Origin of the sequence: Pseudomonas sp. (assembly GCF_032058845.1) — a bacterium.
Lineage (GTDB): Bacteria > Pseudomonadota > Gammaproteobacteria > Pseudomonadales > Pseudomonadaceae > Aquipseudomonas.
On sequence record NZ_DAMCCR010000006.1, the window covers coordinates 1 to 57,671 of the forward strand.

Sequence of the window (57,671 nt, forward strand, 5' to 3'; positions counted from 1 at the left end):
GCCGCTGGCGCAGGTCGGGGCGTGGCAGCGGTTGCCGTGCCGGCTGTGCCGGGTCCACGCGCACGTCGAGCCATTCGCCGTCGCGCACCACACGGGCGAACAGGCGCAGTTGGCTGCACGTACGGCCACGTTCGCCCTGGATGCGCGCCTTGGGCAAGCCGCTTTCAGCGACGGCGCGGTCGATCAGGGTATCGCCCAAGGCTTCGATCTGCGTGGCGATGGCCTCGAGCAGCGCGGCGCGTTGCGCCAGCGCTGTCTCGCGGAAGGTGTCGAACGCCGCGCTCGCCAGGGCGCAGGCCTGGGCTACGTGCTCGCCGCTGCCGCCAGGGTAGGCCGGTTGCAGCGTCTGGCCGGTAGCCGGATCGATGGCGTGGATGGGGTCGCGGGTGCCGGTGACCGGGGTCTGGCCGATCAGGAGATTGCCTGTGAGGGTCATGGGGCTTCCTTTGAAAGACGGGCAGGATCGGGGCTGCTGGGCAGCCCCTGTTTCATCAGGCCAGGTTCTGCTCGGCCGACCAGCTCGCATACCAGCTGCGGAACAGCGCATATTGCTGTTCGGCGTAATTGCGCTGGGCGTCGGTCAGGGCGTCGGTCTCGTTGAAGTGCAGGGCGTACTCGCGGTCGCCGTTGAGCACCATCAGGTGCTTGTAGTACAGCACCAGGTCGCAGCCCTCATCGAACGACGACAGCACCCCCAGCGCCGCTTCCAGCTCGCGCGCCAGACGGCGGGCGCGGGCGTCGCCCTTGGCCGCCTGCTTGCTCAGGCTGACCAGTTGCAGCACCTCGCGCGGCAAGGCGTTGCCGATCCCGGTGATGGCGCCAGTGGCGTTGCAGTTGACGAAGCCATGTACCACCTGGGTGTCGACGCCGACCATCAGCGTCACCGCATCATCCTGGGAGGTGATGTGCTCGGCGGCGTAGCGCAGGTCGGCGCCGCCGCCGAATTCCTTGAAGCCGATCAGGTTGGGGAATTCGCGGCGCAGCTCGAAGAACAGGTCGGCGCGGGTGGCGAAGCCGTAGTACGGGCTGTTGTAGATCACCGCCGGCAGGGTCGGGGCAGCGGCGAGAATCGCCGAGAAGTGATGCTTCTGCGCGATCAGCGAGGCGCCGCGGCTGAGCACCCGTGGAATCACCATCAGCCCGGCCGCACCGACCTTGGCGGCATGGGCGGCATGGGACACCGCCTCGCGGCTGTTCACAGCGCCCGTCCCGACCACGGTCGGGATGCCGGCCGCTACCAACCGGGCCACGCCTTCCTGGCGCTCGGCTTCGCTGAGCAGCGGCCAGTCGCCCATCGAACCGCAGTACACCACCGCGCTCATGCCGGCTTCGATCAGCTCGCGGCCCTTGCGCACCAGGGCGTCGAAGTCCGGCGTGCGCTCGGCGGTGCAAGGGGTCATGAGGGCTGGCATGGTGCCGCTGAAGAGGTTGTTGTTCATTGTGATTGCTCCTTGGCGATGTGCAGTGTTCAGAGTTGAAGATCAAACATTCAGTGAGAAACGGCGGGGTCAGATGCCCCAGGCGAACGGGTCCTGCTCGTCGATCAGCAAGGTGCTGTCGGCGGTCATGTAGGCGCGGCCGGTGATGAACGGGCGGATGTGCTCGCCGTCACGTTCGTAACGGCCCTGGAACTGGCTGCCGGTGATGCTCGCCTGCAACCAGATCTGGCCCTCGGCCAGCGTGCCGTCGGCGGCCAGGCACGCCAGCTTGGCGCTGGTGCCGGTGCCACAGGGCGAGCGGTCGTAGGCCTTGCCGGGGCACATGACGAAGTTGCGGCTGTCGGCGTTGGGGTCATCGGCGAACAGCTCGACATGGTCGATGGGCGCGCCGTCTTCCCCGGTGATGCCTTGCGCTTCGAGGGCCTTGAGCAGCGCCCAGGTGTAGTCGGTGAGTGCCTCGCGGTTGTCCAGTTCCAGGCGCTGGCCGTGCTCGCTGACCAGAAAGAACCAGTTGCCGCCCCAGGCGACATCGCCGTGCACCACACCGTGGCCGGGCAGGGTGACCGCGACCTGCTGGCGGTAGCGGTAGGACGGCACGTTGCCGACCGTCACCTCACCGTTGTCATGCAAGGTGGCGCTGACCTGGCCGACCGGCGTGTCGATCAGGTGCACGCCCGGTTCGATCAGGCCCAGGTGCTGCAGCGAGGCGACCAGGCCGATGGTGCCGTGGCCGCACATGTTCAGGTAACCGGCGTTGTTGAAGAAGATCACCCCGCAGGTGGCCCCGGGCGACACGGGCGAGCAGTGCAACGCGCCCACCAGCACGTCGTTGCCACGCGGCTCCAGCAGGCAGGCGCGGCGCCAGTGGTCGTGGCGCTCGCGCAGCTCGTCGCGTTGCTCGGCCATGGTCCGGCCCAGCAATTGCGGGAAGCCTTTGAGCACCAGGCGCGTGGGTTCACCGCCGGTGTGGGAATCGATGATGTGTACGTGGTGCATGTGCGTCTCCCTCAGCGGATCAATCAGGAAGCAACGGCATTGCCGTGCTGGCCAGGGGTGGGTTCGCCGACGGCTTCGCTTTCATCCTCGCCTTCGAGTTGCACCAGATGCGCCGGCACGCCGGTGGCCGCGCCCCAGTAGTAGATGCCCAGGGCGCAGACGGCCACGGCCACGGTATCGAGCGGGTGGCCGATCACACCCAGGCCGCCGAAGCTGCCCAGCCACGACAGCAGAATGGTCACGGCGTAGAAGCCGATCAGCCAGGCCGACGAGCGCACTTGCTGGCCCAGCGACAGGTGCTGGGTGGGCACGAAGCGGCCGCACAGCAGGTACAGCACGAACATCAGGATCTGCAGGGCAAGCAACCACGACACGGTGCTCCAGCCCGACCAGTAGACTATCAGCGCAGCGATGATGAACGACAGCGGCCCGAGCACGCCCATGCCCTTGACCCGGAACGGGCGCGGCATGTCGGGGGCGTTGCGACGCAGCGCAGCGACGGTGACCGGGGCCACCGCGTAGCTCAGCACCAGCGCAGCGGACACCACATTGATCAGCGCTTCCCACGACGGGAACGGCAGGGTCCAGAACACCGACAGAGCGAAGGTCAGCCACAGCGCCGGGCGCGGAATGCCGGACTGTTCATCGATGCGGGTGAAGTAGCGGAAGAAGGTGCCGGTCTGCGCCCAGCCATAGACCACGCGCGGGGTAGCGTTCATGTAGATGTTGCCGCAGCCGCTGGGCGAGATCACCGCATCGGCCACCACCAGGTAGGCCAACCAGCCCACACCCAGGGCCATGGCGATGTCGCGGTAAGGCAGGGCCAGTTCCTTGGACACAGCCGCCCAGCCGTTGGTCAGCATCTCGGTCGGCACGCTGCCGAGAAACGCCAGTTGCAACAGCGAGTAGATGGCGGTCGACAATAGCACCGACAGAATCAGCGCGATGGGGATGGTGCGCTGCGGATTCTTTACCTCGCTGGCTACCGAGATGATCGGCGTCAGGCCCAGGTAGGCAAAAATCACGCCACCGGCCGACACCGCCATTTCCACGCCCGACAGGCCGAACGGGGCAAAGCCCTGTACCTCGAAGTTCTCCGGCTTGAAGAAGGTGAACAGCACACCGATCACCAGCAGCGGCACGATGAACTTGAACACGCTGACCAGGTTGTTGGCCTTGGCGAAGGTCTTCACGCTGCGGTAGTTGAGCACGAAGAACAGCCCGAGCAGGGCGAACTGCACCAGCCAGCCGAGCACCGTGGGGTCACTGGAGCCGATCTTGGTCAACCCCGGAAACCAGGCCGCTGCGTATTGACGCGAGGCGACCACCTCGATGGCAATCAGGCTGGAAAAGGCGATCAGGGTGATGAAGCCCATGAGGTAGCCCAGCAGCGGGCCGTGGGAGTACACCGGATAGCGCACCACACCGCCGGCGCGGGGCAGGGCCGCGCCCAGCTCGCAATAGACGATGCCCAGCAGCAGCACCGCAAAGCCGCCGAGGAACCACGACAGAATCCCCGCAGGCCCGGCGATGGCCGAGACGTGGCTGGCCGCGAACAGCCAGCCCGAGCCGAAGATGGCGCCAAGGCCGATGAAGGTGAGGTCCAGCAATGACAACTGTTTCTTGAATTTGCCTGACATGGGTTCGCCTTTTTGTTGGTTATTGGATAGGCAGGTCTGATGTCACGAGTTACAGCGTATGGGCCGCGCTCTGCTCGAACGTGGGCGGCTTGCATGGGGCATAGCCTGAACCGATCGGGGCGGCGGTTCTTGATGGTTTTCGGCAGGTGCGGTGACGAAATCGGCACAGTCGCCAGAAAGCGGTGGCGGCGACAAAGGCTGCGGCGCTAGGCTCCAGACCTCATCGCACAAGGGCTCGAGAGATGACCCACACCCCGTTGGCCCTGCTGTATCCGTGTCTGGAGCAATACCGCCCGGCCAACCTCGAAGCGTTGCTTGCCGGGGTGTCGCTGCTGCTGCCGATTCTCGACGCCATTCCCAACGCGGCGATCTTCATCAAGGATTCAGCGGCGCGCTACGTGCTGGCCAACACCACGCTGGTGCAGCGTTGCGGGCTCAAACGCCTGCAACCCTTGCTGGGCAAGACCAGTGCCGAGGTGTTTCCGGCGCAGCTGGGCCCCGGCTACACCGAGCAGGACCGGCGTGTGCTCAAGGACGGGCGCGTGCTGGAAGATCAGTTGGAACTGCACCTGTATGGCAGCCGCGAACCCGGCTGGTGCCTGACCCACAAGCGCCCGCTGTACAACCAGACAGGCGAGATCATTGGCCTGGTGGGCATCTCGGTCGACCTGCAATCCGCCGCCCACACCCACCCGGCGTACCAGCGCCTGGCCGCCGTGGACGAACACATTCGCCAGCATTTCCATCAGCCGATCAGCCTGGGCGAGCTGACCCGCATCGCCGGCATGTCGGTGGCCCAGCTGGAGCGCTACTGCAAGCGGGTATTCCACCTCACGCCGCGGCAGATGATCCAAAAGGCGCGGCTCGAACAGGCGCACCGGCTGCTGCATTCGGACGTGCCGATCACCGAGGTGGCGCTGCGCTGCGGGTACACCGATCACAGTGCGTTCAGCCGCCAGTTCAAGCAGTTGACGGGGTTTACGCCGCGGGACTATCGCAGCGCCACGCTGCAGTGAGATCGGTGGCCTGTGCGCGCCTGGCGGCCGCCCGTCCACGACGGGTGTCACGGCCCTGGCCAGAGTGGCCTATGATCGGCGCCTGCCCCTCACTCGGAGATCAGCGTGTTCAGGTGTCTTGTGATCCTCTTTCCCGATTTCAATGCCGCTGCCACGTCGGCCTTCGTCGATCCGTTACGCGCGGCCGACTATCTCACCGGCGCGGCGCACTACGAGTGGAAGTTTGCGTCGATGCCCGGCGGCGGTATCCGCGCCTCCAATGGCATGGATGTGTTGACGCAGTCGGTGGCCAGCGTGCGCGCCGAGCACTGGGACCTGGTCGTGGTGTCCTGCAGCTGGACGCCTGAGAAATTCCACAGCCCGCAGCTGCACGGCCTGCTCAGGGGGTGGGCGAGCCAGGGCTGCATGCTCGGGGCAATCGACACCGGCACTTTCCTCCTCGCAGAAGCGGGGCTGCTGTCCGGGCGCAAGGCAACGGCGCATTACGAACACATCGACGCGCTGATCGAGCTGTACCCGGACATCACCATCGTCGAAGACCTGTACGTCTTCGACGACAACCGTTTCACCTGTTGCGGTGGGGGCGCCGCGACCGATACCGCGCTGCAACTGATCCGCAGCATGCACGGCGAGACCGTCTCCAACGAGGCCGCGCGCTATGTGTTCCATCAGCAGTTGCGCCCTGGCAACACCCAGCAGAACCCGCAGGATCATCAGCCCCTGGGGCAGACGATTCCGCCAGCGGTGGCGCAGGCCATCAAGCTCATGGAAACCCACCTGGAGGAAGTCATCAGCATTCCGGAGATCAGTGAGCGGGTGGGCATTTCGCAGCGCCAGCTCGACCGCCTGTTCCGCGACATCGCCCACAAGACGCCCGCGCTGTATTACCGCGACATCCGCCTGGATCGCGCTCGCGGGCTGGTCACGCAGACCAGCATGGCCTTGACCAAAGTGGGCGTTGCCTCGGGTTTTCCGAATCAGTCGCACTTCTGCAAGATCTACCGCGAACGCTTCGGGTTGACGCCGCGTCAGGACCGCCTGGAGGGCAGGGTGCCGTTCAATTACCGGGCCTGGCCTATGCACCAGCCGGGCAAGGAGCGTTGAACACTGTCGCGAATTTCACAGACTTACCTAAAAACGACCCCGACGAATTAAACAAAAAAGTCGTCGAAATATGAATATTTCCGAGGTTTCAACCCGACCACTATCAACCCCACAGAACGAGCAAAACCCCATGCTCGTGACAATAAAAGGGCCGTTGATATGTCTGAGTTGCTGCATCCTCGCCAATTCGAATCGATCAAGCAGGGTTACGATCCCGACCCGTTGCTCTCCCAATCGTTGCGCGCTGACGCCTATGTCCAGCCGGAGTGGTTCCGCCTCGATCAGCAGGAAATCATCGGCAAGAGCTGGCAGTGGGTGTGCCATGTCGAGAAGGTCCGCGAGCCTGGCAGTTACACCACCGTGGACATCGCCGGCCAGCCCATCGCCGTGGTCCGTGACCAGGAAGGTGTGCTGCGCGCCTTCTACAACGTGTGCAAGCACCGCGCCCACCCGGTGCTGCAAGGCGAAGGCAAGACCCGGCGCATCGCCTGCCCTTACCACTCCTGGTGCTACGGCCTCAACGGCGCGCTGGTTGCGGCGCCCCATGTCAGTGGCCTGAAAGACTTCGACAAGGAGCAGATTCACCTGAGCCCGGTGCAGGTCGAGGTGTTCTGCGGGTTCGTCTACGTCAACCTCGACCCGACTGCAGCGCCGCTCAGCGAGCAGTCCGGTGACCTGGCCAAAGAGGTCATGCACTGGGCGCCCGATGTCGAGAACCTGACCTTTGGCCATCGGCTGACCTACGAGATCAAGTCGAACTGGAAGAACGTGGTCGACAATTTCCTCGAGTGCTACCACTGCCCGACCGCGCACAAGGACTTCTGCACCCTGGTCGACATGGATACCTACAAGGTCGATACCCACGGCATCTATTCCAGCCACATGGCCGAGGCCGGACAAGGCCAGAACTCGGCCTACGACACCTCCAAAGCCAGTGTGCGCACCCACGCCGTGTGGTGGCTGTGGCCCACCACGTGCCTGATGCGCTACCCCGGCCGCAGCTCGATGATCGTGCTCAACATCGTGCCGGTGGGCCCGGACCGCACGCTGGAAACCTACGACTTCTTCCTGGAAACCCCTGAGCCGGACGAGATGGAGCGCGAGGCCATTCGCTATCTGGACGAGGTGCTGCAGGTCGAAGACATTTCCTTGGTCGAGAACGTGCAGCGCGGCATGCAGACGCCGGCGTTCGAGCAAGGCCGGATCGTCACCGACCCGGCCGGCTCTGGCAAATCCGAGCACGCGCTGCACCACTTCCATGGCCTGGTCCTGGACGCCTACGCACGTAGCGTGCAGTCATGAGCGGCGGCGGCCTTCAGGGCCGTGTCGCTTTGGTGACTGGCGGCACAGGCGGCATCGGCAGGGCCGTGTGCGAGCGCCTGCTCAAGGAAGCGGCGGTGGTGTATGCCGCCGACCTTTCGCAGCAACACCCGGTGCCTGGCGCAGTAGCGGTGGAGCTGAACGTCGGCGATGAAGCCGACGTGCAGGCCGCGCTGCAGCGGGTTGCGCAGGAGCAGGGGCGTCTCGATGTAGTGGTGAACGCAGCGGGCATCGAGGTGGAGCACACCATCGAGGACACCACCCTTGAAGTGTGGAACCGCGTGTTCACCGTCAACGTGACCGGCACCTTCCTGGTCAGCAAGCACGCGTTGCCGTTGCTGCGTGAAAGCTCTGGCGCCAGCGTCATCAACTTTGGCTCCTATGACGGCTTCATCGCCGACCCGGGCCTGGCCGCCTACTGCGCCAGCAAAGGCGCGGTGCACGCGCTGACCCGCGCCATGGCCTGTGACCATGGCCCTGAAGGCATTCGCGTCAATGCGGTGTGCCCCGGCTACATCGATACACCGATGCTGCGCAGTTTCTTCCAGAACAACGGCGACATCGCCAGCCTTGAAAAGGCCGTGCGCGACGTTCATCCGACCCGGCGCTACGGCACACCGGCGGATGTCGCCAACCTCGTGTACTGGCTGGCCAGTGACGAGGCCCGCTATGCCAGCGGCCAGCTGTGGATTCTCGACGGCGGTCTGACCGCCCAAGTCCAACAAATGAAATTGTGAGCCTCGCCATGCCCAAGTCCGTGATCATCACCTGCGCCACCACCGGTGGCGTGCACACCCCGACCATGTCGGAATACCTGCCCATCACCCCGCAGGAAATCGCAGAGTCTTCCATCGAAGCGGCCAACGCCGGCGCCTCGATCATCCACCTGCATGCTCGCAACCCGGAAACCGGCAAACCGGACCCACGCCCTGAGCTGTTCCAGGACTTCATGGGCCAGATCAACCGCCAGAGCGATGCCGTGCTGAACGTTTCTACCGGCGGCGGCCTGGGCATGACCCGTGAAGAGCGTCTGCGCGCAGCGCTGGCGGTGAGCCCGGAAATGGCCTCGCTGAACGTGGGCTCGATGAACTTCGGCATCTTCCCGATGAAGGCCAAATACTCGAACTGGAAGCACGACTGGGAGCCGGCGTTTCTCGACAGCACCCGCGATTTCATCTTCCGCAACACCTTCGCCGACATCGAATACATCGTCAAAGAACTGGGCGAGGGCCACGGCACCCGCTTCGAATTCGAGTGCTATGACCTGGGCCACTTGTACAACCTGGCGTGGATCATCGACCAGGGCTGGGTCAAACCGCCGTTTCTGATCCAGATCGTCTTCGGCGTGCTGGGCGGCGTCGGCGCCGACCTGGACAACCTCATGCACATGCACACCGTGGCGCAGAAGCTGTTCGGCAAAGACTACGAATGGTCGGTGCTGGCCGCTGGGAAAAACCAGATGAGCTTCGCCACCCAGGCGGCAATGCTCGGCGGCAACGTGCGAGTCGGGCTCGAAGACAGCCTGTTCATCGGCGCAGGTGAGAAGGCCAAGAGCAACGCCGAACAGGTGTTGAAGATTCGCGGCATCGTCGAAAACCTCGGGCTCACCGTTGCCACACCCGAGCAAGCCCGTGCGCGTCTGGGCCTCAAGGGCCGCGCCAACATCACGTTGTGATGGCTGATCAAGGAGATGCCATGCAAACCCACCTGTTGATCAACGGCGAGCTGGTTGAAGGCGCGGCTGCGCCACTGGCCGTCATCGACCCTGCCACGGGCGAGCAGATCGTCAGCATCGGTCAGGCTGATGATGATCAGTTGGACAGCGCGGTGCGCGGTGCGCATGACGCTTTCGACTCGTACTCACGCACCACGCCGGCGCAGCGCTCGGCGCTGCTGCTGGACATCGCCAGCGTGATCGAGGAAAACGCCGAAACCCTGGCCGCGCTGGAAAGCCAGAACGTCGGCAAGCCATGGCCGTCTGCACTCGACGACGAAATGCCACTGACCCTCGACACCTTCCGCTTTTTTGCCGGCGCGGCGCGGACGATGGCGGGTGTGGCGGCAGGCGAATATGTCCCCGGCCACACCAGCCTGATCCGACGGGACCCGATTGGCCCGGTCGCTGCCATCGCGCCCTGGAATTACCCGCTGATGATGGCGGCCTGGAAGCTCGCAGCGCCGTTGGCCGCTGGCTGCACGGTGGTGCTCAAACCGTCTGAAGTGACCCCGCTGTCGACCTTGTACCTGGGTCAGTTGCTGGCCGATGTCGTGCCCAAGGGCGTGATCAACATCGTTCACGGTGCGGGCACCACGACCGGCTCGCGCCTGATCAACGCTCAAGGCATCGAGGCTGTAAGCATCACCGGTTCAGCCGCTACCGGCAGCGCGGCGATGCGTGCGGCTGCGCAGCAGATGCGTCAGGTGCATGTCGAGCTGGGCGGCAAGGCCCCGGTGATCGTGTATGAAGACGCCGATATCGAAAAACTGGTCGCTACCCTGCGCGCCACGGCCTTCTTCAACGCCGGGCAAGATTGCGCGCAGCCGTGTCGGGTACTGGTCGCCAGCAAGATCTACGACCGCGTGGTCAGTGCCTTGGCCGAAGCGGCGGCCTCCATCAAGGTCGGTGCGCCCCGGGCGCCTGGCACTGAAATGGGGCCGCTGGTGACCGAGGTGCACCGTCAGCGTGTGGCCGGCTTCGTCGAGCGTGCTCGGGCCTGTGCCGACATAGTCACGGGTGGAAAGGTCGAACCTGGCGGCGGCTTCTTCTACAGCCCGACGGTGGTCGCCGATGTCGACCACCAGGCTGAAATCGCCACCCAGGAACTGTTCGGCCCGGTGATCACCGTGTCGCGCTTCACCGAAGACCAGGACCCTATAGAGATCGCCAACGCCACTCGCTACGGCCTGGCCTCGTCGATCTGGACCCGTGACAGTGGCCGCGCAATGGCTGCCAGCAGCCGGTTGCGCTACGGCTTCACGTGGGTCAATACCCATGGTGTAGCGACGCCGGAAATGCCGTGGGCGGCCATGAAGGGATCGGGTCACGGTTGCGACATGTCGGTGTTCGCGCTGGATGCCTACACCAGCGTTCGCCACGTCATGCTGGCGCACGGGTGAGCGCATGGACCACTCAACGGTAATCGTGACCGGCGGCAGCCGCGGCATCGGCCGTGCCATTGTCGAGAAATGTGTGGCGCAAGGTCATCGGGTGGTGACCTGTGGCCGTGGCGCCAGGCCCCGGCATCTGGATGCCGGCGTCGAGTGGGTGCAGGCCGATGTGGCCAGACCTGAAGACGCCCGCTACCTGGTCGAGCGTGCCGAACAACGCTTTGGACGGGTGCAGATTCTCGTCAACAACGCCGGCGTGCAGGTCGAAAAAACCGTACTGGACAGCACTGATGCTGACTGGGACGAGGTCATGGGGGTCAACGCTCGCGGCACGTTCAACCTGTGTCGGGCCGTGCTGCCGGGCATGCTCGAAGGTGGCGGCACGATCATCAACCTGGGCTCGATTTCCGGACACACCGCTGACCCTTGCATGGCGATCTACAACGCCTCCAAAGCCTTCGTGCACGGGCTCACGCGCTCCATCGCGGTGGACCATGGCCCGCAGGTGCGCTGCAACGCCGTATGCCCCGGTTGGATCATGACGGCCATGGCCGACGACGCCTTCGGCCTCGCGCATGACCCGGCAAAAGCCAAGGCCGACGCCTTGGCCCGCCATCCGGCAGGCCGCTTCGGACAGCCCGACGACATTGCCGAAACGGTGATGTGGCTGGCCTCGGACGCAGCGCGTTTCATCACCGGGCAGTGCTTCGTCGTCGACGGCGGCCTGACCAGTGCCTCTCCCTTACAACCGAGGTTCTTCTGATGCGTGAATTCCAAAATGTCGCGGTGATTGGCGCGGGTGTGATCGGCGCCAGCTGGGCAGCACTGTTCCTCGCCTCCGGGCGCAACGTGGCAGTGTATGACCCGTCACCGACCTTCGAAGCCGACGTGCGCAGCTACATCGACAACGCCTGGCCGACCCTGCGCGAGCTGGGCCTGGTGCAGGGGGAGCCCGGCCAGCTGAGCTTCCACCACGACGTGGCCAGCACCGTGCGGCACGCTGATTTCGTCCAGGAAAGCGTGCCCGAGCGCATTGCCATCAAGCATGAGCTGTTCGCGCGGCTGGAGGCTGCGCTGAAGCCGGGCGCCATCGTGGCATCGTCCGCCTCTGGTTTGCGTCTGGGCGAGATGCAGGCCGGTTGGAAAGACCCTTCGCATTTCATTCTTGGCCATCCCTTCAACCCGCCGCACCTGATCCCGCTGGTCGAGGTCATGGGCAACGAGAAAACGGCGGCCACTGTGGTCGAGCGGGCCGAGCGTTTCTATGACCTGGTCGGCAAGGTGACCATTCGCGTCAACCGCGAGGTCAAGGGGCATGTCGCCAACCGTTTGCAGGCTGCGTTGTGGCGTGAAGCGATTCACCTGGTCAAGAGCGGCGTGGCCAGTGTGGAAGACGTCGACAAGGCGGTGTGGGCAGGGCCAGGGCTGCGCTGGGCGGCCATGGGGCCGACCCTGCTGTTCCACCTGGGCGGCGGCTCGGAGGGCCTGGCGTCGTTCTGCGAGAAATACGCCGACAGCTTCAACGGCTGGTGGGACGATCTCGGTGAGCCGCGCCTGGACGCAGACACCGCCGCGTTGTTGGTTAAAGGCGTACGCCAGGAAGCGGGCACCCGCAGCTGGGCGTCGCTGGCCACCGACCGCGACCAGTTGATCACCCAGATGTTGAAGGCAACCACGCCCCTGCGGCGCCGTTGAGTGTGAGCCCGGCACGCGCGTGGCGTTCCGGGCGGATTTGCCGTTGCGAGAGGTGTGCCATGCCTGATGACCGCTTGACCCTACAGATCACCGACCTGATCGCCGAAGCCAAAGGCGTAATGGTCATCGAACTGCGCGCGCCCTCTGGCGACGCGCTACCCGCGTTCAGCCCTGGCGCTCATGTGGAACTGCATTTGTCGGGAGGGCTGGTTCGGCAGTATTCCCTGTGTAACGACGCCCAGGAGCGTGACCGCTATTGCCTCGGCGTCGGCCTTGCACCCCTCAGCCGGGGCGGCTCGAAGCAAGTGCATCAGTCGCTGCGTGTCGGCGACACGTTGCAAGTCAGCCCACCGCGCAACCACTTCGCCTTGCAGGAAGATGCGCCGCGCCTGGTGTTCTTTGCAGGCGGTATCGGCATCACACCGGTGTGGTCGATGATCCAGTGGTGCGAGCGCCATGGTCGGCCTTGGCATCTCTATTACCTGGTGCGCAGCCGGCAGCGCGCAGCGTTTCTGGAAGAACTTCGCGCATTTGGCGATCGGGTTACCTTGCACGCCGACGATGAGGCCGGTGGCTTGTTCGACGTCGCCGGGGCAGTCGAGCGGCAGCCGGGCGATGTGCATTTCTATACCTGCGGGCCCACCCCATTGATGCTCGCCGTCGAAGCGGCCGCCAGCCGCTTCCCCGACGAGCAGGTGCATTTCGAATGGTTCACGCCCAAGGAACCGACGCGTTCAGGCGCTGACACCGCCTTCACCATCGAACTCGCCAAAAGCGGGAAGTCATTCGAAGTGCCCGCTGAGAAAAGCATTCTGCAGGTGCTTGAGGCCAACGGTCTGCGCGTCGACAGCTCGTGCCGTGAAGGCACCTGTGCTTCCTGCGAGATCTGCGTACTGGAGGGCATTCCCGACCATCGCGACAGCGTGCTGAGCGCTGCCGAACGCAAGAGCAACGAGGTGATGATGATCTGCGTGTCCCGCTCGCTTTCGCCAAGCCTCGTGCTCGACCTTTGACCCACGCACTGCACTTCTGGAAGGACGTCCTCGTGAACAACCTGCTGCTGATCCACCAGGCCACCATCGTCGAAGACTGGATCGACTACAACGGCCACTTGCGCGATGCCTACTATGGCTTGATCTTCAGCCATGCCACCGATGCGCTGATGGATCACATCGGCCTCGATGCCGATGCTCGGGCGAGCTACGGGCAGACGCTGTACACGCTGGAAGCCCACATCAACTACCTCAGCGAAACCCGCCTGGGCGAGCAGGTGCAGGTGTTCACGCACATCATCGATCACGACAGCAAACGCTTGCACATCGTCCACTACCTGTACCGCCCCAGCGATGCCGTGCAGCTGGCGGTCAGTGAACAGATGCTCATGAACATCGCCAGCGACGCGGGGCGTGCGGCGAAATTCGCCCCGTCCGTTGCAGCGAACATCCGTGAGATTCATGAGGCGCATCAGTTACTGCCGCGCCCTGGTTATTGCGGTCGCGTCATCGGTATACGCCGCTAGAACACGCGTTGCTACACCCCTTAAACAACAAGACTGCGTTACCTCTGAACAACAAAAACTGCCGCTTCCCATAGCTGCTACAGAGAGGAATTGCGTGATGAAGCATGCACTGCGTTTGCTGTTGTGCTCGGCCCTGGCCGTTTCCGCCCAAGGCTATGCCGCTGAACCGCCTCAGTGTCGGTTGGTGCGCATGTCCGACCCTGGCTGGACCGATATCCAGACCACCACCGCCATTGCCACCACCGTGCTCAAAAGCCTTGGCTACCAGACCAAATCCACTTTGGTTGGCGTACCGCTGACGTTCAAGGCCCTGTCCGGTGGCAAGACCATGGACGTCTTTCTCGGCACCTGGCTGCCGACCATGGAGCCCGATCTCAAACCCTTCCGCGATGCCGGGTCCATCGACATCGTGCGGGTCAACCTGCAGCACGCCAAATACACCCTGGCGGTGCCGCAGTCGCTGTGGGATCGAGGGTTGAAGGACTTCGCCGACATCGCGAAATTCAAGACCGAGCTGGGCGGCGAGATCTATGGGCTCGAGCCCGGTGATGGCGGTAACAACGCGGTGATCAAGGCGATTGCTGACAACGCCTTCGGCCTCAAGGACGCGGGCTTCTCGGTGGTGGCATCGAGCGAGTCGGGGATGCTCGCGCAGGTCGAACGCGCGCAGCGGCGTAACCAGGCCATCGTGTTCCTGGGGTGGGAACCGCACCCGATGAACACCCGCTTCAAGATGAAATTCCTCACCGGCGGCGATGCTTATTTCGGGCCTGACTTCGGCGATGCCACGGTGTACACCAGCACCCGCAAAGGCTATGTCGACGAGTGTCCGAACGTCGGCCGGCTGCTCAAGAACCTGAGTTTCACCCTGGCCATGGAGAACCACATCATGGGCTCGATTCTCGATGACAAGATGAAGCCCGAGGCGGCTGCCAGGGCCTGGCTGAAAGAGAACCCACAGGTGCTCGAAGGCTGGCTTGAGGGTGTCACCACCTGGGATGGCCAGCCGGGGCTGGCCAGCGTCAAGGCGCAGGTGGCGCCATGAAGCCGTTCATGCGTGTACTGGGCCTCGCCTGGGCCGTGCTGGGGTTGTTCAGCGGGGCCAGCGGGGCGGCTGAGCCTGCTGCTTGCAAGCCGGTGCGGCTGGGCTCGACCAATTGGTCGGACACCGTCGCCACCTCGGCCATGGCGCAGTTGGCCATGGAATCGCTGGGCTATTCGGTCAAGCTCACTACCGCGTCGCAGCAGATCATATTGGCGGGCCTGGCAGACAGCCGGCTCGACACGTTTCTGGGCTACTGGCAACCGACCATGCAACCGGTTGCGCGGCCTTACCTGGAAAAACAGAAAATCCAGGTGCTGGCGCCCGCCGCGTTGCCCGATGCGCAGTCCACTTTCGCTGTGCCGCGCTACGCCTTTGACGCCGGCCTGCGCACCTTCGCCGACATTGCCACCTTCAAGGACAAACTGGGCGCGAAGATCTACGTCATCGAACCTGGCAGTGGCTCCAACCGCATCAGTGCCAAGATGATCGAATCCGACCAGTTCGGCCTCAAGGGTTTCACGCTGATGGAGTCGAGCGAGGCAGGCATGTTGACCGCCGTGAAACGTGCGGTGAGCAAGCAGGAGTGGGTGGTGTTCTTCGGCTGGAAACCGCACCCCATGAACCTGCAACTGGACATGGTCTACCTGACCGGCAGCGAGGATGTGTTCGGCCCCGATGAAGGCGCGGCCACGGTGTCGGTCATGACCGCCCAGGGCTATGCACAGCGTTGCCCGAACATGGGCCGGCTGTTGCAGAACCTGTCGTTCAAGAGTGATCAGGTCAGCCACTTGATGGTGCCAATCCTCGAGCGGATGTCGCCGCGCAATGCGGCGGTGGCCTGGCTCAAGGCCAACCTCGAACAGGTGAAGCCCTGGTTCGAGGGTGTCACCACACTCGACGGCAAACCCGGGTTCGACGCGTTTCAGCAGTTTCTAGAGCGCTGACTCTTCCGCCCGCACGGGCGCTTCATCTCGCTCGCGCTGCCCGGCCAAGCAATACCTGGCCGGGCAGAGGCTTGCCTGAAATACAAGGATAAAAACATGAAGATCGAGACGCGCAGCATCGAGTTTGTGCCGCACCGCGAGCGTTATGGGCGGCCACGGCGATTGTTTTCGGTATGGTTCAGCTCGAACCTGCAAGTGACCGCACTGATGGTGGGTACGCTGGGTGTGGCCTCAGGGCTGAGCGTACTGTGGACGCTCGCCGGCTTAGCCTTGGGCTGCCTGCTGGGCACTATTTTCATGGCCGCTCACTCTGCCCAAGGGCCGCACCTTGGGGTGCCGCAGATGATCCAGAGCCGCGCGCAGTTCGGCGTACTTGGCGCAGCCATCCCGCTGCTGGTGATGGTTACCGCTGCGGTCCTGTTCATGGCCGCCAGCGGTGTGTTGATGCGCGACCCTTTGAAGGCGCTGCTCGGCGTGACTGACGATCAAGCGATTGTGCTGATCGGCATCACCACCTTCCTGATTGGCGCTGTCGGTTATGAGTTGATTCACCGCTTGGGTGCGTGGATGAGTGTGCTGTCGTCCATCGTGTTCGGCGCCGCGCTGGTGTTGATTCTGACGCGGGCAGAGGCGGGGCAGATCTTTCACGTCGAAGCCGACGGGTTCTCGCTGCCGATCTTCAACCTGGTAGTTGCGCAGGCTGCGTCCTGGACGCTGGGCTATGGCCCATATGTGGCCGATTACTCGCGCTACCTGCCCGCGGACGTGAGCGCCCGTCACACGTTCTGGACCACCTATTTCGGCTGCGCGCTGGGCTCGCTGGGCATGATGGCCTTGGGCGCAGTGCTGGCCGCTGCGGTGCCATCGGCGCTGAGCGTTGACCCTGGAACCGCAATCGCAAGCCTGTTCGGACCTTGGGCCAAGGCCGCACTGATCGTGGTCGCGCTCGGCGTGATCCAGTACAACGTGCTGTGTCTGTATAGCGCCTACATGTCCGCCACGACGATTTTCAGCGGCTTCGCCAAGGTCACACAGGTGACGCAAGGCGCCAAGCTGCTGCTCATGGCAATCCTGTCGACAGTGGCCTGTGCGATTGCCATCAGAACGCAATATCACTTCGACACGTTCTTCGCCGACATTCTCATTGGGCAGCTTTATCTGCTGATTCCCTGGAGTGCGATCAACCTGGTGGACTACTACGTTGTCACCCGCGGTCGCTATCACATCGATGCGCTCTACGATGCGCAGGGTCGCTATGGTCGGTGGAACCGGCGCACATTGATCGTGTACGGCGTGTCGATCATTGGCACGGTGCCGTTCATGAAGCTGTCGTTCCATGAAGGGTACTTCGCGCAGTTGATCGGTGCCGACGTCAGTTGGATCGCGGGGTTGGCCTTGGCCAGTGTGCTGTATTACATCTGCAGCGCGAACCGCCAATCGGTACATCGCAACGTCGTTGCCACACGCTGTGTGACCAGCGCGGCATTTGCCAATCGCGAAAAATAGTGCAGCGGCTGACCTTCTTTTCATAGGGCACCCGATTCGCCTGGTTCAGCCGCCAGCAACCACCGGCACCCGTTCGATCAATTGCGGCCCGTTATTGCGCACATTCCCTACCGCACTCCCCACGGGGTGCCAGGTGAACGCCGACGCCGGCTGACACCCCTCGCGCACGATCGCCTCCGCCCGATCTGCCGGGGTGGCCGGGTTCAACCATTCGCGTGCCAGGGTTGGCGTGAGCACCAGCGGCTTGCGGTCGTGCACGTCGAGCAACCCCGCATCTGCCGCGCCGGTGAGGATCACGAAACCGTCCCGCCCGCGTTGTTCGGGGTTGTTCGACACCTGCGCCAGTGCGGCAAAGAACAGCGGCTCATCGTTGGCCGCGCGAATGTAGTACGCCTGCTTGCGCTTGCCGCCGGCCGGGTCCGCGACCCACTCGAACCAGCCGTTGGCCGGCGCCAGCACGCGGCCTTGTGGCCAGAGTGACTGAAAGAAGCGCCCGCTGAGCACCGTTTCCGCTCGCGCATTGATCGGCACCGGGCCCTTGCCATTGGCCCAGTGCGGCGCCCAGCCCCAGGTCACCCGGTCGATGCTCAGGCCGCCTGGCACGGGCCGGATCAGCTCGACCTGGCTGCGTGGGGCGACGTTGTAGCGGTTGATGCGCTCGTCGTCATAGCCATTGATCACCACCAGGTCCAGGGCCAGCTGGCGCAGGTAGAAGTCCATGCTCTCGTAGAGCGAGTAGCGGCCACACATGCGTCACCTCGTACGTTGGTCGGCTGGACGCTGCGGCAGATTGACGGCGCGGCAGCGTTCAACGCTAAACTGTATGCATGTACAGTTTCTGCTGGAAAACGCGCCATGACCATCATCTTTCTCGGCCCACCGACGGGCGGGCCCCTGCGCATGCCAGTGTATGCCTTCCATATCCCCGCTGGATTCCCGTCGCCCGCCGCCGACCACATGGAACGGCCCATCTCGCTCGATGAGCTGTTCAGCCTGCGGGCGCCGCACGTGTACCTGGTGAAGGTCGAAGGCGACAGCATGTGCGGCGCCGGCATCTACTCCGGCGATTTGCTGATCGTCGACCGCGACCGTGAAGCCGAGCACGGCGATATCGTGATCGCCGCCATCAACAGCGAGCCGGTGTGCAAGCGTCTGCACCGGCGCGGCAGCGAGCTGAGCCTGCTCTCGGAAAACCCGGCCTTTGCCCCGCGGATGGTCGGTGAGGGCGATGACCTGCTGATCTGGGGGGTGGTGCGCTACAGCGTGCGTGATCACAGCGGCTGAGCGGCCTGCGCGGCAGCGGCAGCGGCAGGCCCAATGGATGGCCAGGTAATTGCCGGGGAAGGGCTGCCTCGGTATAGTGCGATCCATTCTCAAATGCGATTGCATCGCTGCACAGGACTCCAGCGCCATGGCCTCGGCCTCTTCCCGCGACTCCTCCGTTCATGGCGATATCCAGGCCTTGTACGTCGAGCACCACGCCTGGCTGCAAGGCTGGCTATGGCGGCGCATTGGCTGTCGCAGCGATGCCGCCGACCTCACCCAGGACACCTTCCTGCGCCTGTTCCGCCCCGCGACGGCGCCGCACGAGCCCGACCTGCGCCAGCCGCGTGCCTACCTGGCCACTCAACCTGTATCGCCGCCGCTCGGTGGAGCAGGCCTGGCTGCACACGCTGCAACAGATGCCTGAACAATGGGCGCCGTCTGCCGAGGAGCAGTATCTGATCCAGGAGGCCCTGCAACTGATCGATTCGCTGTTGCACGGCTTGCCGCCGGTGGTGCGCCGAGCCTTTCTGCTGTCGCAACTCGAAGGCCACACCTACCCGCAAATTTGGCGAGCAGCGCCAGCTGACACTCGCCGACGGCACGCGCCTGTCACTCGACACCCAGACCGCCGTGGACATCACCTTCGATGCCACGCAACGCCTGCTCCACCTGCGCGCAGGGGAGATCCTCGTCACCACCCACCCCGATCGCCTGAATCGACCGCTTCGGGTACAGACCGAGCAGGGCGTCATCCGCCCCGTCGGCACACGTTTCAGCGTACGGCAGGAGGCCAACGCTTGCCGGGTCAGCGTGTTTGCCGGTGCCGTCGACGTCCGGCCCCGCGAGGCTGGCAGCGATCTGCGCGTCACTGCCGGGCAGACCGTGCGCTTCGATCGCCTCGGCGTCTCGCCTGCCACGCCACTGCCCGCTGGCGCCGGCGACTGGGCGCACGGGGTACTGCGCGTCGAGCGCATGCCGCTTGCGGCGTTCGTCGAGGAGTTGAACCGCTACCGCCGTGGTTGGCTGCGCTGTGACCCGCAGGTGGGGCCGTTGCTGATCAGTGGTGCGTTTCAGCTGCGCGACACCGACCTGGTCCTGAGCGCCGTGTCTCAGGCGCTGCCGGTGCAGGTGGTGTACCGCACGCGTTACTGGGTGACCTTGCAGCCACGCGCTGTCTGAAAAAAATGGTGCATGGCCTGTCCGCTTTTGCGGCGCTTGCGTGTCCTCCAGGCACACAGATCTTTTCGACGCGGAGTCGGCATGCCTTTTTCCTTTCGTTCCTCCCCACTGGCCTGCGCCGTGCAGGTCACTGCCCTGGCGCTGGGCGCTGTCGCCAGCCCCGTGCTGTTCGCCGCCACGGCCCAGCAGTACGCCATCGCGCCGGGTCCGCTGAGCCAGGTGCTGTCCAGCTTTGCCGCGCGTTCGGGCATCAACCTGGCCATCGACCCGGCGCTGGTGCAGGGGCGCCAGAGCGCCGGCCTGCAGGGTGAATTCCCGCTGCAGGCCGGCTTCACGCGCCTGTTGGCTGGCAGCGGCTTGCAGGCCGTCGATCAAGGCAATGGCGTGTATGTGCTGGCCGCCCTGCCACGCACAGCGGCGGCGGTAGAGCTCGAGGCCACGCAGATCGTCGACACCCGCAGCAGCGACGGTGGCGCCAACGGGCCCGTGCAGGGTTACGTGGCCAAGCGCACCACGGTCGGCACCAAGACCGACACGCCGATCAACGAGATTGCGCAGAGCATTTCTGTGGTCACCCGCGACGAAATGGATCAGCGCGGCGTGCAGGACTTCAACGCCGCCGTGGCCTACACGCCTGGCATCCGTGCACTGGATTACGCCGGCGGCCAGGGCGCGCCAGACATCTTCCTGCGCGGTTTTCGTGCCTTCAACCTGTTCGGCCTGTATCAGGACGGCCTGCGCACCGGCTTCAACCAGTACGACACCAACTTCGAGACCTTCGGCCTGGAGCGCGTCGATGTGGTCAAGGGCCCGGCCTCGGTACTGTTCGGGCAGATGGCGCCGGGCGGTGTGGTCAACATGACCAGCAAGCGCCCGCAGGAAACGCCCATTCGCCATGTGGAACTGCAGGGCGGCAGTTTCGATCGGCGCCAGGTGGGCCTGGATGTGGGTGACCAGCTCGACAGCGACGGCACCCTGTTCGGCCGCCTGGTGCTGCTGCAACGCGACAGCGATACGCAGGTCAAGCACGCGCCCGATGACCGTACCTACGTCGCGCCGTCGCTGACCTGGAAGCCTAACGACGCCAATACCCTGACCTTGCTGACCAGCTACAGCAAAAGCCGCACCGGCGGCTCTGAGCAGAGCTTTCCAGTGATCGGCACCGTGCGCAGCAGCCCCTATGGCCACATCGCTTCGGACATCGACCTGGGCTGGAAGGGCAGCTACTACCGCAGCGAGAACACCTCCATCGGCGTGCAATACGAGCACCTGTTCGACAACGACTGGAAGTTCCAGCAGAACCTGCGCTACATGCACTCCAATGTGGGTTACCTGTCCAGCGGCCCGGATGTGGTCCTCAACGACGATGGCCGCACCCAGGACATCGGCCTGCAGTTGCGGCCAAAAAACAGCGACACCTTCCTGATCGACAACAACCTGCAGGGCCTGGTCGACACCGGTCCGTTGCAGCACACGTTGCTGGCCGGCCTGGACTACTCGCACTACAAGGCCCACGAGACCCGCCGCAACGGCGACCCGGACCCGGACGTCGAGATGATCGACCTGTACCGCCCGGTCTACGGCGGTGGCGCACTCTGGTATGACCCGCTGCAACGCGACACCGACACACGCTTGCAACAGGTCGGCGTTTATCTGCAGGACCAGATCAAGCTCGACCGCTGGGCCCTGACCCTGGGCGGGCGCCAGGATTGGTCCACCGCGCGGGAAGAGGGCCTGTACTTCGGTACCGAGCAGGTCGACACCGTGCAGCGCGACCACAAGTTCACGGGTCGCGTGGGGTTGGCCTATCTGTTCGACAACGGCATCACGCCCTACGCCAGCTACAGCACGTCGTTCCAGCCCAACCCGGAAGCCGACCGCAGCGGCAAGCTGTTCGAGCCCACTGAGGGCCGTCAGTACGAGGTTGGCGTGAAGTACCAGCCACCGGGTTTTGATGCGTTCGTCACGGTGTCGGCGTTCGACCTGCAGCAGAAAAACGTCTCCACCACCGACCCGGTCAACCCGGGCTTCTCGGTACAGAGCGGCGAAGTGCGCTCGCGCGGTGTCGAAATCGAGGGCAAGGCCAGCCTCAGCCGTGAGCTGAACCTGCTGGCGTCCTACGCCTACCTCGATGCCGAGATCACCGAAGACAACCGCTTCCAGGGCAACACGCCCCGGGCGATTCCGCGCAACACCGCCGGCGTCTGGCTCGACTACACGCTCGCCGACGGTGCGCTCAAGGGCGCGGGGGTTGGCGTTGGCCAGCGTTATGTGGGTTCGTCGTACAACGTGCAGAACACCGTGAAGACACCGCACTACATGCTCACCGACGCCACCGTGCGCTATGACCTGGCCGGCATTGGCCTGGACGGCACGAAGGTCTCGGTGACGGCCAGCAGCCTGTTCGACAAGCACTACTTCCAGCCGGGCTTCTACGAAGATTCGGTGCTGTATGGCAATCGCCGCAACGTGATTGCGACGGTCAGCTACGACTGGTGATCGGGGAGGGCCGGCAGCGCAGTGACGCGCTGCCGGCCTTGCTCACCGTAACGGGAAGCGCCAGTCAGTCAAGTCGAATTGAATCGGTTGGGGCTGTTGCAGCCCATCGCGGCTGACCGGCCGCTTGTACGCGACCGCGGGATGCCTGAAATTCACATCCCGTTGGGCAACTTTACGCTGGGCGAGTGGATGATCGATCAACGCTGCGCCGTCCAGGGACTGTTCGACAATGAGGTACTCGACCGCCCGCAGTTCGCCGTACTTGGGATGGCTGATTCCGGTTTTGACACAGCCTCCGAATAGATAGAGTTCCTTGGCCACCTGACCGCCCAGTGTGTTCATCTCAGCGTGGGTCAACGCGATCTGCTTGATGAAAACGGCGGGGTTGCCGCCTATTGTCGGCCAAGGGATATCCAGTTGTGGATCTTGGCCGGTCATGTCGCAAGGTGGCTTTGCCGGTGTCGTTGCAGTGGTTTCCCAACGGTGCATGGCGAGCAGGAATCCGCGCAGCACGCTGGCGGGGTCTGTATCGTCAACGTCAAGCTCCTCTGCCGAGACGGCCGGCCAGGGGATGGACGTTTCAGCCGGCACTTGCGGTAAGCGTGCGCCCTGTTTTTTCAAGGTCTCAACGATGTTTGCGTGACCGCCTTGTTGCGCCATCGACAAGGCATTGCGCGCATCGCCCGACTGCAGGTGCACGTCGGCGCCAGCCTTCAGCAGCGCGATGACGATGTCCAGGTGGCCTGCGCGAGCCGCCATCATCAACGGTGTGTGCTTGAACGGGCAGTGCGTCAAGTCCATAGCTGCCTGCGCTGCCAGCAGTGACTCGACCAGGCGCAAGTGCCCCTCGTGGGCAGCCCAGCCCAAGGCAGTGAAACCGAGGGCTGCGTCGGTGCGGTCAAGCTCCGCTGGGTGTTCGATCAGCAGGGTTGCCGTGTCGGCATGGCCTGCAATGGCAGACTCGATCAGGGCCGTGCGGCCAGTGGCTTTGTCGGTGAAGTTGATATCGGCGCCGTTGGCCAACAAGGCTTGCAACTTGGCGTTCTGGCCTGAGGCGGCGGCCTTCAAGAGGGCTTTGGTCATGGCTGGGCTCTTTGTTCGGACATCTGAAACGACCTCGTTTGGCCGCAGAGCTGAAGGCTATCATTCAACGCGCCATTCGTATGGGTTTGCCAGGGAGGGCGGAACCCATCGATCTCATCAGGGCCGATAGACCTCAGGTACTGATCGGTGGTTTCTCAACGTTACCGAGCATTCTCAAGAATCCGGGTAGGGCCATGCTGAAAGACCTCTTTATCAGGAAGGTGATCGCCGCCATGAGCAAACGCAAAAGAAAGACCTTGCCAAAGGACTTCGGTGAACTGCTGGAAAGCGCACCGTTGGCCGAACTGATTGCCGTGTTCGATGCCTGCGAACTCGAAGCCACCGGTGGCTACGCCAAAACCACAGCGTTGGGTTTTTATAACTGCCCTGATGAGTTGGTGCGCTGGCTGGTGGAGCAGGGGGCAAACATCGATGCCCGCGATCACTACCAGCGAACGGCGTTGCACCATCGCGCCATGAGCTGGAAAGGCGGTGTCGATCTGCTGCTGGATCTGGGTGCCGACATCGAAGCGCAGGACGGCGAGGGTAAGACACCGCTGCAAACGGCGGTGCACAGCCACAAGGCTGACACATTGGCCGCGCTGATTCGCCGAGGCGCCAGCACGCAGGCTGTCAGCCGGCAGGGGCACAACCTGCTGCACATCGCGCTGCTCACCACACGCAACGCCGACATCAAGGCCACCGCGCACATCGCGCAGAGCCTGCTGGAGGCTGGATTGTGCATTGATGACGCCATGCGCGATGCCGTACAGCGTATCGGCCATGACTTTGAATTCCATCGGGCCAACTTCAACCCGGATTACCTTGCCGCCACCGACGCGGCCCTCGCCACGCTCTATCTCCTGTTCGAGGTCACACCCGTTGCCGCGCGCCAGATGCACGATGGCAAGGCGCCGATCACGGTCGCCGCCGCTGCCTGGCCTGAGCAGCATCAGCAACTGTGGGAACTGCTGGTGCCCTCTTCGGGTGCGGCGGCAACAGTACAAGGCGAAGTGATCCGCATCAGTGGCCGCATCTCGAGAGAAATCCACGGCAACGGCGCAGGCAACTGGGACGCTGACTTCAAAAAGATGCTCAAGGCGCTGGTAGAGCATCTTGGCAGTGGTGTGCCGTTGAGCGAGGGACAGCAGGCTGAAGTGCGCACGCTGGTGGACGAACTTAGAAGCGGTGACGATCCTGACGCGTTTACCGACAGGCTCAGTGAACTGACCGTGTGCTGGGTGATCGCCAATCCGCAGCCAATCGCGTTGGGTACGCCTGCCTATAAACGCTGAACAAGGGCGGGTGCTGTCTGATTGCGAAGTGGGTCTTCGCGGATACAGCCATCCGTTTGCTATCCTGCGACCCCGGTTGGCGTTGCCAACACCCATACGAACGTACAAGCGCCGAGAGTACCAGAGTGAATTTTTTGAAGTGGTTAGCGGCTGGAAGCTGCGCCGTATTGATGACTGCCTGCAGTGTTCCGGTGCCTTTTGGATCACCAGAGGATCGGGTGCGTATACAGCAGGATCTGGGTCTGGAACAGCCGCCCTCGATGTCGGTGTTGATCCCGCTGAAGTGGACCTTGTTTGACTACGGTGTGGAACAGAAGGTACCGCCTGCTGCAGACACCGTCGCGCTGGTTCAACCAGGTGTGCTGACCCTTATCGGGTATGAGAACGGCCATTACACCCGTGAAGCGGAATTCCCCAGCGCTTCGGTCGACTGCTTGTACATCTTCAAGGGACCGTCAAGCGCGCAGCCATTGTGGTTATTGAAATCAGGGCGCCCGGTACTGTTTCACATCGGCGATGGCAGAGGGTTCGTCATCACGGCATTGCGCGAGAAGTTGATCGACAGGATGGCGGCAGCGGGATTCCAGATCCACAGCGATGCGCAGGGAAAAGCCTATGAGCCGACAGGCGTCAGCAACACCCGGCTGGTGTATGCATCGGTGTATGGGGGGCATACCGAGTCAGTGGCTGAGGAAAGGTATTACAACGTTTGCGCGAAAAAGTGACCCTCATGTAGATCACCGCCACCCATACGGCGCTGGCTGCGAGCCCGCTGGGCTTGCCTTTACTTGAACGGGTGTACTTGCGCGTCTCGCAGATCAAGGGCTGCGCGTTTTGCCTTGGCAAGCACTCGCAGACCGGTGACCGTCGACGCTTCAAGGTTTTTCGGGCAGAGCCCGACGTCACCCTGGCGCTAGATCTATCGGGCATACCGCTTCGCCCCGGCAACACAGATGACCGCGCCCAACGTCACCAGCAGCATCATCCCGCTGACCTGTTCATGCAAAAGCAGTGCGGCCAGCCCAAGCCCCATGAAGGGCTGAAGCAGTTGCAGTTGGCCCACCGCCGCAATGCCGCCCTGCACGAGCCCTCGGTACCAGAACACGAACCCGAGCAACATGCTGAACAGCGACACGTAGCCAAGGCTGAGCCACGCGCGGGCGCTGACCTTGGCGAGGGTGTCGAGCGCAGGGAAATACGTGATGGTCAGCAGCAGCATGAGCGGCAATGCCACCACCAACGCCCAACTGATGACCTGCCAACCGCCCAAGGTCCGCGACAGACGCGCGCCCTCCGCATACCCCAATCCACACACAACCACCGCAGCCATCATCAGCAGATCGCCCAGCGCCGAGGCCTCGCCCGCGTTCATCACTGCATAGCCGACGACCAGCCCGGCACCGATCGACGAGAACAGCCAGAACAGTGGCCGAGGTCGCTCGCCGCCCCGCATCACGGCAAAGCCTGCGGTGCACAGGGGCAGCAGCCCGACAAACACGATCGAATGCGCAGAGGTGACCTGTTGCAGGGCCAGGGCGGTCAGTAACGGAAAACCGATGACGACCCCCACTGCAGTGATTGCCAGTGACGACAGGTCAGTGCGTCTGGGCCGAGGCTGGCGCAACACGATCAGAAAGAGCGCGCCCAGCAAGGCGGCAATCGTTGCGCGGGCGCAGGTCAGAAAGGTGGGTTCGAACGCCGTTACGGCGACCCGCGTTGCCGGTAACGAGCCCGCAAAGATAGCGACACCCACGAAGCCGTTCACCCAGCCACGGGTCGTTTTTTCCATCGGTGATTCCTCGAGAAGTGGGGGCGAGTAGATCACTGACGGGTGCATTCGGGCCATGTACAATCCCGCACAATTCAACCGAACTGTTATGCCTTCAAACTCAATACAGTCGAGGGTGCGATGACCCGCAACGCCACGCGAACTCACGCCGTGATGAGCGAAATCCAGGCCCGGATAGCGTCTCGAACCTACACGCCAGGTGCGAGAATCCCGTCGGTCAGGGCCATGGCCACAGCCATGCAGGTCTCGGTTTCAACGGTACTGGAAGCCTATGAGCGGTTGGTGGCCGAAGGCACGCTCAGCTCGCGGCCTGGCGCCGGCTTCTACGTGGCAGGGCCGGTGGCGCCGTTGGTGTTGACCGAGCTTGAGCCCAGGCTCGACCGCAACGTCGACCCCCTGTGGATCTCGCGCTTGTCGTTGCAAGCGCCTGGCGACGTGTTGAAACCCGGCTGCGGCTGGCTACCTGCAGCCTGGATGTACGAAGCTGGCATGCGTAAGGCGCTGCGAATCGTTGCGCGCGCCGAAACACCGACCCTGACCGACTATGCCTCACCCCTTGGCCATCCGCTGCTCAGGCAGTTCTTGTCGCGACGACTGGCCGGCATCGGCATCCAGGCGTCAGCCGAACAGGTGATGCTCACCGAGTCCGGCACCCATGCCATCGACCTGATCTGCCGTTTCCTGCTGCAACCGGGAGACACCGTTCTCGTCGATGACCCGTGTTATTTCAACTTCCATGCACTGCTCAAGGCGCATCGGGTGACTGTCGTCGGCGTCCCTTACACGCGCACAGGCCCGGACACCGAGGCATTCGGTGCGGCGCTGCGCGAACACGCTCCTCGGCTCTATATAACCAACGCCGGCATCCATAACCCCACCGGCGCAACGCTGTCGCCCATGACCGCGCATACGCTGCTGAAGCTCGCCGACACCTCCAACCTGATCATTGTCGAAGACGACATCTTCGCGGATTTCGAAAACACCCCTGCGCCACGCCTGTCTGCGTTCGATGGCCTTGCGCGGGTGATTCAGATAGGCAGCTTTTCCAAAACCATTTCCGCGTCGATTCGATGCGGTTACATCGCTGCACGAAGTGAGTGGATCGAGGGCCTGGTCGATCTGAAGATCGCCACGACCTTCGGGGGAGGGCGCCTGGCGGCGGACATCATCTATCACGCGATGACGGGCGGCGGGTATCGAAAGCACATGGAAAATGTCCGCCTCAAGTTGGCTGACGCCATGCAGAAAACGCTTCCCAAGCTTGAGGCCCTGGGTATCGAACCCTGGATCACGCCGCAGGCAGGCATGTACGTGTGGTGCAAGCTTGCGCAGGGCCAGGATGCCGCCGCGCTCGCCAAGGCCTGTCTGAGCGAAGGCGTTGTACTCGCACCCGGCAATGCATTCAGCCAGTCCATGACGGCGGGCGACTTCCTGCGATTCAACGTGGCTCAGTCGGGTGATGCGAGGATCTTCGAGGTATTGAAACGGGCGTTGAGCGCCTAGCTGCGGGGCGCATCGATCGTTCGCTGGACGTTGCGCCGAGGCTGCTCGAGGCGCCCGCTGATTGCATGGGCTACCCACGCGTTGGTCGGCAATTTTCCCAGACAGCGTTGACGCGACCGGCCCCTTACTTTTAACTGTATGCCCATACAGTCATCAGGAGGCCTTTCCATGCATCGCATCCACCGCCATACCCCCGCCACCACAGCCACCGCTCGCCAGCCTGAACGCGCACCTCGTCATGAGCCGTGACCGCGTTTTCGCCCTGATCGACTGCAATGCGTTCTACGCCAGTTGCGAACGGGTGTTCCGGCCAGACCTCGCCAACACGCCCATCGTGGTGCTGAGCAACAACGATGGCTGCATCATTGCCCGCTCCTACGACGCCAAGCCGTTCGTGAAAATGGGCGAGCCGTATTTCAAGGCGCGTGAGCGTTTGCAGCGCCATGGGATCGTCGCGTTCTCGTCCAATTACGCGTTGTACGGCGACATGAGCGAGCGGGTAATGGGGCTGATCGAGGCGATGGTGCCGGCCTCGGAGGTGTACTCCATTGACGAGTGCTTCGTGGACCTGACCGGCGTACCGGGCGATCTCAGCGCGTTCTGCAGGGTCATCCGCGACAAGGTCATGCGCTGCACGGGAATCCCCGTGGGAATCGGCATCGGCAGCACCAAGACCCTCGCCAAGCTGGCCAACTACACCGCCAAGCAATGGCAGGTGCGCACGGGCGGGGTGCTGGATTTTGCCGATCCGGTCAAGCGCGAATGGACCTTGCGCAATACCGATGTGGCACACGTCTGGGGCATCGGCAAACGCATGACTGCGCACTTGCAGGCGCTGGGCATCGTTACCGCAAAGGACCTGGCCATGGCTGACCCGCGCCTGCTGCGCCAGCAGTTCAGCGTGGTGGTGGAGAAGACCGCGCGCGAGCTGGGCGGGCTGTCGTGCCTGGACCTTGATGACGCCAGCGCGCCCAAGCAGGAAATCTGCTGCAGCCGCATGTTCGGCATGCGCCTGGACCAGCTCGCACCCATCCGCGAGGCCGTCGCCAGCTACACCGGCCGCGCCGCGCAGAAACTGCGCGCCCAAGGCTCATGGTGCAAGCGCCTGCGGGTGAGCATCCGCACGGGCATCTTCAACCCCAACGAGCGGCACCACGCGCAGGCCGCGCTGGTCGAGCTGCCGTACCCGACCAACGACACGCTGCTGCTGACCCGCGCCGCCACTGAAGCGTTGACCCGGCTGTATCGCCCGGGCCATTGCTACAGCAAGGCCGAGGTATTGCTGCTCGAACTGAGCCCGGCGGGGCAGTTCAGCGACGATCTGTTCGCGCCCTCGCAGTCGGTCAGGAGCAACCAGTTGATGGCGGTACTGGATCAGGTCAATGCCCGCTATGGCCGCGAGGTGCTGCGCAGTGGCGGCGTGCCGCACGTGGCGGATTGGGCAATGCGCCGCGAGCTGATGAGCGAGGCGTATACCACGCGTGTGGATCAGTTGTGGCGGGTAGGTGAGCGGTAGCGCTGGGCGATGCCGCGCCATCTGTCTTGTTTCGAAGCGATGAACCTGGGTAGTTGGAACGTGATGCCGTAAACAGGGAGCTCGAATAGATCTTGTGGCCTTAACCTTGTTCGCGTCATATGCATTTATTCCAGTAAACCATATAGGCGAATGCGACTGCTGAGCAGAAAGTGTAAGGAGTTAAAAGCAAGATATCTGAGTAATGGATTTCGAACAGGCCCATGACAGGCCATGCCAGCACGGCTAGCCAGATGAAAAGCACAGTGCCCACAATAAGCAGGCTGCCCTTGAAGGAAGCGGCAGGGTGCAGTCTTCTTGAAAGCATCGCCACAGGGACGCCTACGACCAAAGAGCCGACGAGAGCACCCGTAACGCTGACTGAAGTGACAAGTATATAGCTGAAGAGGAATGATGTTATATCGAGTTCGATCGAGTCTGTTTTTTCCCAATAGAGATAAATCAAAATTAACAGTGAGCCAATTGCACTGCTAAAAATTGTTGATACCACGACCGCTTTGGTCCAGCTGTCGTCAATGATCTTGGCCATGGGTTCCGCTGTCCTGAGCAGCGATCTGTCATGCGACATGACCGCGTGTTTCTTCAATGTGGGTTCACGTGCAAAAAGGATTTTTGCACGACAGCCCTCGCAACACCATGCGAGCCAGCTGTTGATGAGTTGACGGTCGCTGCCAAGCGCTGGCGCTGAGAGGGCTCAGCAGGCATCTATCGGCCCGGTTGCCACTGCCGGTAGCGCGGCAGGCCCTGGTCCTCAAGCCAAGGCACATCGTGCTCGGTCCAGATGTGGCTGTCGGGCGTGGCTGTGGGTGCATCGTCCAGTGTGGCGACACGCACAATCAACAGGTCGACACCCACGCGCTCTGCGACCAGATGCGAACCGCACTGGCCGCAGAAATGCCGCAGCTTGCCGGGCGACGACTCGAAGGCGCGCAACACGGCTTGTCCATGGCGCCATCGAAAATGCGCTCTTTGCACACCTGCCGTAGAGGCATAGGCCGCAGCGTGAGTCTTGCGGCACGTTGTGCAATGGCAGTGCAGGATGGGCGAGTCGAGGCGGTCGATCTCATAGCCCGTGGCGCCGCATGCGCAGCTTCCTTTCATGACATCTCCTGAACCCTGATGCGTGATGACGGACCCCGTCAGGCGGATGATCGAACCGATGAAGGCCAACTGCTCCTGCAATGGCCTGAACAGGCGTGGAGCGGATCACCTGCGAGCATCATCGTCGGCCGCCGGTCTTTTTACAAACGCTGCACGCCGCGCCTTGTGCGAGTGGGGCTGGCTGAGGAGTGCGCAACGGGAACGGCTGGCGCATGCACCTGGTCAAACCAGGCTGCCGGGCAAGCACCGCGGATCCACGTTTGCCCTCGACGCTGTCCCCCGCCTTGGAGAATCGCATGAGCACCTCACCCAGCGACGACAAACGCCCAACCCCCGACCCTGCCGAAGACAACGCCTTCTTCCCCTCGCCGTATTCCCTCAGCCAGTTCACCTCACCCAAGTCCGACCTCGGCGGCGCCGACTATCCATCGCCCTATACCGGCGGTCGTTGGAAGGTGCTGATGATCGGTGCCGATGAGCGCTACCTGCTGACCGACAACGGCACGATGTTCTCCACCGGCAACCACCCCGTGGAGACGCTGCTGCCCATGTATCACTTGGATAAAGCCGGCTTCGCCATCGACGTGGCGACGGTGTCGGGCAACCCGGTGAAGTTCGAGTTCTGGGCGATGCCCGGCGAAGATGCCGAGGTAAAGGGGTTCTATGACCAATACCGCGACCAGTTCAAGCAGCCGCTGAAACTGAGCGAGGTGCTGGAACAGGCGCTGGGCGAAGACTCGGACTACATCGGCGTGTTCATTCCCGGAGGCCATGGTGCGCTGATTGGCCTCCCAGAAAGTGCCGAGGTCAAGGGCGTGCTGGACTGGGCCGTGGCCCACGACAAGTTCGTCATTTCCCTGTGCCACGGCCCCGCGGCGTTGCTGGCGGCAGGGCTCGACAAGGACCGCGACAGCTTCCCGTTCAAGGGTTACAAGCTGTGCGCCTTCCCAGACGCGATGGATTCGCAGACGCCGGACATCGGCTACATGCCCGGGCACCTGACCTGGAAGTTCGGTGAGCGCTTGCAGGCGTTAGGCATGGAAATCGTCAACAAGGACATTTCCGGAGCGACGCTGCAGGATCGCAAGTTGCTGTCGGGTGACAGCCCCTTGGCGGGGAACAACCTGGGCAAATTGGCGGCCAAGGCGTTGCTGGAGGCTGTCAAGGGCGACGCACACGCCCGCCCGTGATGCGCCAGGGGCCCGGGTTCGCCGCGTCGTGCTGCTCAGACGTGCGTCTATCGCCTGAGCTGTGCGTGTACGCTGCGGATGCGCACCCTGACCAACAGGTAGCCAGGCACCCCAACAGTCAGCGCTCTACGCGCTAGGCGTCGAGTCGCGCCTGCACGGCATCGTCGAAGAGGATGTACAGCGCCTCGACCTGCGGGCCGCGGATTTTCTTCGCGGCCTCCATGGCCTGCACGAACTCGATCTGGATCTGTGCCTCTGCAGCGACCTCGTCGGCGTCGGCAGCATCATCCAAGGCACGCATCAGCCGCTCGATAGGCGTGCGCAGGTCCTTGGGGATGCGGAGGGTGTCTAGCTGTTCGGTGAGGCTCATGGAAGTTCCCGGTGGGTAAGGGCGGCAGGGGCGTCTTGTCACGAGTCGGGGTAGATTCGCGCGTCCGAGGTGATGTGGCTGCGGCCAGTTTAGGGTGCCCTGAGGGATGTGGATAGTGCGGCTGGTTTGCGCGGCTGGCGAGGCGCTTTGATTGATTGGGTCAATGCGGGGCATGTGCAGACCGGGTCGTGGATAGCAGGTAGCCAGACGCCCTTGTAGACGCCTGTTACACAACCCGGGAAAGAAGCGGCTCACCGCAGAGGCCAATGGCCCGCGCGTACGAACGCCTATCGAAGAGCCGAGGCCCCACTGAGCCGTTTGCGCTCTGCGCATCCGTCGCTCGAATGCAGGGGCCAGCCCCCCTCAATCCAGCAAACTCAAGGCCCGCGCTCTATGCATCGCCTGTATCCGACTGGTCACCTGCAACTTCACGTACAGGTTCTTCAAGTGCCACTTCACCGTCTCACTGGAAATAGCCAGGCTGCGGGCAATCTCCTTGTTCGACTGTCCCCGTGCCACCAATTGCAGCGTCTGGCTCTCTCGCTCGCTGAGGATCAGCGTCAAGCCTGGTGCAGCGCCAGTGGCAGTCTGCAGCAACTGCTGCACGTAGTCTTTGAATGAAGGCTTGAGCGACAGGCAGGCCTCCAGCAGTGGCGCTATCGAGGGGCCAGCATCTAGCAGTGTTTGCTGCAAGCCTTGCCGTTGTCCCAGCGCCAGCACCGGTAGCAGCGCCTCGGTAGCGCGCTGGGTCTTGCCGTCGCACCACAGGCTCAGCGCCCACTGTGCCCGGACGCGTAGCGCCGGCAGTAATTGACCGTCGCGTTCGTCGTCGGCCACAAGCAAGGCCCACGCCTGCGCGGCCTCGGTGTGCTGGCCCTGTCCGCTCAGCAGCCAGGCCTGGCCCGTGCGCTGGCAAGCTTGCAGCGCGCGATGAAGGTCGGCATCAGCCTGATGCTCGGTGGTGAGCTCGGTCAGTTGCTGTAACAGCTGCCGGGCGTGGTCTGGCGCCGTCGCCAGCACCTGCACGCGCACCTGCTCGGCCAGCAGCAGCCCTTGCAGGCGCGGCCAGCGGCGCAAGGTGGCCAGTTGCTGGGCATGTTCCAGCCAGCGCATGGCCTGGCTGGAATCACCGGCCTGCACGGCGCTGCGGGCGAGGGCGCGGTAGGCGCTGAACAGCGCGTCCAGCGGCGCGGTGGCATCGATCTGCGGCAGGCGCGGTTGCAGCTCTCGGGTCAGGGCTGCCCAGTCGCCGCGCTCGTACCATAGCTCGGCCAGCAGGGCGGTGAGGGTGGCGCTGCCGCTGGAGTGCGCGCCGGTCAGTTGCTCAGCATGGGTCAGGGCCTGGCGATAGTGGTGTTCGCCGCCTGCCAGATCCGCCTGGCGTATCTGGCTCAGCCCCAGGATGAACGCCCGATAGACGCTCACGAACAGGTTCTCGGCCGGCGTGCTCGGGCAGGGCATGTGGCGCTGCACGGCCTGCGCATCGAGGTGGCGCCCGCGCACCAGATAGCCGTAGCTGAGGATGTTGCAGACCAGACCATCAACCCAGCGATCCCCGCAGGGAATCTGCGCCAGCAGGGGTTCGACCAAGGTCAGGCCGTGGCTGATGTGCTCAGCGAACGATTCGTTGATGGCACAGATCACCTGGCGCTTGATCAGCAGGCGCGGGCTGACGCCGGGTTGTGCCAGCAACGGGCGCAAATCGACGAGCAACTGGCGCGACTCGGCGTAGCGAAAGCGATGGGCCAGGGCCCAGCTCAAGTTCAATTGCAGGTCGATGCGTTGCTCGTCCAATGGCAACCGGGCGCTGGCCGGTAGGTTGTGCAGCCAGCGCACCAGGGTGTCGACATCGCCTTCTTCCGCCAGGGACTGCGCGCCTTTGTCGGCACACGCGGTGCTGTTGGCCAGTTGCCCCGCGGCGAGGGCGTGGCGGATGGCCTCAGCCCACTGCTGATGGGCTGCCAGCCAGTTGCTGGCGCGTTGATGCAGTGATGCGACATCGACATCGCTGGTGTGCAGCCGCTGTTGCAAGGTTTCGGCGAACAGCGCGTGGTAGCGGAACCACTGGCCCTGAGCGTCGAGGCACGAGATGAACAGGTTGTGCCGCTCGATGAAGGCCAGCATGCGCTCGCCGTCCTCGAGCCCGGTCACGGCGTTGCACAACGCGGCGGTAAAGCGGTTGAGCACTGAAGTTTGCAGCAGAAAGCGCTGCACCTCGGCCGGCAGGGGCGCCAGCACCACATCCTGCAGGTAGCTGCCGATCACCCGCGAGCCGCGCTCCAGGTGCGCCCAGCGGCCGGTCGGATCGGCCGCGACGGGCGTCGACAAGCACGCCATCTGCATCCCGGTAATCCAGCCTTCGGTCAGGCGCAGCAGGTGTTGCAGCTCGGCGGCGTCCAGGTGCAGCTCGGTGGCGCGGGCAAAGTAGTCCTCAGCCTCATCGAGGGTGAAACGCAGTTGATTGGCGTCGATCTCCACCAACTGCTGGCGGGCGCGCAGGCGGCTCAGGGGCAAGTGCGTGGCGGTGCGGCTGCCGACCGCCAGGTGCAGGCAGGCGGGGGCATGCAGTACCAGGTCGAGCAGATCGTGCTCGATCAACGGATGGCTGACCAGGTGCGCGTCGTCCAGTACCAGGTACAGCGGCGCCAGACGCGAACTCAGGTGGTTGATCAGGCTGCGGATAAAGCCGGCGGCGCCGATTGACAAAGGCTCTGCGGCATCGCTCAGCGACGGCTCGACGCTGCCCAGTGCCGCCAGCAGGTAGCGGCGAAAGTAGTCGGGGCTGTCGTCCTGCTCGTCCAGGCTCAGCCAGGCCACGTCATGGTCTTGATCGAGCAGGCGCTGGCGCCACTGACTGAGCAGGGTGGTCTTGCCGAATCCGGCACCGCCGCACACCAGTGCCACGGTGCGCGTGTGCAGGCCATCGAGGGTGTCGAGCAGGCGTGTGCGCAACAGTTGGGTGCCAGCTGCGCGCGGCGGACCGAGCTTGGTGCCGATCAGCGGCAGGCCGTGGCCCAGACTGTAGGCGCCGTTGGCATAGGCCGCGGCAGCGGGAGGTATCAGGTGATCCATGGCCGGTCATCCTGGTGCGGTCGAGTGGCGATCATTGTTGTTGTAGACACGCGTTTGGCAAGGGTAATCCGCGCGGGTGGGCTTTGCCGCCCCCCCATCCGGGTGGTTATGGCAGCGGGCAGAGTTTCCTACCGTAGCGCCACGCTGTCGTCGGTCGCCTGACTCAGGTCAGCGACCCCTTCCAACAACAACACAGATGAGGGCGAAGCATGTCACTCAGCAAGGCACAACTGCTCCAGGCCTATCGCAAGATGCGGGAAATCCGCGTGTTCGAGGAGCGCTTGCACCAGGAAAACACCACCGGAGACATCCCCGGTTTCATCCACCTGTACAGCGGCGAGGAAGCCATCGCCGTCGGCGTGTGCGAAAACCTCACCGATGCCGATTACATCGGCTCGACCCACCGCGGCCACGGTCACTGCATCGCCAAGGGCTGCGACCTGCACGGCATGATGGCGGAAATCTTCGGCAAGGCCTCCGGCCTGTGCCGCGGCAAGGGCGGCTCGATGCACATCGCCGACCTCAGCAAGGGCATGCTGGGCGCCAACGCGATTGTGGGTGGCGCGCCGCCCCTGGCCATCGGCGCGGCGCTGACGGCGAAAACCCTCGGCACACGTAACGTGGCGGTATCGTTCACCGGTGACGGCGGCTCAAACCAGGGCCTGGTGTTCGAGGCCATGAACATGGCCGTGGTGCTCAAGCTGCCTGCGGTGTTCGTGTTCGAGAACAACGGCTTCGGCGAAGCCACCGGGCATGACTACGCCGTCGGTGGCCGCGATATCGCCGGCCGCGCAGCGGGCTTCGGCATGCCGGCGGTGAAGGTCGATGGCACGGATTTCTTCGCTGTGTACGAGGCCGTGGCGGTCGCCGTCGAGCGCGCCCGCAATGGCGAGGGGCCAAGCGCCATCGAAGCCGTGGCCCATCGCTGGCATGGCCACTTCGAGGGTGACCCGATGCTCTACCGCGCCGACGGTGAGGTGGAGCGCCTGCGCAAGGAGCATGACCCGTTGCAGATCTTCATCGAGCGTGTCGCCGGCCAGCTCGGTGCAGAGGCGTTGCAGGCCATCGACGATGAGGTGCAGGCCCAGGTCGACGATGCCGTGAGCAAGGCCCGCGCCGCCGAGTACCCCTCGGTAGACCAACTGCTGACAGACGTCTACGTCGCCTACTGAGGAACTGCACCATGGCAATGCGTACCTATCGTGAAGCGGTCAAGGAAGCCTTGGCCCAGGAAATGCAACTCGATCCCCGTGTGGTGGTGATCGGCGAAGATGTCTGTGGCGGCCAGGCGGGCACCGCTGAGGTCGGCAGCAAAGGTGAGGCCTTCGGCGGTGTGCTGGGCGTGACCAAGGGGCTGTGGACAGAGTTCGGCTCGTCGCGGGTGATCGACACGCCGATCACCGAGTCGGCGATCATCGGCATGGCAGCCGGTGCGGCGGTGACCGGCCTGCGTCCGGTGGCCGAGCTGATGTTCATGGACTTTTTCGGCGTCTGCCACGACATGCTCTACAACCAGGCGGCGAAATTCCGCTACATGTTCGGCGGCAAGGCCAAGGCGCCGCTGGTGATCCGCGGCATGATCGGCGCAGGTTTCTCCGCTGCCGCCCAGCACTCGCAATCGCCCTACAACATCTTCGCCACGACCCCGGGGCTGAAAGTGGTGGTGCCGTCCAACCCCTACGACGTCAAGGGCCTGCTGATCCAGGCCATCCGCGACGACGACCCGGTGGTGTTCTGCGAGCACAAGATTCTCTATGACCTCAAGGGCGAAGTGCCCGAGCACGCCTATACCATCCCGTTTGGCGTGGCCAACTACACCCGCCAGGGCACTGACGTGACGATCATTGCCCTGGCGGCGATGGTGCACAAAGCCAATGAAGTGGCCGACAAACTGGCCGCAGAAGGCATCTCGGTGGAAGTGGTCGACCCGCGTACCGTATCGCCGCTGGACGAAGAGGGCATTCTCGAATCGGTCGCCTCCACGGGCCGGGTGGTGATCGTCGACGAGTCGGCCGCGCGCTTCGGCTTCGCCCACGACATCGCGGCGCTGATCGCGTCCCAGGCGTTCTACCGGCTCAAGGCACCGATCGTCATGGTCACCCCGCCGCATACGCCGGTGCCGTTCTCGCCAGTCCTGGAGCAGGCCTGGATTCCCAGTGTGGAGCGCATCGAAGCTGCCGTTCGCACCGTGATGGAGGGCTGAGCATGAGTGATATCCGCGCAATCGAGGTGCCCAAATGGGGCCTGTCGATGGAGGAGGGCACCCTGACCAGCTGGCTGATCGAAGAGGGCGACACCTTCGCTGAACAGCAGGAGGTGTGCGAAATCGAAACCAGCAAGATCGCCAACGTCTTGCAGGCGCCGTTCGCCGGGGTGCTGCGGCGCAAGGTGGCGCAACCGGGCGAGACCATTGCGGTGGGCGGCGTGCTTGGGGTGGTGGCCGACGCGTCGGTCAGTGAGGCCGACATTGATGCCTATCTGGCCCAGCGTGGAGCATCGTTGCCTGCGTCAGCCGCAAGCGCTACCGCCGCGGCTACCGCTGCGCAGCCTGCCAGCGCGGGCGCAGGCGCAGCGGCTGTGGGTTCTGGCGAGCGGCCTCGGCAAGCGTTGCCTAGCGCTGCGCAGACGTCTCAGGCGGTTAACCACACGGCGCGGGCCGGCAGTGCTGCAACCGGCATTGCTCAGACCAACCCGAGCGGTGCCTGGCAAGTGCCGCCAGCCTTGCTAGGCGTCACCGCGGCCGACACCTTCGCCACGGCCCATGCCCTGAAGCTTGCGAGTGAACTCGGCATCGACCTCGGTCATGTGCCCGGCTCAGGCCGCGAAGGCCGCATCAGCGTGGCCGACATCGAAGCCGCCATCCGCGTGGCCGGTGGCCAGGTCGCCAGCCGTTCACCGGCACAGAAGGCGACCCAGGCTGCACCGTCGCGCGCCGACGACAGCCAGGTCGATGCCACCCCGCTGGCCCGACGTCTGGCCCAGCAATGGGGCATCAACCTGCACGACTGCCGTGCCACCGGTAGCCGCGGCCGGGTGTGCCAGGCTGACGTGCAGCAGCAGCGCAGCCTTGCCGCGCTGCCCACGAGCAGTGCCGCCACCTGCCAGGCCGTACCCCAGGCAGGTGCAGACGCTTTTGAAACCTTGCCCATGAACGGCATGCGCAAGGCCATCGCCGCACGCTTGCAGGCTTCCAAGCGTGAGGCCCCGCATTTCCGCCTGCATGCCGATCTTGACCTGGAGCGCCTGCTGGCCCTGCGCGCAGAAATCAACGCCTCGGTGCCGGCGGTCAAACTGTCGGTCAATGACCTGCTGATCAAGGCCTGCGCCCAGGCACTGGTGCAGGTGCCGGGGGTCAATGTGCAGTACGACGCCGAGCGCCAGGAAGTCCGTCGCTACGCCGATGCCGACATTGCCGTGGCGGTCGCCCTGGAGGGCGGCTTGATCACCCCGATCATCCGCCAGGCCAACCGCAAGCGGCTGGCCGAGGTGTCGGCCGAAATGCTCACCCTGGCCACCCAGGCCAAGGCCGGCACCTTGAAGCCAGAACAATTCCAGGGAGGCACCTTCAGTATTTCCAACCTGGGAATGCTCGGCGTGCGCCAGTTCGACGCCATCATCAACCCGCCCCAAGGCGCGATCCTTGCCATCGGCGCGGGTGAGCAGCGGGTGGTGGTGCACGACGGCCAGCCCGCCGTGCGCATGCAGATGAGCGTGAGCCTGTCGTGCGATCACCGGGTCATCGATGGCGCACTGGGGGCAACCTTCCTCAAGGCCCTCAAGCGCCTGGTGGAAAACCCCACCTTGATGCTGGTCTAGGAGATCGCCATGAATGAGATGTTCGATGTACTGATCATTGGCGGTGGCCCGGGCGGCTACGTGGCGGCGATCCGCGCCGCGCAACTGGGCTTGCGCACGGCACTGGTGGAAAAACAGCACCTGGGTGGCATCTGTCTGAACTGGGGCTGCATTCCCACCAAGGCCATGCTCAGGGGCGCTGAGGTGGCGCACACCCTGCAGCAGGCGAGCACCTTCGGCTTCAGCGTCGGGCAGGTACAGTTCGATATCGGCACGCTGGTGGCACACAGCCGTGAGGTGTCGCAGACCCTCACCGGGGGGATCGCGTACCTGTTGAAGAAAAACGGCGTGGCGGTGTTTGACGGCCGCGCGCGGCTCACGGCCAAGGGTTGCGTCAGTGTCACCTCGGCAGAGGGCGCGCGCGCGTTGCAGGCCAGGCACATCATCCTCGCCACTGGCGCCCGGCCGCGTCCGCTGCCGGCCGTTGTGCCGGACGGCGAGCGCATCTGGAGCTATTTCGAGGCCCTGGTGCCGAAGCAGGTGCCGGCGTCGCTGCTGATCGTCGGCTCCGGCGCGATTGGGGTGGAATTCGCCAGCCTCTACCACGACCTCGGCTGTGCCGTGACCCTGGTCGAAGTGGCTGGACAGATCCTGCCTGCCGAAGACCGCGAGGTGGCCAGCCTGGTGCAGCGCGAGTTCGAACGACGCGGCATTCGCGTGCTCACCCAGGCCAGCGTCAGCGCGGTGCACAGCGAGGCCGAACAGGCGCAGTGCAGCGTGCGCCTGGCCGATGGCCGTGAGGAACGGATCAGCGTTGAACGGGTGTTGCTGGCCGCTGGTATTCAAGCCAACAGCGAAGACCTCGGCCTGGAAGCGCTGGGGGTGGAGATCGAGCGCGGCTTCATCAAGACCGACGCATGGTGCCGCACCAACGTCGCCGGCCTGTACGCCATCGGTGATGTCGCTGGTGCGCCGTGCCTGGCGCACAAGGCCAGCCATGAGGGGGTGCTGTGCGTGGAAAAGCTCGCCGGCGTGGAGGGCGTGCATCCGCTGAACAAGGGCTTTATTCCCGGGTGCACCTACGCCCGGCCACAGGTCGCCAGCCTGGGGCTCACCGAAGCGCTTGCACAGGCCAGCGGGCGGCGCCTGAGCATCGGCCGCTTCGACTATCAGGCCAACGGCAAAGCCTTGGCCATGGGCGAGGCGGGCGGCTTCGTAAAGACCATTTTCGATGCCGACAGCGGCGAGCTGCTGGGCGCACACATGGTCGGCCCGGAGGTGACTGAACAGATCCAGGGGTTCGGCATTGCCCAGGCGCTGGAAGCCACTGAGCAGACATTGAGCCAGGTGGTGTTCGCCCACCCGACCTTGAGCGAAGCCATGCACGAGGCCGTGCTGGCCGCCAGCGGCAGAGCGCTGCACCAGTAATGACCTAGGGCGGCGCGCCAACGCCGCCTTTTTTTGTTCATCCGCAGAGGGACATCGCGATGCATCGATTTCACGACAAAGTAGTGTTGGTCACCGGCGCCGCCGCAGGTATCGGCGAGGCTACCGCGCGGCGCTTTGCCGAAGAGGGCGCCCACGTGGTGCTGGCTGACTGGAACCTGGAAAAAGCTCGGGCCGTGGCTGCCGAGCTGCCCGCCGAGCGGGTGCTGGCCGTGCAGGTGGATGTGTCGAGCCTAGCCTCGGTGCAGCAGATGATCGACGCCACCGTCGAGCGCTTCGGCGGGCTGGACGTGCTGGTCAACAACGCCGGCGTGCATATCCCTGGCACCACCCTGGACACCACCGAAGCCGACTGGCGCAAGATCGCTTCGGTGAACATCGACGGGGTGATCTTCTGCAGCAAGCTGGCCCTGCCGCACCTGCTCAAGCGTCGCGGCAACATCGTCAGCACGGCCTCGGTGTCGGGCCTGGGCGGCGACTGGGGTGCAGCGTTTTACTGCGCCAGCAAAGGCGCGGTAGTCAATTACACCCGCGCCTTGGCGCTCGACCACGGCGCCCAGGGCGTGCGCGCCAATGCGGTGTGCCCGAGCCTGACGCGCACGGCGATGACCTGGGATTGGGAGCAGTCGATTCGCGACAAATTCAACGAGCGCATTCCCCTGCAACGTGAAGCGCTGCCCAGCGAGGTGGCGGCAGTGATCGCCTTTCTGGCCAGCGACGATGCCAGCTTCGTCAACGGCGTGAACCTCCCGGTGGATGGCGGCGTGACGGCGTCGGACGGCCAGCCCAAGGTGTCCTGAGAGGCGGCTGAGGGCGTTGCAATGCGCGAGCGGGCAGGGCACCCTGAGCGCCCGCTCTGCCCTGGACAACGTAGCCATGGACCTCGATACCCTCAAGCAGCGCCTTGGCCGGCCCGCGACCCGCCTGGTCGCAGGTGGCTTTCGGCCTACCGAGGCGGATGATGAAAGCTGGCTGGGCCGCGTGTTCCTGTTCGGGCCCGACGAAGCGTTGCCGCTGGACGCCGCCGGTGAACCAATGTTGCCCATCGCCCAGTTCCACCTGCCTAACCTGATCCCGTCGATGCCGCTGCTCGAAGGCGTGCGCGTGCTCACGCTGTTCATGTCGCGTCGTTTCCCCGAACCCTTTGAACCCATGGGTGCCAACTGGCTGATCCGCGAATACGGCGAGCACGACACGCTGGTACGCAAGCACCTGCCGGCAGTGGATTCGCCCCTGAAGGCATTCGCTGTGAAACCCCATGTGGTGGAACGTGATTGCCCACTGTGGGATGGCGGCGGTGTGCCGCTCGACCTGGAGCGCGAAGTGCTGGCATTGATGCGCGCGGGGGACATCGAAAGCTATTACGCCATCACCACCCACTGCTACGAACACAAGGTCGGCGGCTTCCCCTCGTTCTGCCAAGCGGGCGTCGAGCCGGACGAGGGCTTTGAGTTCGTGTTCCAGGTGTCGTCCGACGCCAAGATCAACCTGAACGTGGTCGATAGCGGCAGCTTGCTGTTCTGGAAGAACGCGCAAACGGGCGAATGGGCGTTCTATTACGACTTCTACTAACCGCTGCGGCGATCAACATGCGGGATGAGCACGGATGAACAGGCTCAGCGCCAATGAGTTGCGCCTGCCCCCGCAAGCACTACTCAGACGTCCGCCCAGCGCCTCAGCAGGTTGTGATAGCTCCCAGTCAGGCTCAGCACCGAGGCATGGTCAGGTAGCTCGCTGGCCAAGCCTTGAATGGCTTGATCCATTTCGAACAGCAGCCTGCGTTGAGCATCGTCCCGGACCATGCTCTGGATCCAGAAAAACGATGCCAGGCGCGTGCCGCGTGTCACCGGCTCGACCTTATGGAGGCTGGAGGAGGGGTAGATGACCATGCACCCGGCATCGAGCTTTACCCTGTGCGTGGCGAAGATGTCCTGAATGACCAGTTCGCCGCCGTCGTAGCTCTCTGGGGCGCTGAGGAACAGCGTTGCGGAGATGTCGGTGCGAATATGCTCAGGGCTGTTGCGCAGGGGTCTGATCGCGTTGTCAATGTGGTAGCCGAATGCATCACCTTCGTCGTACCGGTTGAACAGGGGTGGAAACACGGCGCGAGGCAGTGTTGCGGAGAAGAACAGTGGACTGCGCCAGGCGCGTTGCAACATGATTTCGGCAATTTTCTGCCCCGCCGGGTGCCCCTCGGCGAGTTGCCGGTTGTGCTTGGCGTTGGCTGATTGCAGGCCGGCCGTGGTTTTACCGCTTATCCAGGGCGCCTGTTCCAATGTTGCTCTGATGTCACGCACCTCCTCGCTGGAGAAAAGTTCGGGAATATGTATCAGCATCCATTGCTCCAGATGAAGAGTGGCGGTTTCGAGTGATGCACACCCGGGAGTGGGAGGGTGATTGTAGAAGTGAACTGGAACCGTTGGTAGGAACACTTGAGTGGAGGTGTGACAATCTATTGCGTGTGCAATAAATTTACATATGTGACTATGAAGTCTAAGCAATGGACTACAAGAATATAAGTTTCTGAGTGTTGACTTTTTATTAAGATAATTTCGTTTGGCGGGTGTTTTTCAAGATGTTTTATTTACAAAAATAGGCTTTGTGTAAAGCGTGGCTCGATATACGTTAGGCGGCGTTTTCTGCCCCTATACCGAGGAATGGCATTCATGTCCGTCACGCAAATACCTGCGCGAAATCCAGCTGCGCTTTCAAAAAAACTCTTGAGCATGGCTGTTGTATCGTGCGGGGCGGTTCAGGCTGCGGCGGCGCAAACGGTCGACCTGTCCGAAATCAAGGTCGAGGCTCAGGCCGATGCCGACTACCACGCACGCAGCTTGTCTTCGCCGAAATATACCCAACCCTTGCGTGATGTCGCGCAGAGCATCGCTGTAGTGCCTCAGGCACTGATTGAAAAACAGAATGCGCAAACCCTCGAAGCTGTGCTGCAAAACGTGGCGGGTATCACGTTCAACTCGGGTGAGGGCGCCGGAGGGGTGGGCGATACCATCAATATTCGTGGGTTCAACAGTGGGCAGTATGGCGGGGCCAATGTCTTCATAGACGGTGTGAGAGATTCGGCCTACTACACCCGTTCCGAGCTGTTCAACACCGAGCAGGTCGAGGTCATCAAGGGCTCCAGTTCAGCAGCGTGGGGCGCCGGGGTCATTGGCGGTGCGGTCAATCTGGAAAGCAAGCGGGCTCGACTCGCGGATGCCAGCAAGCTCACGCTGGGCGCGGGCACTGCCGATTATCAGCGGTTGGCGCTCGACACCAATCAGGTGCTGGACGAAGACCGCGGTATCGCGTTTCGGCTCAATCTCGTGGGTACCAGAACCGGCGTGAATGGCCGCCGCTGGAGTGAGCGGGAGCGCTGGGGCATTGCCCCCACCCTTGCCTTCGGTCTCAACTCGGATACCCGCCTGGACGTAGGCTTTGAACACCTCGATGATCGTGGCAACTACGATTACGGGTTGCCCGCCGCGCATGGCGGGCACCTGGAAACTCGCCAGTTCGGCGGCCGTATCTCCAAAGCCGACGGCGTGAAGTGGGACAGCTACTGGGGCTACAGGAATCTGGACAAGGAAAATAACCGAAGCAACCGTTTTCGGTTAAATGTCGAACATCATTTCAGTGAAACCTTATCGCTGGATAACCAGCTTACATTCGCACAGCTGCAACGTGACTATGTAGTGACGACGTCGGAAGGGACTTATCTGGCGGCAGGTTCCAATGGTTCGGGTCGACGCCTGGTGGGAGTGGCGCGGCATACGGAAAACGACACGTTCAGCAATCAGACAAACTTGAAAGCCAAGTTCGAGACGTCGGGTATTCAACACACGATGGTCGCAGGCCTGGAATATACCCGCGAACAACTGGATCAAAAAAACGGTGAGTTGCGCTTTGGCCAGCAGGGTAACGGCACAACGGCGATTGATCGGGCGAACCCGCCGTCTCGCTTTGTCGGCGACACCCGTATTGCCGACATTTCCCACGTCAATACGGAGTCGGAAACCAAAGCGTTCTATTGGCTCGACACGCTGAAGTTCAATGACCACTGGCAGGCTGATATTTCTGCACGGCGCGATTTCTGGTCGGCGCGCAACAATCGGGTCGAATACCGGGACAACGAAGACGGCGTCTTGGGCGCGTGGACACCTGGCACTGCCGCCAAACGTGGCAAGCCCGCGCAGGCGCCTTTTCTGGAGGGCGTGAACGACAAATTGTTCAGCTATCGCGCGTCGGTGACTTACAAGCCGATAGAGCAAGCGAGTATTTACATCGCGTATGGCAACGCCCGGCAACCTGCCTCGATCGGATCTTCCAGCGCGGGTGGCATCAACGCAACGGACGCCGTTCTGTCGCCCACTGACGGACAAACCTATGAGATTGGCTCCAAATGGGATGTCTTCGACGAGGCACTGGCGCTCAGCGGTGCACTCTTCAGAACAGACATGAAGGGGCCGATTCTGGTCGATTCAAGCAATCCCTTTTCCGAGCGGGCCAGGGTCGGGTTCAGGGTCGAGGGCCTGGAGTTGGCCGCAGTGGGCAATGTCACCGATCAATGGTCGGTCTTCGCCACCTACGCCTTCATGAAAAGCAGAATCATCGAAGACGGCCGTATGCGCGGAGGTCAATTCGCCAGCCCTGCGGCCAATGAAACGGGTATCGAGGTGCAGAACACACCTCGGCACTCCGCAAGCGTGTGGACCACATACGAGCTCGATAAGCATTGGAGCCTGGATTACGGCGTGCGCTATGTGGGGGAACGCTATATCGGCCTTGGTCGTGCGGCGGCTGTGACTGAGAGCAGTCGTGCTCTGGTGCCGGATTACTGGGTGCATAACGCAGCCGTCAACTGGCAGGCGACTCCGGAGGTAGGGTTGCGGCTCAATCTGGTCAACATGTTCAACGAACATTACTGGCGCCAGTACAACGGTCGTGGATTCGGTATACCTGGCGAGGGCCGTGGTGCGCAACTGACGGCTTCGTATACGTTTTGATCAATGTGGCCTTGGTGGCCTCAAGATGGCCAGCCCGGGCTGACGCATCGGGCTGCCTTATCGTGCTGTCGCCCGCCGCCGGCCGTGGAGCAATGTCATGGTGAGCCGCGTTGAGCTGGGCTTGCTGGAGTTGGCCGCTCAAACCCCGCAGGCCGCTGCCCGTATGGCGCTGGTTGCGGCTGGCGAGGGAAGTGCGCAGGCCCAGCGCTACTTGGGGCAACTCCTGCTCGAAGGCCGCGGCATCCAGCGCGACCCACCTCTGGCACTGCGCTGGTTTCGGATTGCGGCTGCACAAGGTGACGCACATGCCCTGAACATGGTGGGGCGTTGTCTGCACAAGGGTTGGGGCTGCCCGGTCAATCTGCGGGACGCCGCTGAATGCTTCCGTGAGGCGGCGCAATCGGGGTTGGATTGGGGGCAGTACAACTTTGCCAACATGCTGGCCAAGGGATGGGGCGTGCCTTGCGATCTGGCGGCAGCGCTACATTGGTACAGCCGGGCTGCGTGCCAGGGTCATGCCAAGGCGATGAATCTGGTCGGCAGGTTCTACGAGGAAGGCTGGACCGTTCCGGTGAATCGCCGCATTGCCATGCACTGCTATCGGCAATCGGCAACCGGAGGTGATTTCCGCGGCCAAGCCAGCTACGCCGCAATGTTGGCGCTCAACGGTGACGTCACGCTGGCCGTGCGTTGGCTACGTACCGCCATGCAGACGGCCACGCCTGCCTTCCTTGAGACCTTGGGCAATGCATTGTTGGCGTCATCGCAGCGCGAATTTCATCCCGTCGGCGAGGCAATGCTGATACGCAGTAGGGAACGGCTTGCTGTGCCGGATTGAATCGGACCAGCCCCCTATGACCCACAGCAAGAGTCTGCTGATCACTATGGGGCGCATTGCCCCGTCGCGCACTGGGCTGGCAGGTCACACAAACGCTGGACGATGGCGACGTTCGATTCGAGAAAACGCGTGCTGCAGCCGTGGGCGTTCTCCTGTGAAGGTTTAAGACCTCGGCAGCTGCACTGGTCGCTTTCAGTACACCCCTGGTCGCCACCAAACAACCAAAAGTTCAAAAAAGTGCCATGCTTTCAGGATGCCGTGGGACTGGGCGCGTAAGACGCCCGGCCTTGGGCACAGAGGGTGACCGTGACCCACGCGACCGTGACGGGGCCGGACGCCGCAGCTGAACACCGCCAGGTGCATAGCCATCGCAAGGTGAGGGCGCCTGGGTTGCCGAGGTCTGCTGTATGCCTGATGAACTGCAACACCTGCCGTTGATCCACCGCATTCTGGAACGTGAACGCCACACGCCAGGTGCCCTCTTGCCCATCCTTCATGCCGTGCAGAAGGGTATCGGGTATGTCCCTGATAACGCCGTCCCCGAGATTGCCCATGCGCTGAACCTCAGCCTGGCGGAGGTGCGGGGTGTCATCAGCTTCTATCACGACTTCCGCACCACCCCGCCCGCACGCCATACCCTGCGCCTGTGCCAGGCCGAGTCGTGCCGCAGCCGCGGCGCCGAAGCCTTGGCCGCGCAGGTGCGCGAGCAGTTGGGCGTGGATGACCATGGCACGACCGCTGATGGTTCGCTGAGCCTGCGCCCGGTGTACTGCCTGGGTGCCTGCGCTTGCTCGCCGGCCTTGGAGCTGGATGGTCAGGTGCATGCCCGTCTGACTCCCGAGCGCCTGCGCGAACTGGTCGATGGCTGCTTCACGGAGGTGACGGCATGAACCTGTTCATTCCCTGTGATTCCCTGGCCCGGGCGGTGGGGGCCGATGCCCTGGCTGAGGCGCTGAGCCGCGAGGCCGAGCGTCGACAGATGCCGTTGACCCTGCAACGCACCAGCTCCCGTGGGCTGTACTGGCTTGAGCCTTTGGTGGAAGTCGACACCGAGCAAGGCCGCCTGGGCTTCGGCCCGGTCAGCGCCCGTGATGCCGCCAGCCTGCTCGATGCGCTGGCCGGCAACATGGCCGAACACCCGCTGGCCTTGGGCCTGGTCGAAGAAATTCCTTATTTGAAGACCCAGCAGCGCTTGCTGTTCGCCCGTGCCGGCATCACCCGGCCGCTGTCACTGGACGACTACCGCGCCCACGGCGGCTTCGAGGGTTTGTCCAAGGCCGCGTTGATGCCCACCGAAACGGTGGTGGCGCAGGTGCTCGACTCGGGGCTGCGCGGCCGTGGTGGCGCAGCCTTCCCGGCCGGCATCAAGTGGCGCACCGTGCGTGAAGCGCGTGCCGAGCAGAAGTACATCGTCTGTAATGCCGACGAAGGAGACTCTGGCACCTTCGCCGACCGCATGCTGATGGAAGGTGACCCGTTCCTGTTGATCGAGGGCATGCTCATTGCCGGGCTCGCGGTGGGGGCCAGCAAGGGCTACATCTATGTGCGCTCGGAATACCCGGATGCCGTGCATACGCTCAACGAGGCGGTGATCCTCGCCCGTGAAGCGGGCTATCTGGACAGCACCGGCAGCGGCGTGGCCTTCGACCTGGAAGTTCGGGTCGGGGCAGGCGCCTACATCTGTGGGGAAGAAACCGCACTGCTGGAGTCGCTCGAAGGCAAGCGCGGCATCGTCCGCGCCAAACCGCCGCTGCCGGCGCTGCAAGGCCTGTTTGGCCTGCCGACGCTGGTGCACAACGTGCTCACCCTGGCCTCCGTGCCGATCATCATGGCCCGTGGCGCGCAGTTCTATCGCGACTTCGGCGTGGGCCGCTCGATGGGCACGTTGCCGTTCCAGCTGGCTGGCAACATCCGCCACGGCGGTCTGGTCGAGCGCGCCTTCGGCCTGACCTTGCGCGAGCTGATAGAAGGTTATGGCGGCGGCACGGCCAGCGGCCGGCCGTTGAAAGCCGCGCAGATCGGCGGCCCGCTGGGCGCCTGGGTGCCGCCGGAGCATTTCGATACAGCGCTGGACTACGAGGCCTTTGCGGCCATCGGCGCGATGCTCGGCCACGGCGGCGTGGTGGTCGCCGACGACACCCTCAACCTCGCCGGTATGGCGCGCTTTGCCCTGGAGTTCTGTGCCGAGGAATCGTGCGGTAAGTGCACGCCGTGTCGGATCGGCTCGACGCGCGGCATGGAGGTGGTCGACCGCCTGATCGCCAGTACCGATGCGGCCTATCGCGAAGACCAGGCCAACCTGCTGCGCGATCTGTGCGACACGATGCAGTACGGCTCGCTGTGCGCCATGGGCGGCATGACCGCCTACCCGGTCGCCAGCGCCCTCAAGCACTTCCCCACCGACTTCGGTCTGGCCCCTCAGGAGGCTGTGCAATGATCAATTATTTCGATCCCGCCAGTGCCGTCGACCTTGGCACGCCGGCCCGCATTACCGAGGTGCAGGTCAGCCTGGTCATCGACGGTCGCAGCGTCAGCGTGCCGGCCGGCACCTCGGTGATGCGCGCCGCTGCCCTGATGGGCACCAGCATCCCCAAACTGTGCGCCACCGACAGCCTGGAAGCCTTCGGCTCGTGCCGCATGTGCATGGTCGAAGTCGAGGGCATGCGCGGCTACCCGGCGTCCTGCACCACGCCAGTGCTCGAGGGCATGGTCGTGCGCACGCAAACCCCGCGCCTGGCCGACCTGCGCCGCAACGTCATGGAACTGTACATTTCCGACCACCCGCTCGACTGCCTGACCTGCTCGGCCAACGGCAACTGCGAACTGCAGACCGTGGCGGGGCAAGTGGGCCTGCGCGAAGTGCGGTATGGCTACGAGGGTGAAAACCACCTGAGTGACGCCAAGGACGTATCCAACCCGTACTTCGACTACGAGCCGAGCAAGTGCATCGTCTGCAGCCGCTGTGTGCGGGCCTGTGAAGACATTCAGGGCACCTTTGCCCTGACCATCACCGGGCGTGGCTTCGAATCACGCATCTCCGCTGCTGGCGGCGAAGACTTCCTCACCTCCGAATGCGTTTCCTGCGGCGCCTGCGTGCAAGCCTGCCCGACCGCAACGCTGACCGAGAAGAGCCTGGTGCAGCTCGGTCAGCCAGAGCGCGCCGTGATCACCACCTGCGCGTACTGCGGCGTGGGTTGCTCGTTCCGCGCAGAAATGAAAGGCGACCAGCTGGTGCGCATGGTCCCGGACAAACAAGGCGGCGCCAACCATGGCCACGCCTGCGTCAAGGGCCGTTTCGCCTGGGGCTACGCCACCCACCCCGACCGCATCACCAAGCCGATGATCCGCAAGCGTCTGCAAGACCCGTGGCAGGAAGTCAGCTGGGACGAGGCGGTGACCTACGCCGCCAGCGAGCTGCGACGCATCCAGCTCAAGTACGGGCGCGATTCGATCGGTGGCATCACCTCCAGCCGCTGCACCAACGAAGAAGCCTACCTGGTGCAGAAACTGGTGCGCACCGCGTTCGGCAACAACAACGTCGACACCTGCGCACGGGTGTGCCATTCGCCCACCGGCTATGGGTTGAAACAGACCCTGGGCGAGTCGGCCGGTACACAGAGTTTCGATTCGGTGATGAAGGCCGATGTGATCCTGGTCATCGGTGCCAACCCCACCGACGCCCACCCGGTATTCGGCTCGCAGTTGAAACGTCGCCTGCGTCAGGGTGCGCGGCTGATCGTCATCGACCCTCGGCGCATCGACCTGGTCGACTCGCCCCATGCCCGCGCCGAACTGCACCTGCAACTGCGGCCGGGCACCAACGTGGCCATGCTCAACGCCCTGGCCCATGTGATCGTCACCGAGGGGCTGGTCGATCAGGCCTTCGTCGATGCGCGCTGCGAGACCGAAGCCTTCACCCGCTGGCGCGACTTCGTCAGCCTGCCCGAGCATGCCCCCGAGCTGCTCGGCCCCTTGTGCGGCGTGCCACCGGAGCAGATTCGTGAGGCCGCGCGGGTGTACGCCACCGGCGGCAATGCGGCGATCTACTACGGCCTTGGCGTGACCGAGCACAGCCAGGGCAGCACCGCAGTGATGGGCATCGCCAATCTGGCCATGGCCACCGGCAACATCGGCCGTGAAGGGGTCGGGGTGAACCCGTTGCGCGGGCAGAACAACGTTCAGGGCTCGTGCGACATGGGCTCGTTCCCGCACGAGTTGCCGGGTTACCGACACATCTCCAACGAAGGCGTGCGTGCCGAGTTCGAGCAGGCCTGGGGCGTGACCCTGCAGCCTGACCCGGGCCTGCGCATTCCCAACATGTTCGAAGCCGCGCTCGACGGCAGCTTCAAGGCGCTGTACTGCCAGGGCGAAGACATTGCCCAGAGCGACCCGAACACCCAGCACGTCACCGCCGCGCTCACCGCCATGGAATGCGTGATCGTGCAGGACATCTTCCTCAACGAAACCGCCAAGTTCGCCCACGTGTTCCTGCCGGGCTGCTCGTTCCTGGAAAAAGACGGCACTTTCACCAACGCCGAGCGGCGCATTTCGCGCGTGCGCAAGGTGATGGAACCCATGGCGGGCAAGGCCGACTGGGAAGGCACGATCGCCCTGGCCAATGCGTTGGGCTACAAGATGGACTACCGCCACCCTTCCGAGATCATGGATGAGATCGCCCGTCTGACGCCGAGCTTCCGGCGAGTGAGCTACGCCGAACTGGAGCGCCACGGCAGCCTGCAGTGGCCGTGCAATGACAACGCGCCGGATGGTACGCCGACCATGCACATCGATCAGTTCGTGCGTGGGCAGGGGCGCTTCATGCTCACCGGCTACGTGGCGACCGACGAGAAGGTCAACAGCCGCTACCCGCTGCTGCTGACCACTGGGCGTATCCTCAGCCAGTACAACGTGGGCGCGCAGACGCGTCGCACCAGCAATAACGCCTGGCATGCCGAAGACCGCCTGGAAATCCACCCCAGCGATGCCGAGAGCCGTGGCATCAACGACGGCGATTGGGTGGGTATCGGCAGCCGCTCCGGGCAGACCGTGCTGCGCGCCAGGGTTAGCCAGCGGGTGGCGCCGGGTGTGGTCTACACCACGTTCCACTTCCCCGAATCCGGGGCCAACGTGATCACCACCGACAACTCTGACTGGGCCACCAACTGCCCGGAATACAAGGTCACCGCGGTGGAAGTGGCCAAGGTCTTCCACCCTTCGGAGTGGCAGAAACGCTATCAGAGCTTCAGTGATGAACAACGCCGCCTGCTCAAGGAGCGGCGCCAACGTGACGCAACCGAGAACGCCGAGGTACGCCGATGAAGGACAACGACAACCTGGTCAAGATGGCCAACCACATCGCCCACTACTTTGAAAGCGAGCCCGACCGGCAAGTGGCCGTGCAGGGGTTGCGCCAGCACCTGCACAGCTTCTGGACCCCGGCCATGCTCAGGCAGCTGGACGAAAAGGCCCAGGGCGAGGCGGCGAAACAGCTCGACCCGTTGGTGGTGAGGGCGTTGCAGGTCTGAACTGCAAGGTGTCATCGCGCAGTGAGTCGAACCTCTGCGCTGACGGTGCCGCACTACCTCACTCTGCAAACGAAAGGGCCGCTGGGCGGCCCTTGTCGTCGATGGCTGGCGCCTGAGTCAGGACTTGAAGCGTCCCACCAGCCCATTGAGCTCATCCGACAGCTGCGAGAGCTTGCCCGAATCCAGCTGCGCGGTGTGCGCCAGGCGTTCGACCTGCTGCGCTTCGTCGTAGATCTGCTGGATGTGCCGGTTGATCTCTTCGGCGACGCTGTGCTGCTCCTCGGCGGCGGCAGAGATCTGCAGGTTCTGGTCGCGGATTTCATTCACCGACAGCTGGATGCCCTCGAAACTGTCGCGGGTCCGCTCGATCGAGGTGACGCTATCACGCGACAGGGTCAGGCAGCTGTCCATCTTCTCCGACACCTGGTGGGTCTTGCTGGCCAGGGAGTTGAGCAGGTGATCGATCTCGGTGGTCGAGTCAGAGGTTCGCTTGGCCAGTGCCCGGACCTCATCGGCCACCACGGCGAACCCCCGGCCCTGGTCACCGGCACGGGCCGCTTCGATGGCGGCGTTCAAGGCCAGCAGGTTGGTTTGCTCGGCGATGGCGCGGATGGTGCCGAGGATCTGGTTGATGCTGCGGCTGCCTTCTTCGAGTTCCAGCATGGCCTGCGCCGACTCGCTCAGGCGCACTTCAAGGCGATTGATGCTCTCGGTGGTGACCTCCACCTGCTGTTTGCCTTCGGCCACGCGGTGATGGCCGCTGTCGGCGGACGTCGCCGCGTGGCTGCAGGAACGGGCGACCTCGTTGGCGGTGGCAACCATCTCGTTGAAGGCCGTGGACACCAGCTCCACGGCCTCACGTTGGCGCCCGGCGGCGTCATTCATGTTGTCGGCCAGGGTACTGTTGACCTTCGAGGCCTGGTGCAGGTTGCCGGAGGCCGCGCCGATGCGCTGGATCAGCTGGCGAATGGCGGCGAGGAACTGGTTGAACCAGCCGGCCAGCTCCGCGGTTTCATCCTTGCCCTGGATTTTCAGGTCGTGGCGCAAGTCGCCTTCGCCCGCGGCAATCGACTGCAAGCCGCTGCTGACCTGGCCGATGGGCCTGACGATGACCCTGGCGAAGGCCGCAGCAAGTCCGGCGAACAGCACCGCCAGGGCCACCACGATACCCAGAATCAGCCAGGTCATGCGGGTGGCGGCGCTCATCACTTCACTGGCCTCGATCAGGCCGACGAAGCGCCAGCCCAGACCCAGCGAGGTCCAGACATTGGCCATGTAGCGCACGCCGTCGATGGACACTTCGGTCGAACCTTGCTCGGTGGCGGCCAGCTGCGCATAGGGCTCGCCCAGGCTGTTCAGCGGCTTGAAGTTGTGCGTCGCATCGCGCGGGTCGACCAGCACCACGCCGTCTTCGATCAGCATCACATAGCCGCTGTCGCCCAGCTTGATGCTCTTGACCAGCTCACTGAGGTTTTTCAACGACACGCTGACCACGTACACGCCCTTGGGCTTGCCGCTGGCGTCGTTCAGGGTGCGCGCGGTGCCGACCAGGGCCACGTCGTCCTTGTCGTAGTAGTAGGCTGCGGTGCGCACGGTTTTGCCCGGGCTGGCCATGGCGGCCTTGTACCAGGGCCGTGCGGTGGGGTCGTAGTTGGCCAGCTTCGGGTCATCGGGCCACTTGGCGTAGCTGCCGTCTTCCAGGCCGATTGAAATGATCGCTGCGGCAGGATGGGTGGCGCCATAGCGGGCGAACTGGTCGATCACCTGCTGCGCGGCGGCCGGCATCGGCTGGTTTGCCGCATCGGCGCTGCGGTAGTCCTTGAGCTGGGTCACGGAGGTGTAAATGGGGTCTGCGGCCATTTGCTCGACGTTTTGCGTGGTGGCATCGAAGAACTGACGCATATTGCCGTCGATCTGCCGGATTTCCCGAGTGCTGCCGTCGATGAACTGCTCAATGGCCTGGTTGCGGATATTCAGCACCGAGATCACAGCCACAAGGCTTACCGGAATCAGCGCTACGAGGACAAAGGCGAGCATCAGCTTGTTTTTTATATTCATTGTCAGACGCCATCCGATCAGTGGACGAAGGGCCAGTCGGCGTGCTGGCCCGTTGCTATCTACTGCTTATCGGCGCAAATACGGCAAACATTAGCCAATGCTTTGTGTACAAAACGTTTTGAGATTGTTTTAACGTTTTCGTTGCGGGGGCAGGGTGATGTCTGACGGGGCACTGGCTGCTGGCGAGGTGGGGCCAAGGTCGAGGTCATGCAATCATCGATGGACCTCATCGAGGGACCCGGTGCCTTGCAGGTCGCCCTGTCGAGTGATGTCTTGAACGAGATTCCAGTCTTGCTCAGGTGGGTCGATCGCACCGCACGCGCCGGTACGCCAGGCGACGGTCGTCGCGCTGGAGCACCGACAGCACCGGCAGCTCCGGCGAGAAGGGGGTGCAGCCGGTCAGAACGCCAGTTTGCAGCCGATCAGCAGCAACATCGCCGCCAGGCACGGCCGCAGGACGGCATCGGAAATCCGTCCGGTGAGGTGGCTGCCCAGGTAGATACCCGGCAGCGAGCCAAGCAGCAGGTAGCCCAGCAGCGACCAGTCCATGTTGCCCATGCTGGCATGACCCAGGCCTGCGACCAGGGTCAGCGGTACGGCGTGGGCAATCTCGGTGCCCACCAGTCGGCGGGTCACCAGGAAGGGGTAGAGCAGGAACAGTGCAACGGTGCCCAGGGCGCCCGCGCCGATCGAGGTCAGGGTGACCATGACGCCCAGCACCACGCCGGTGATCACGGTGAGCAGGTTCAGCGTACGGTCGCTCAGGTGATAGTGATCGCCGGCGTGGCGACTGGCGAACGCCTGCAGGCGTGATTTGAACAGAATGGCGAACGCCGTGAGGATCAGCACCACGGCCAGGCCCTGCTTGATCATTGCATTGAGCGCTGAAGTGTCGGCGTGCAGCGTGCTCAGGAACCACAGCGTCAAGGCCGCCGCAGGCACGCTGCCCAGGCTGAGCCAGCCGGTGATCTTCCAGTCGATGTTCTTGTTGCGCCCGTGAACCCAGACGCCGCTGGCCTTGGTGATGGCGGCATAGAGCAGGTCGGTGCCGACAGCGGTGGCCGGGTTGATGCCAAACCAGAGCAGGATCGGCGTCATCAGAGAGCCGCCACCCACGCCGGTCATGCCGACGATGAAACCTACGATCAAGCCTGCAATGGTGAAACCAAAGGAACCTACATCCATACGTTACTCGACCGCCCAACTGTGCCCGTTATCGGATGGATGCAGCATATAGATTTTTTTTTTGCCAAATAGACTTCTTGGTTATGAGGTTATAACTGGCGGGATTCTTATGGGATTCGGTTAGGCCGTGGAAGAGGTCATCCAGGAAAGACAGAAAGGGGCGGGGCCAATGCCGGTCCGTCAAGCGATTGGGCCGCTTTGCGGGCCACCGCGGCTGAAGCCCACAAAACGCGATCCGTGTAGGAGCGGCTTTAGCCGCGATGGCCGGCAGAGCCGGCCCGATCCAGGTGTCGCGAAACAGCAGGCACAAAGGGGTTGCAGCCCCGGGTCGGCTGCGCCGTCCATCGCGGCTAAAGCCGCTCCTACAGGGCCGCATTGCTGTTGAAAAAAGCCTGATCCGACCGTTTGTCACCCTTCGTGAAAGACAGTTGGCTCCCACAGGGTACGCGTAGCCTGTTGGAGCGGCCGGTCCAGCGCTCCGGTTACCCGCGACGGGCAGCTTTGCAGCCCTAATGATCAAGCCCCGAGCAACTGACTGGCATTAGGGGCAGGGCCGCCGTCAGTAGCCAGGTCGCGGTTTGGGGCGAGACACAGGTCCTCGTTGCAAGGACCCGTGTTCAAGGCCGGGGCAGTCGCAAGCCTCGGCGCTGGTTCAGATGCGGAAGCTGCCGACCAGATGCTTGAGTCGACCTGCCTGCTGGCTCAAGGCGTCGCAGTGGCGCAGGGTCTCATTGAGGTTTTCCACGCCTTGCTGGTTGAGCACATTGATCTGGGTGATGTCGACGTTGAGGCTCTCGACCACTGCGGTCTGCTCCTCGGTCGCCGTGGCCACCGACTGGTTCATGCCATCGATTTCACCAATCCGCGAGGTGACGCTGGCCAGGCGTTCGCCTGCCTGGTTCGCAACCTGTACGGTCTGTTCGCTGGACACCTGGCTGGCGTGCATGGTGTGCACCGCTTCACGCGAGCCGACCTGCAGACTGGTGATCATGCGGTGGATTTCTTCGGCCGATTCCTGGGTGCGGTGCGCCAGGTTGCGCACCTCGTCGGCTACTACGGCGAAGCCGCGGCCGGCCTCACCTGCACGCGCTGCCTCGATGGCGGCGTTGAGCGCCAGCAGGTTGGTCTGCTGGGAAATGCCTTTGATGACATCGAGGATCTTGCCAATTTCATCGGTGCTGGCGTTGAGCACTTCGATCTGCTGACACGACTCGCTGATTTTCACAGACAGGCTGGTCATCGCGCCAATGGCCTGTTCGACCACCTGACGGCCATCGTTGGCCTGCTCGCTGGCACCACTGGCGTGTTGCGAGGCATCGGCTGCGTTACGGGCGATTTCCTGGGTAGCAGCGCCCAGTTCGTTGATGGCAGCGGCCACGCTGTTGGTGCGCATGCTCTGCTCTTCGGAGCCGGTGATCGAGGCGTTCGAGGCGCTGACCACCTGCTCGGACAGGTCATGCACCTGGCGCGTGGCCGAGGCCACTTCGCTGATCGAGGTGTGGATACGCTCCACGAAGCGGTTGAAGGCCGTGGCCACTTCGCCGAACTCGTCCTGTTGCTGCACGGCCAGGCGCCGGGTCAGATCGCCCTCGCCATCGGCAATGTCGCGCATGGCTCGGCCCATGACTGTCAGCGGGCGCATCAGCACGGGGATGAGTACGCCGAGCAGGGCAACGATCGCGGCCACGGCCACCAGCATGGCGATGATCGCGGAGGTGCGGAACTTGCTAAGCGCGGCGTAGGCTTTTTCCTTGTCGATCGACAGACCGATATACCACTGCGCCGACGGCAAACCGTTCACCGGGGCAAAGGAGATCAGGCGCTCGTTACCGTCGAGGGTGGCGTCCTGCAGGTCGCTGTTCAGGTTGAACGCGTGACCATAGATGTCCTTGAGATTCTTCATCACCAGGGACTTGTCCGGGCTGACGATGACCTGGCCTTCACGGTCGACCAGGAACGCATGGCCGATGCCGCCGAAGTCGACCGAATTGATGATTTCGATCAGCGTGTCGAGGGTCAGGTCGCCGCCGACCACGCCCAGCAGCTCGCCGTTGCCCTTGGCTTTCACAGGGGTGGTGATGGTCACCACCATGCCGCCAACGGCCGCTTGGTAGGGCGGGGTCAGCACGGTCTGGCCTGCCTGCACGCCGGTGCTGTACCACGGGCGTTTGCGCGGGTCATAGTCGGCCGGCATCTGCACGTCCGGGCGTTGGGTGAACACGCCGTTGGCCGCCTGGCCGAAGTAGGTGAACAGGAAGTTGCGCGTGTAGGAGGGCTGGTCTACCAGCCCAGGCAACGTGTCGCCTACGCCTTGCTGGGCGATGTCCTGGGCAAGGTTTTCCAGGACCAGAATGCGCCCGCTCATCCAGTTCTGCACGCTGCTGGCAGTCAGCGCGCCGGACTGGCGCATGGAACTGTCCAGGTTCTGGGTGATGGTGTTGCGCTGCAGGTAGTCGTTGTAGAGCGTGAACAATGCGAAGGCGAGTACCACGATTGCGCAGGCGCTCAGGAGGATCTTGTGGCGAAACTTCAGGTTCATGTTTCCAGACCTAGCCATGTAAAGGGAGGAGCCGTGCGGGAGGTTGCACGAGCGGTACCTGTCAGATCAGCT

At 63.6% G+C, this 57,671-nt stretch carries 49 protein-coding genes and 2 pseudogenes; 34 read left to right on the plus strand and 17 right to left on the minus strand.

Features of this window, described 5'->3' with window-relative positions:
- From RT028_RS02215 to RT028_RS02230, 4 genes are all read right to left on the minus strand, one after another.
- Positions 1-436: aldehyde dehydrogenase family protein (locus RT028_RS02215; protein WP_312931968.1), on the minus strand; the 436-nt coding region annotated here is incomplete at its 3' end.
- 55 nt (positions 437-491) lie between these two features.
- Positions 492-1,439, minus strand: coding sequence for a dihydrodipicolinate synthase family protein (locus tag RT028_RS02220; RefSeq protein WP_312931971.1), 948 nt, complete (start codon positions 1,437-1,439; stop codon positions 492-494).
- A gap of 69 nt (positions 1,440-1,508) precedes the next feature.
- Positions 1,509-2,435, minus strand: a complete 927-nt coding sequence (locus tag RT028_RS02225) for a 4-hydroxyproline epimerase (protein ID WP_312931974.1) — start codon at positions 2,433-2,435, stop codon at positions 1,509-1,511.
- A 23-nt stretch (positions 2,436-2,458) separates the two neighbouring features.
- Positions 2,459-4,075 carry an APC family permease gene (locus RT028_RS02230; protein ID WP_312931976.1) on the minus strand — a complete coding sequence of 539 codons (1,617 nt, stop codon included), beginning with the start codon at positions 4,073-4,075 and terminating at the stop codon, positions 2,459-2,461.
- A gap of 242 nt (positions 4,076-4,317) precedes the next feature.
- On the opposite strand from RT028_RS02230, the gene RT028_RS02235 reads away from it, so the two are divergent.
- From RT028_RS02235 to RT028_RS02295, 13 genes are all read left to right on the plus strand, one after another.
- Positions 4,318-5,091 carry an AraC family transcriptional regulator gene (locus RT028_RS02235; RefSeq protein ID WP_312931978.1) on the plus strand — a complete coding sequence of 258 codons (774 nt, stop codon included), beginning with the start codon at positions 4,318-4,320 and terminating at the stop codon, positions 5,089-5,091.
- 105 nt (positions 5,092-5,196) lie between these two features.
- A complete protein-coding gene (locus RT028_RS02240; RefSeq protein WP_312931980.1) occupies positions 5,197-6,195 on the plus strand; it encodes a GlxA family transcriptional regulator in 999 nt (332 codons plus the stop codon).
- 159 nt (positions 6,196-6,354) lie between these two features.
- The gene (locus RT028_RS02245) at positions 6,355-7,497 is read left to right on the plus strand and encodes a ring-hydroxylating oxygenase subunit alpha (RefSeq protein ID WP_312931983.1); all 1,143 of its coding nucleotides are present in this window, start codon (positions 6,355-6,357) and stop codon (positions 7,495-7,497) included.
- The gene (locus tag RT028_RS02250) at positions 7,494-8,252 is read left to right on the plus strand and encodes an SDR family oxidoreductase (protein WP_312931991.1); all 759 of its coding nucleotides are present in this window, start codon (positions 7,494-7,496) and stop codon (positions 8,250-8,252) included. Before RT028_RS02245 ends, RT028_RS02250 begins: the two co-directional genes overlap by 4 nt.
- A gap of 8 nt (positions 8,253-8,260) precedes the next feature.
- Positions 8,261-9,190 (plus strand): 3-keto-5-aminohexanoate cleavage protein, encoded by a 930-nt coding sequence (locus RT028_RS02255; RefSeq protein WP_312931994.1) that lies wholly within the window; start codon positions 8,261-8,263, stop codon positions 9,188-9,190.
- 20 nt (positions 9,191-9,210) lie between these two features.
- Positions 9,211-10,632 (plus strand): aminobutyraldehyde dehydrogenase, encoded by a 1,422-nt coding sequence (locus tag RT028_RS02260; RefSeq protein ID WP_312931996.1) that lies wholly within the window; start codon positions 9,211-9,213, stop codon positions 10,630-10,632.
- A 4-nt stretch (positions 10,633-10,636) separates the two neighbouring features.
- Positions 10,637-11,386, plus strand: a complete 750-nt coding sequence (locus RT028_RS02265) for an SDR family oxidoreductase (RefSeq protein ID WP_312931998.1) — start codon at positions 10,637-10,639, stop codon at positions 11,384-11,386.
- Positions 11,386-12,318 (plus strand): 3-hydroxyacyl-CoA dehydrogenase NAD-binding domain-containing protein, encoded by a 933-nt coding sequence (locus tag RT028_RS02270; RefSeq protein ID WP_312932000.1) that lies wholly within the window; start codon positions 11,386-11,388, stop codon positions 12,316-12,318. The genes RT028_RS02265 and RT028_RS02270 overlap by 1 nt, the downstream gene beginning before the upstream one ends.
- A 59-nt stretch (positions 12,319-12,377) precedes the next feature.
- Positions 12,378-13,331, plus strand: coding sequence for a PDR/VanB family oxidoreductase (locus RT028_RS02275; RefSeq protein WP_312932002.1), 954 nt, complete (start codon positions 12,378-12,380; stop codon positions 13,329-13,331).
- 32 nt (positions 13,332-13,363) lie between these two features.
- Positions 13,364-13,837, plus strand: coding sequence for a thioesterase family protein (locus tag RT028_RS02280; protein WP_312932004.1), 474 nt, complete (start codon positions 13,364-13,366; stop codon positions 13,835-13,837).
- A gap of 97 nt (positions 13,838-13,934) precedes the next feature.
- Positions 13,935-14,882: a choline ABC transporter substrate-binding protein gene (gene choX / locus RT028_RS02285; RefSeq protein WP_312932006.1), complete on the plus strand. Its 948-nt coding sequence runs from the start codon at positions 13,935-13,937 to the stop codon at positions 14,880-14,882.
- Positions 14,879-15,826 carry a choline ABC transporter substrate-binding protein gene (gene choX / locus RT028_RS02290; protein WP_312932008.1) on the plus strand — a complete coding sequence of 316 codons (948 nt, stop codon included), beginning with the start codon at positions 14,879-14,881 and terminating at the stop codon, positions 15,824-15,826. The genes choX (RT028_RS02285) and choX (RT028_RS02290) overlap by 4 nt, the downstream gene beginning before the upstream one ends.
- 96 nt (positions 15,827-15,922) lie before the next feature.
- Positions 15,923-17,332 (plus strand): purine-cytosine permease family protein, encoded by a 1,410-nt coding sequence (locus RT028_RS02295; protein ID WP_312932010.1) that lies wholly within the window; start codon positions 15,923-15,925, stop codon positions 17,330-17,332.
- A 45-nt stretch (positions 17,333-17,377) separates the two neighbouring features.
- Here RT028_RS02295 and RT028_RS02300 read toward each other — a convergent pair whose 3' ends face one another.
- The gene (locus RT028_RS02300) at positions 17,378-18,082 is read right to left on the minus strand and encodes an SOS response-associated peptidase family protein (RefSeq protein WP_312932012.1); all 705 of its coding nucleotides are present in this window, start codon (positions 18,080-18,082) and stop codon (positions 17,378-17,380) included.
- A gap of 105 nt (positions 18,083-18,187) precedes the next feature.
- On the opposite strand from RT028_RS02300, the gene RT028_RS02305 reads away from it, so the two are divergent.
- The 4 genes from RT028_RS02305 (at position 18,188) to RT028_RS02320 (ending at position 22,276) form a co-directional block, all read left to right on the plus strand.
- Positions 18,188-18,616, plus strand: a complete 429-nt coding sequence (locus tag RT028_RS02305) for a translesion error-prone DNA polymerase V autoproteolytic subunit (RefSeq protein WP_312932014.1) — start codon at positions 18,188-18,190, stop codon at positions 18,614-18,616.
- 127 nt (positions 18,617-18,743) lie between these two features.
- The gene (locus RT028_RS02310; protein WP_312932016.1) at positions 18,744-19,022 is read left to right on the plus strand and encodes a sigma factor; all 279 of its coding nucleotides are present in this window, start codon (positions 18,744-18,746) and stop codon (positions 19,020-19,022) included.
- A 182-nt stretch (positions 19,023-19,204) separates the two neighbouring features.
- On the plus strand, positions 19,205-19,777 hold the full coding sequence (locus RT028_RS02315) for a FecR domain-containing protein (RefSeq protein ID WP_409567139.1): 573 nt from the start codon (positions 19,205-19,207) through the stop codon (positions 19,775-19,777).
- 81 nt (positions 19,778-19,858) lie between these two features.
- A complete protein-coding gene (locus tag RT028_RS02320; protein ID WP_312932018.1) occupies positions 19,859-22,276 on the plus strand; it encodes a TonB-dependent siderophore receptor in 2,418 nt (805 codons plus the stop codon).
- Positions 22,277-22,318: 42 nt separating this feature from the next.
- Here RT028_RS02320 and RT028_RS02325 read toward each other — a convergent pair whose 3' ends face one another.
- The gene (locus RT028_RS02325) at positions 22,319-23,344 is read right to left on the minus strand and encodes an ankyrin repeat domain-containing protein (RefSeq protein WP_312932020.1); all 1,026 of its coding nucleotides are present in this window, start codon (positions 23,342-23,344) and stop codon (positions 22,319-22,321) included.
- Positions 23,345-23,397: 53 nt separating this feature from the next.
- On the opposite strand from RT028_RS02325, the gene RT028_RS02330 reads away from it, so the two are divergent.
- Complete coding sequence (locus tag RT028_RS02330; protein WP_312932022.1) at positions 23,398-24,654, plus strand: ankyrin repeat domain-containing protein; 1,257 nt, start codon at positions 23,398-23,400, stop codon at positions 24,652-24,654.
- Between the two features lie 125 nt (positions 24,655-24,779).
- On the plus strand, positions 24,780-25,379 hold the full coding sequence (locus RT028_RS02335; protein ID WP_312932024.1) for a hypothetical protein: 600 nt from the start codon (positions 24,780-24,782) through the stop codon (positions 25,377-25,379).
- A 194-nt stretch (positions 25,380-25,573) separates the two neighbouring features.
- Here RT028_RS02335 and RT028_RS02345 read toward each other — a convergent pair whose 3' ends face one another.
- The gene (locus tag RT028_RS02345; protein ID WP_312932027.1) at positions 25,574-26,443 is read right to left on the minus strand and encodes a DMT family transporter; all 870 of its coding nucleotides are present in this window, start codon (positions 26,441-26,443) and stop codon (positions 25,574-25,576) included.
- Between the two features lie 120 nt (positions 26,444-26,563).
- On the opposite strand from RT028_RS02345, the gene RT028_RS02350 reads away from it, so the two are divergent.
- Both RT028_RS02350 and RT028_RS02355 read left to right on the plus strand, forming a co-directional pair.
- Positions 26,564-27,946 (plus strand): PLP-dependent aminotransferase family protein, encoded by a 1,383-nt coding sequence (locus RT028_RS02350; RefSeq protein WP_312932101.1) that lies wholly within the window; start codon positions 26,564-26,566, stop codon positions 27,944-27,946.
- A 238-nt stretch (positions 27,947-28,184) separates the two neighbouring features.
- Positions 28,185-29,462 (plus strand): Y-family DNA polymerase, encoded by a 1,278-nt coding sequence (locus RT028_RS02355; protein WP_312932029.1) that lies wholly within the window; start codon positions 28,185-28,187, stop codon positions 29,460-29,462.
- A 115-nt stretch (positions 29,463-29,577) separates the two neighbouring features.
- Here the strand turns inward: RT028_RS02355 and RT028_RS02360 are convergent, their stop codons facing one another.
- Together RT028_RS02360 and RT028_RS02365 are read right to left on the minus strand one after the other, a co-directional pair.
- Entirely contained in the window at positions 29,578-30,009 is a 432-nt protein-coding gene (locus tag RT028_RS02360) for a hypothetical protein (RefSeq protein ID WP_312932032.1), read from the minus strand.
- 176 nt (positions 30,010-30,185) lie between these two features.
- Positions 30,186-30,581 carry a GFA family protein gene (locus tag RT028_RS02365; RefSeq protein WP_312932102.1) on the minus strand — a complete coding sequence of 132 codons (396 nt, stop codon included), beginning with the start codon at positions 30,579-30,581 and terminating at the stop codon, positions 30,186-30,188.
- Positions 30,582-30,877: 296 nt separating this feature from the next.
- On the opposite strand from RT028_RS02365, the gene hchA reads away from it, so the two are divergent.
- Positions 30,878-31,771: a glyoxalase III HchA gene (gene hchA, locus RT028_RS02370; protein WP_312932035.1), complete on the plus strand. Its 894-nt coding sequence runs from the start codon at positions 30,878-30,880 to the stop codon at positions 31,769-31,771.
- Positions 31,772-31,904: 133 nt separating this feature from the next.
- On the opposite strand, the gene RT028_RS02375 is transcribed toward hchA, so the two are convergent.
- On the minus strand, positions 31,905-32,141 hold the full coding sequence (locus tag RT028_RS02375) for a hypothetical protein (RefSeq protein ID WP_312932036.1): 237 nt from the start codon (positions 32,139-32,141) through the stop codon (positions 31,905-31,907).
- 363 nt (positions 32,142-32,504) lie between these two features.
- Positions 32,505-35,213 carry a LuxR C-terminal-related transcriptional regulator gene (locus RT028_RS02380; protein WP_312932037.1) on the minus strand — a complete coding sequence of 903 codons (2,709 nt, stop codon included), beginning with the start codon at positions 35,211-35,213 and terminating at the stop codon, positions 32,505-32,507.
- Positions 35,214-35,422: 209 nt separating this feature from the next.
- Between RT028_RS02380 and RT028_RS02385 the strand changes: the two genes are divergently transcribed.
- The 6 genes from RT028_RS02385 (at position 35,423) to RT028_RS02410 (ending at position 42,026) form a co-directional block, all read left to right on the plus strand.
- Positions 35,423-36,385 (plus strand): thiamine pyrophosphate-dependent dehydrogenase E1 component subunit alpha, encoded by a 963-nt coding sequence (locus RT028_RS02385; protein ID WP_312932039.1) that lies wholly within the window; start codon positions 35,423-35,425, stop codon positions 36,383-36,385.
- An 11-nt stretch (positions 36,386-36,396) separates the two neighbouring features.
- Positions 36,397-37,416, plus strand: coding sequence for an alpha-ketoacid dehydrogenase subunit beta (locus RT028_RS02390; protein ID WP_312932041.1), 1,020 nt, complete (start codon positions 36,397-36,399; stop codon positions 37,414-37,416).
- A 2-nt stretch (positions 37,417-37,418) separates the two neighbouring features.
- Positions 37,419-39,029 carry a 2-oxo acid dehydrogenase subunit E2 gene (locus RT028_RS02395; protein ID WP_312932044.1) on the plus strand — a complete coding sequence of 537 codons (1,611 nt, stop codon included), beginning with the start codon at positions 37,419-37,421 and terminating at the stop codon, positions 39,027-39,029.
- A 9-nt stretch (positions 39,030-39,038) separates the two neighbouring features.
- Complete coding sequence (lpdA, locus tag RT028_RS02400; RefSeq protein WP_312932047.1) at positions 39,039-40,436, plus strand: dihydrolipoyl dehydrogenase; 1,398 nt, start codon at positions 39,039-39,041, stop codon at positions 40,434-40,436.
- Between the two features lie 59 nt (positions 40,437-40,495).
- Entirely contained in the window at positions 40,496-41,254 is a 759-nt protein-coding gene (locus tag RT028_RS02405; RefSeq protein WP_312932050.1) for an SDR family NAD(P)-dependent oxidoreductase, read from the plus strand.
- A gap of 76 nt (positions 41,255-41,330) precedes the next feature.
- A complete protein-coding gene (locus RT028_RS02410; RefSeq protein ID WP_312932052.1) occupies positions 41,331-42,026 on the plus strand; it encodes a hypothetical protein in 696 nt (231 codons plus the stop codon).
- 83 nt (positions 42,027-42,109) lie between these two features.
- Here the strand turns inward: RT028_RS02410 and RT028_RS02415 are convergent, their stop codons facing one another.
- Positions 42,110-42,790: a Fe2+-dependent dioxygenase gene (locus tag RT028_RS02415; RefSeq protein ID WP_312932054.1), complete on the minus strand. Its 681-nt coding sequence runs from the start codon at positions 42,788-42,790 to the stop codon at positions 42,110-42,112.
- A 330-nt stretch (positions 42,791-43,120) separates the two neighbouring features.
- Here RT028_RS02415 and RT028_RS02420 point away from each other — a divergent pair, with 330 nt between their 5' ends.
- The 6 genes from RT028_RS02420 to RT028_RS02445 all read left to right on the plus strand — a co-directional run bounded on the left by RT028_RS02420 (position 43,121) and on the right by RT028_RS02445 (position 51,817).
- The gene (locus RT028_RS02420; protein WP_312932056.1) at positions 43,121-45,454 is read left to right on the plus strand and encodes a TonB-dependent receptor domain-containing protein; all 2,334 of its coding nucleotides are present in this window, start codon (positions 43,121-43,123) and stop codon (positions 45,452-45,454) included.
- A 121-nt stretch (positions 45,455-45,575) separates the two neighbouring features.
- Positions 45,576-46,292 (plus strand): tetratricopeptide repeat protein, encoded by a 717-nt coding sequence (locus RT028_RS02425; protein ID WP_312932058.1) that lies wholly within the window; start codon positions 45,576-45,578, stop codon positions 46,290-46,292.
- A 407-nt stretch (positions 46,293-46,699) separates the two neighbouring features.
- Positions 46,700-47,182: a formate dehydrogenase subunit gamma gene (locus RT028_RS02430; protein ID WP_312932060.1), complete on the plus strand. Its 483-nt coding sequence runs from the start codon at positions 46,700-46,702 to the stop codon at positions 47,180-47,182.
- Positions 47,179-48,729 carry an NADH-ubiquinone oxidoreductase-F iron-sulfur binding region domain-containing protein gene (locus RT028_RS02435; RefSeq protein WP_312932062.1) on the plus strand — a complete coding sequence of 517 codons (1,551 nt, stop codon included), beginning with the start codon at positions 47,179-47,181 and terminating at the stop codon, positions 48,727-48,729. The genes RT028_RS02430 and RT028_RS02435 overlap by 4 nt, the downstream gene beginning before the upstream one ends.
- Positions 48,726-51,611: a formate dehydrogenase subunit alpha gene (gene fdhF / locus RT028_RS02440; RefSeq protein ID WP_312932064.1), complete on the plus strand. Its 2,886-nt coding sequence runs from the start codon at positions 48,726-48,728 to the stop codon at positions 51,609-51,611. Before RT028_RS02435 ends, fdhF begins: the two co-directional genes overlap by 4 nt.
- Entirely contained in the window at positions 51,608-51,817 is a 210-nt protein-coding gene (locus RT028_RS02445) for a formate dehydrogenase subunit delta (RefSeq protein ID WP_312932066.1), read from the plus strand. The genes fdhF and RT028_RS02445 overlap by 4 nt, the downstream gene beginning before the upstream one ends.
- Positions 51,818-51,934: 117 nt before the next feature.
- On the opposite strand, the gene RT028_RS20245 is transcribed toward RT028_RS02445, so the two are convergent.
- The 5 genes and pseudogenes from RT028_RS20245 to RT028_RS20260 form a co-directional block, all read right to left on the minus strand.
- Positions 51,935-52,702, minus strand: coding sequence for a methyl-accepting chemotaxis protein (locus RT028_RS20245; protein WP_409567140.1), 768 nt, complete (start codon positions 52,700-52,702; stop codon positions 51,935-51,937).
- Positions 52,703-52,789: 87 nt separating this feature from the next.
- Positions 52,790-53,875, minus strand: a pseudogene (locus RT028_RS20250) (cache domain-containing protein); the annotation flags it as partial.
- A gap of 399 nt (positions 53,876-54,274) precedes the next feature.
- A complete protein-coding gene (locus RT028_RS02455) occupies positions 54,275-55,060 on the minus strand; it encodes a sulfite exporter TauE/SafE family protein (protein ID WP_312932070.1) in 786 nt (261 codons plus the stop codon).
- 652 nt (positions 55,061-55,712) lie between these two features.
- Positions 55,713-56,453 carry a methyl-accepting chemotaxis protein gene (locus RT028_RS20255; RefSeq protein ID WP_409567141.1) on the minus strand — a complete coding sequence of 247 codons (741 nt, stop codon included), beginning with the start codon at positions 56,451-56,453 and terminating at the stop codon, positions 55,713-55,715.
- Positions 56,454-56,570: 117 nt separating this feature from the next.
- Positions 56,571-57,617 (minus strand): annotated as a pseudogene (locus RT028_RS20260) (cache domain-containing protein); the annotation flags it as partial.
- Between the last annotated feature and the right edge of the window lie 54 nt (positions 57,618-57,671).

Coding starts and splice junctions, on each gene's coding strand:
- RT028_RS02220 (WP_312931971.1), bottom strand. CDS start 1,439: ATGAACAACAACCTCTTCAGCGGCACCATGCCAGCCCTCATGACCCCT.
- RT028_RS02225 (WP_312931974.1), bottom strand. CDS start 2,435: ATGCACCACGTACACATCATCGATTCCCACACCGGCGGTGAACCCACG.
- RT028_RS02230 (WP_312931976.1), bottom strand. CDS start 4,075: ATGTCAGGCAAATTCAAGAAACAGTTGTCATTGCTGGACCTCACCTTC.
- RT028_RS02235 (WP_312931978.1), top strand. CDS start 4,318: ATGACCCACACCCCGTTGGCCCTGCTGTATCCGTGTCTGGAGCAATAC.
- RT028_RS02245 (WP_312931983.1), top strand. CDS start 6,355: ATGTCTGAGTTGCTGCATCCTCGCCAATTCGAATCGATCAAGCAGGGT.
- RT028_RS02250 (WP_312931991.1), top strand. CDS start 7,494: ATGAGCGGCGGCGGCCTTCAGGGCCGTGTCGCTTTGGTGACTGGCGGC.
- RT028_RS02255 (WP_312931994.1), top strand. CDS start 8,261: ATGCCCAAGTCCGTGATCATCACCTGCGCCACCACCGGTGGCGTGCAC.
- RT028_RS02260 (WP_312931996.1), top strand. CDS start 9,211: ATGCAAACCCACCTGTTGATCAACGGCGAGCTGGTTGAAGGCGCGGCT.
- RT028_RS02265 (WP_312931998.1), top strand. CDS start 10,637: ATGGACCACTCAACGGTAATCGTGACCGGCGGCAGCCGCGGCATCGGC.
- RT028_RS02270 (WP_312932000.1), top strand. CDS start 11,386: ATGCGTGAATTCCAAAATGTCGCGGTGATTGGCGCGGGTGTGATCGGC.
- RT028_RS02275 (WP_312932002.1), top strand. CDS start 12,378: ATGCCTGATGACCGCTTGACCCTACAGATCACCGACCTGATCGCCGAA.
- choX (WP_312932006.1), top strand. CDS start 13,935: ATGAAGCATGCACTGCGTTTGCTGTTGTGCTCGGCCCTGGCCGTTTCC.
- choX (WP_312932008.1), top strand. CDS start 14,879: ATGAAGCCGTTCATGCGTGTACTGGGCCTCGCCTGGGCCGTGCTGGGG.
- RT028_RS02295 (WP_312932010.1), top strand. CDS start 15,923: ATGAAGATCGAGACGCGCAGCATCGAGTTTGTGCCGCACCGCGAGCGT.
- RT028_RS02300 (WP_312932012.1), bottom strand. CDS start 18,082: ATGTGTGGCCGCTACTCGCTCTACGAGAGCATGGACTTCTACCTGCGC.
- RT028_RS02305 (WP_312932014.1), top strand. CDS start 18,188: ATGACCATCATCTTTCTCGGCCCACCGACGGGCGGGCCCCTGCGCATG.
- RT028_RS02310 (WP_312932016.1), top strand. CDS start 18,744: ATGGCCTCGGCCTCTTCCCGCGACTCCTCCGTTCATGGCGATATCCAG.
- RT028_RS02320 (WP_312932018.1), top strand. CDS start 19,859: ATGCCTTTTTCCTTTCGTTCCTCCCCACTGGCCTGCGCCGTGCAGGTC.
- RT028_RS02345 (WP_312932027.1), bottom strand. CDS start 26,443: ATGGAAAAAACGACCCGTGGCTGGGTGAACGGCTTCGTGGGTGTCGCT.
- RT028_RS02350 (WP_312932101.1), top strand. CDS start 26,564: ATGACCCGCAACGCCACGCGAACTCACGCCGTGATGAGCGAAATCCAG.
- RT028_RS02355 (WP_312932029.1), top strand. CDS start 28,185: ATGAGCCGTGACCGCGTTTTCGCCCTGATCGACTGCAATGCGTTCTAC.
- RT028_RS02360 (WP_312932032.1), bottom strand. CDS start 30,009: ATGGCCAAGATCATTGACGACAGCTGGACCAAAGCGGTCGTGGTATCA.
- RT028_RS02365 (WP_312932102.1), bottom strand. CDS start 30,581: ATGAAAGGAAGCTGCGCATGCGGCGCCACGGGCTATGAGATCGACCGC.
- hchA (WP_312932035.1), top strand. CDS start 30,878: ATGAGCACCTCACCCAGCGACGACAAACGCCCAACCCCCGACCCTGCC.
- RT028_RS02375 (WP_312932036.1), bottom strand. CDS start 32,141: ATGAGCCTCACCGAACAGCTAGACACCCTCCGCATCCCCAAGGACCTG.
- RT028_RS02380 (WP_312932037.1), bottom strand. CDS start 35,213: ATGGATCACCTGATACCTCCCGCTGCCGCGGCCTATGCCAACGGCGCC.
- RT028_RS02385 (WP_312932039.1), top strand. CDS start 35,423: ATGTCACTCAGCAAGGCACAACTGCTCCAGGCCTATCGCAAGATGCGG.
- RT028_RS02390 (WP_312932041.1), top strand. CDS start 36,397: ATGGCAATGCGTACCTATCGTGAAGCGGTCAAGGAAGCCTTGGCCCAG.
- RT028_RS02395 (WP_312932044.1), top strand. CDS start 37,419: ATGAGTGATATCCGCGCAATCGAGGTGCCCAAATGGGGCCTGTCGATG.
- lpdA (WP_312932047.1), top strand. CDS start 39,039: ATGAATGAGATGTTCGATGTACTGATCATTGGCGGTGGCCCGGGCGGC.
- RT028_RS02405 (WP_312932050.1), top strand. CDS start 40,496: ATGCATCGATTTCACGACAAAGTAGTGTTGGTCACCGGCGCCGCCGCA.
- RT028_RS02410 (WP_312932052.1), top strand. CDS start 41,331: ATGGACCTCGATACCCTCAAGCAGCGCCTTGGCCGGCCCGCGACCCGC.
- RT028_RS02415 (WP_312932054.1), bottom strand. CDS start 42,790: ATGCTGATACATATTCCCGAACTTTTCTCCAGCGAGGAGGTGCGTGAC.
- RT028_RS02420 (WP_312932056.1), top strand. CDS start 43,121: ATGTCCGTCACGCAAATACCTGCGCGAAATCCAGCTGCGCTTTCAAAA.
- RT028_RS02430 (WP_312932060.1), top strand. CDS start 46,700: ATGCCTGATGAACTGCAACACCTGCCGTTGATCCACCGCATTCTGGAA.
- RT028_RS02435 (WP_312932062.1), top strand. CDS start 47,179: ATGAACCTGTTCATTCCCTGTGATTCCCTGGCCCGGGCGGTGGGGGCC.
- fdhF (WP_312932064.1), top strand. CDS start 48,726: ATGATCAATTATTTCGATCCCGCCAGTGCCGTCGACCTTGGCACGCCG.
- RT028_RS02445 (WP_312932066.1), top strand. CDS start 51,608: ATGAAGGACAACGACAACCTGGTCAAGATGGCCAACCACATCGCCCAC.
- RT028_RS20245 (WP_409567140.1), bottom strand. CDS start 52,702: ATGAATGACGCCGCCGGGCGCCAACGTGAGGCCGTGGAGCTGGTGTCC.
- RT028_RS02455 (WP_312932070.1), bottom strand. CDS start 55,060: ATGGATGTAGGTTCCTTTGGTTTCACCATTGCAGGCTTGATCGTAGGT.
- RT028_RS20255 (WP_409567141.1), bottom strand. CDS start 56,453: ATGCGCACCAACAGCGTGGCCGCTGCCATCAACGAACTGGGCGCTGCT.